Origin of the sequence: Mangrovimonas cancribranchiae (assembly GCF_037126245.1) — a bacterium.
Taxonomy (GTDB): domain Bacteria; phylum Bacteroidota; class Bacteroidia; order Flavobacteriales; family Flavobacteriaceae; genus Mangrovimonas; species Mangrovimonas cancribranchiae.
Window position 1 is genome coordinate 1,415,070 of the sequence record NZ_CP136925.1, and the last position, 57,671, is coordinate 1,472,740.

Sequence of the window (57,671 nt, forward strand, 5' to 3'; positions counted from 1 at the left end):
TACCAAAAATCCTAAAGGTAGGCACATTCATTATGGAAGAATAGTTAGCACCTTCTTGTGTAATGTTAAACACAAAGGTAATTTCTTTATCACCTCTTTTGGCTTTTCCGCTCCAATCTCCAGAGATTTCTTGAGCATATAAGCTTACTATTGATAGTATAAATACAATTATTAATGTTGAAATAGTTTTCATTTTAGGATGTTTTTTACTAGCCGAAAAGTATTCGACATTTACTTTTTAAAATAAATACTGTGATTTTTTGTGTTTCTAGTGCTACTAATTATAGCATATTTCCAGCTGCTTTAGCTTGTGCATCTTTGCTACGCCCCACTATTGACCCCACTAGCATGCCGCCAATTAATCCTAAAGAAATACCTAGTGAGCGTTCTAAGTTATGTAAAATTGCGACTCCAAATAGTAAACCAAATACTAATCCTAATCCACCATAAAAAGTTGTATAATAGCCTTTTGTAGTTAAGGAAAATGTATCTTTTAAGTATTTTTTAAAATCATTAATCGCTTTCTTATAATATTTTTTTCTATTCTCAGGATTCGATTTTAAGTTTAAATGATCCAATTCTGCTTCTATAGATTGAATTTTAGTATCGGATAAATTTTTATTTTCTAAACTGGTTATAATTTGAATAAATTCTTGGTAAATCTTAATCTCAAATTTACTACTTGTCTCGGCTTCTAAACTTTCAAAAAAGTTAATGGCATTTTTTAGTGTCATAATATTTACTGTTTTCTTGGTTAGTGGCAGAAGTCAAAAAATATTACATGCGACACCTGATTTTTTTTGAAAAAAATTAAAAACCAACAGTTTACAAGACTTAAGAAGCTTTTTTTAACGTCTTAAACTTTCTATATCTGTCATTAATTCATCTAGTTTTCTGAATATCCTTCCATAAACAATGTTCAAATCCCATTTATAAATCCGACCTCCAAAATACGCCAGTAAAACTAAAATTAATAGGACAATGACGACTCCTATCAGCGGAATTCCATTTACCAAATATATGTCAGGAAAACCAATGAGAATTTTGTCTACAAGTCTTTCACCTAAAGGCATTCCTTCGGCATCTTTAAACCAAAATCCTAAAAGCATTGATATAAATATCATTGGGTACAAAAATCTTGAGAATTTCTTATTTATCGATATCTGTTTATTTTTCCATTGGTTAAATGCTTTTAAATATTGATAACTACTGTCACCCAAATCTATTTGCTCTAAATCATTTAATAACTTTTTATTGAAATATACAAGCACCCAAAGCATCACAAAAAATATAATACCTGTTATTGGTATTCCGATAAAATATGAGACTACTAAAAAAGCAAATGAGAATACAACAATTGCAATTAAGTTGATTCTAAACATCCGTTTAAATTTATCAATGATATGAATTGATTTTTGGCTATACAGGTTATTGATTTTTGGTGCAACTAAGGCATCACTTTTAAGAAACCCCTCTTTCCAAATATTTTCAATAGATTTTTCCATCTAATATTTTTTTTAATCTCATTTTAATTCTTTTCACTCGTACTCCAATATTATTAGGATTTGTTCCTATAATTTCAGCAATTTCCTTTTGCGATTTTTCTTCTAAATACAACATAATGATTGCTCTATCTATTTCTGACAATTTTCTAATAGCGTCGTATAATAAATTTAGAGACTCGTCTGAAAATGCAAAGTTGTCCTCTGTTTCTTCTGCTGTTATAGAATCAGATGCAAAATGTTGAACATTATTTTTCTTTTTCTTAAGTAAGGTTAAACAAACGTTTAATGAAATCCGATACACCCAGGTGCTCCACTGAGATTCCTCACGAAAGTTCTCTTTACTTCTCCAAATTTGTAAACACACTTCTTGGTAATAATCTTCAAAATCTTCTTGCGAGTTTGTATACGCCCGACATAATTTGATAATTATTCCTGCAAAAGGTAAAATGGATGTTTTATAAAAATCGCTACTCAATAGTATTCTTTTATTGGTTAGTGGCTAAATAAAAGATTTATTACAGGTAGAAGATAGGTTTTTTTTTAATAAGTAGCATTGGTTCTAGAAAAATTGCATTTATAATTACTTAGTAATAAATCTATAATTTAAAACCTAATGAATTTCCTTTGCTTGACTGATAGTTGTTTAATTTTCGCTAAAGTGTTATAATTTATTCGGTTAACCCATCACAGAAATATTCGTTTTCAATAGTATTACTCATATTGACGAATGGTAAAACTGCTATGGGTTTTGGTTGATCAATCTATTATTATGACTAATGTAAATTTCAACAAAAATTATATTTTATTTTAATGCTTTTCGTTTCTAATTAAACCACCATATTTATCGTAAAACTTCCAGACGCCTATTTTTTCGTTATTTTGGTAATAGCCTGTGCTTTTTAATGCCCCATTATCGAAATACTCGTTCCATTTACCTTCTTTTTTACCATTTAAGAAACTTCCTATCATTTCAATCTCATTATTAGCATAATACGATCGCCACTCCCCTTCAGGTATCCCATTTTCAAAATTGCCAGCACTAGTTAGCAGTCCATTTTCATCGTAATACTTCCACACTCCTGTAGCCTTATCATTTGCATAGTTTCCTATTTTTATTAATACGCCATTCTTATTGTAAAATTTCCATTCATTAATCTTTCTACCCCAATAATAGCTACCTATTGAAGATAACTGACCATTGGCATGATAATATTTAGCTAAACCATGTTTAACACCATCTTTATACATAATCTCATCCTCTTTCTCTTTCTTTGCTTTAGTATCTGTAATAGCACTATAGCGTTTTAACAGTGCTACAGCTTTACTTGTTTCACCAGTACTTATATGCATTTTCATTTGATTGCCGTCTACTTCTATCTGAACTTTTTGGTCTTTCAATTCATCAACAGAAATTTTGTACCAATCTTCTCCTATTTTATTAAATATTCCCGGGTCTGCTTTTATTTCTTCACAATCTGAATTAAAATCCTTAGTCATTATTATGCCTTCCTTTAAAAACTCAATGTAAGACACACATGATTTGTTGCTATTTTGTTTTACAGTGTTTTCTAATTCAGAATCACTATAAAAATCGGTTTTTACGGGCACCCATTTTCCTATGATGCTTTTTGATACTTGGGCTGTTAGGTGAATACTAAGGAATAAAAAAGTAATGGTGATTAATGTAGATTTCATTATTAGGTTAATTCTGTTAGGGTTAATATTGAAACCTCGAATTTAAGAAAAACGTGTTAAGTTTTTGGATAGAGATACAGCTTTCTTCTATGTATTTCAAAATATAATTTGATATTTTAAAAGAAACTTCCTATAGTTATTAGTGTATAAACTACTAATGCAAAAATACTACATAGTGTTAGATTAAATTCTTATGGGTTTCCTAAAAAGATAACTATTTCATATATGAAAATTATTTTTTAATAATCATTTAAACTGTTTATAAGTGCATTCCAATCGTAATTTTCTTTATTGGCATTATTCCAATTTTCTACCCCTAACAGCATGGAATCAATTTTTGTTTCATCAAGCCATTTTCCATTTACAAATACTCCTGAAATTTTACGTGTATTGCTAATATTTAACAATGGGTTGTCTTCAAGTAAAATTAAATCTGCAAATTTGCCCATTTCTATGGTTCCAACTTTATCATCAATTTCAAGCCATTTTGCTCCTAGTCTTGTTCCTGAAGCTAATGCTTCTTCATTAGTTAAACCAGCTTCTACTAATAGTTTAAGTTCGTCGTGCAATGAAAATCCCCAAACAATACCAGAGGTGCCAGCGTCGGTTCCTGCAACCATAGGAACGTTATTTTCTTTAAAAGCTTTAACAATTAGTTTATGAAAATCAGCCTGGTGTTGGAAATACTCAATTAGTTCTTCAGATGCGCCATTGTAACGATTTGCAGTTAGCCATTTACTTTGCATGAGTGGATGCACATACTTAAAGCTTTGCAAATCTTGAATACTTTGTAATGATTTTGCTTGTTTAATAATGGATTCCATATTGCTTAAATTCGGAATTAACCGCGTACCATTTTCTTTTGCTAAGCGAGCAAACTCTTTGGCTTTTTCATAACTATAATCGTTAGTTTGCTTAGACAATTCTTCGGCGTGTGCAATTAAACCAAAATGCGGAATAAAAAAATCTTTGCCTGGCTTTCCTTTAAATACAGTTGGAATGTGCCCAACAACTTTCATGTTTTGCTGTTTGGCTTCATCTATTATTGCCTTAAAGGTTTCTTCGTTTAATTGGCTATAAACTTTAATAAACTCGTATTGTTCGGCTTTTGCTATTCGTACAGCTTGCCTTCCGTCAGATGGATTTGTTGCTGTCATACTCATTCCTTTTCCATCAATTAAGGCTGCTAGAGCTATCCTTGGTCCAATAACATCGCCTCTAGTAATTTCATTACGTTGTCCTATATGTTCTGGCTTTGCGCTTAATTCAAAAACAGTTGTCACACCATTTGCAACATACAATGTCATTAAATCTTGCGTATTATAATTTACTAACGGACCTTTTGTTGGATACATAACAAAAGGGCTAGAACTTGCAAGATTATGAACGTGCATATCGATTAATCCTGGAATGAGCCACTTACCTGTTCCATCGATTATTTTTGCATGCTTTGGAATTGCTCCATTAATGGATTGGATTTTTGTGTGTTGTATTACAACAGTAGCATTTTTAATGACCGTATTGTCTTTAGTCATTGGGATGACATTCACATGTGTTATAGCGTAAGTGTCATTCGCTTGTTTATCTGAATATAAATTTAACTTGTCTTGTGCGTTTACATTGAAGCTAATAACAATAAATAGCGATAGAAGTTTTAAGTATTTCATTTTTGATGATTGATTGATGATATACTTAATAAGACAAAAAAACACTGTATTTGTTACAGATGAATTTTATAAAAAACTAAAAGAATAAAAATATTATCCCTATTCTATAACTGCTGGACGAAGCACAATATCCTTTTCGGCTAGATAATAGTTTTCTTTTTTTAACGTGGTAAGAATACAATTTACACCCTTTTTAGCAATACGTTTACGGCAACGTTTCGTTAAAAACGGATCATCATCAAAAATAAAGTCTGGTAAATTATACTCTAGCTCACCAGCAACTTTAACGCTCGCATAAATACGACGTAATTCTTTACTATGCGCGTATGATCCTGGTATAAATGTGTAAAAAGTATATTCGCCTTTAGCATTGGTTTTTACCCAACCACGATGGTAAACATACCGTTTCTCACTTTTAGTACGAACATCAAACTTACCATTCTCATCGGCATGACGTATAAACACAATCACATCCTTGGCAGGAGTTACACCGTCAGCCTGATATACGATACCTGTTAATTTTAAAGGGGTTTCTTTCAATTGAAAATCTGGAATACTATCAACAGTATTTAAGTCAGTTTCTGTAAAATCGTAAATAGCATGACGCGAAGCATAATCAAAAGGGACATCTTCAGTAACCTGTATTGCTGCATCTTGTGCAATAACATACTGTCCTAGTGATAAACTCCCTAAAAGACTTAAAATAATTCGTAATGTTTTCATGAAAATAGCATTTAATACACTCAAAATTAAGCTACTAAATATGCACTATTAAAAAAATCATATGAAAGCATTAAAAAAACGATAAACGTAACCACCACACTCCCAATAACTTATTTTATCGATGTATGGCGACACCCATTTAAAAGAACAAAGTAAGATATAATAAAAAAAGCAGCCCATTATGACGGACTGCTTTTGTCAACTAAACTAACCAATCAAAAAAAACACTACAAGCACCGTAGTGTATTTTGTGTAATACATATTTATCTTTAAACAAGCTCTGTAATAAACTTATCTTTTGGTGTACGCACTTTTTTCATACCAACCAACCAGTCGTTATTATCATCTCTATAACCTAATGTTAATACCAAAGCTGACTTTAAGCCTTTTTTATTTAACTCTAAAAGATTATCTAGCGCTTCAGCATCAAAACCTTCCATTGGGGTTGCGTCAACTTTTTGCTCGGCAGCAGCTGCTATAGCCATACCAAACGCAATATACGCTTGTTTAGCTGTATGGTGCGCGTGCCACTCCTCACCTAGTGGTTCGTATAATCCCCACAAACGCTCTTTATAAGCATCCATAGTATCACTTGGTAAGTTGCGTTCTTTTAATGTCGCTTGAAATACATTCTCTATACGATCTAGAGTGTAATTATCCCAAGCTGCAAATACCAATACATGCGATGCGTCGACAATTTGACTTTGGTTAAACGCTATAGGTTTTATCTTTTCCTGCAGCTCTTTATTAGTAATAACAAGAATCTCATAAGGTTGGAGCCCTGATGATGAAGGTGCTAAACGCGCAGCTTCTAATATGTAATCTATTTTTTCTTGTGGAACGGTCTTTCCGTTCATCGCTTTAGCGGCATAACGCCACTGTAAATCATTAATTAAACTCATATTATTATTTAAGGGATTTCATATCGATAACAAATCGATATTTCACATCTGACTTTACTACTCTGTCGTAAGCGGTATTAATATCTTGCATATTTATCATTTCAATATCTGAAACAATGTTGTGCTCGCCACAAAAATCTAGCATTTCTTGGGTTTCTTTAATACCTCCAATAAGAGATCCTGCTACACGTTTACGTCCCATTATAAGTCCTCCACCGTGGAATGGTTCTAATGGTTCGACTGCACCAACAATAACCATTGTGGCATCTATTTTAAGTAACTGAATGTAAGGATCCATTTTATGCCCAACAGGAATGGTGTTAAGTATAAAGTCGAAACTTGCTGCATGTTTTGCCATATCCTCTTGGTCTGTCGAGATTAAAACATCGTCTGCACCAAGCGCTTTTGCATCGTTTCCTTTTTCTGGTGATGTTGTAATCATAACAACTTCGGCACCAAGAGCATGAGCAAACTTTACGCCCATATGGCCTAAACCTCCAAGTCCTATAACACCTACTTTATCGCCTTTTTTCACATTCCAATGGCGTAAAGGCGACCACGTTGTAATACCAGCACATAGTAGTGGTGCGGCGCCAGCAGGATCGATATTTTCTGGCACACGTAACACAAACTCTTTATCTACAACTACCATAGTAGAATAGCCTCCATAAGTTTGTTGCCCTTTTATGTGTTGGTCTGCACTACCATAGGTAAAAGTAGCGCCATTTTCACAAAATTGTTCAAGATCGTTTTTACAGGAATTACATGTTTGACAGGAATCAACCATACATCCTACACCTACTAAATCGCCTACTTTAAAATTGGCTACGTCATCGCCAACAGTAACCACACGACCGATAATTTCATGTCCTGGTACAACAGGGTACTTTGCCCCGCCCCATTCGTTTCTAGCAGTGTGAATATCACTATGGCATACACCACAGTACAAAATATCTATTTTAACGTCAGTTTCTCCTACGTCTCTTCGTTTTATATCTAAGGGTTCTAAAGCGTTTTCTGGCGCTGTAGACCCGTATGCTTTAACTGTTGTCATAGTATTCTTTTTATTGATTAAGACTAATATGTAATTTAATATCGGTATCTAGTAATTTTGAAATAGGGCAAACATTTTTAGCGTTTGTAGCTACTTCTTTAAACTTATCTTCACTAATACCAGGTACATCGGCTTGTAAATTAAGCTCTATTTGTACAATACTACCATCTTTAAAGTTTACTGAGGCAGCAACATCTAATGTGTTTGGTGTTACACCTTCTTCTCCTAATAAAAAACTTAATTGCATGGCAAAGCATCCTGCATGAGCTGCCCCTACAAGCTCTTCTGGATTGGTACCATCACCATCCTCAAATCTTGTATGAAACGAATAGCTTGTATTGTTTAAAACTTTACTATCTGTTGTTAACGTGCCGCTTCCTTCTTTTCCGGCTCCTTTCCATACTGCTTTTGCGTGTCTTGAAAATTTCATAGTTGTGTGTGTTTAATTGGTTTTATTTAATTCTGCTTTTTTATAATCGGTATAGCCTTTTTCACCTTGCGTGTAAAAGGTATCATTGTCCCATTGGGTTAGTGGAATATTATGCTGAAACCTTTCAACTAAATCTGGATTAGATATAAATGGTTTACCAAAAGCTACCAAATCAGCTAAGCCATTAGCTATAGCTTTATTTCCAGATTCTTGAGTAAATCCTGCATTAATCATTAGTGTGCCATTATATAGTGGTCTAAAATGAGCTGCTATATTGGTTACAGCATGAGGCACATTAGAAACATCGGTAAACGGCTCAGATAAATGCACATAAGCTAAATTATAATTGTTAAGATTTTTAATGATATACTCAAAAGTAGGTATTGTTTCTTCGTCAACAGTTATACCAAATAAGCCATGTAAAGAGGGGTTAAACCTAACACCTATCTTATCTTCTGGCATGACTTGTTTCACCGCATCTAATACCTCGAAAAAGAATCGACTTTTATTTTCGGCATTCCCACCATATTCATCTGTTCTTCTATTAGAACAATTACTAAAAAATTGATGAAATAAATACCCGTTTGATGAGTGTATTTCTACACCATCAAACCCAGCTTCCATAGCATTAACTGCTGCATTTTTAAAATCAGCAATGGTTTGCTTAATATCCTCCTTTGTCATTTCACGAGGGGTTACAGTATCTTTAAATCCGTTAGGTGTAAATGATTGTGCTTTAGGATTAATAGCTGATGGTGCTAATGGTAATTCGCCATTATGAAAATCAGGATGTGATATACGACCAACATGCCATAATTGAATAAAGATTTTTCCACCTTTATCATGAACGCGTTGGGTAACATTTTTCCAGCCTTCAACTTGTGCTTTACTGTGTATTCCTGGTGTGAATATATACCCTACAGCTTGTTCAGAAACTTGCGAACCTTCAGTAATAATTAATCCTGCCGATGCTCTTTGCTCATAATACAACGCATGCATTTCTACAGGTTGTTTTTCGGTATTTTCGGCACGACTTCTCGTCATAGGTGCCATAACAACTCGGTTTTTTAGGGCTAATTTGTCGTAAGGTTTTAATAGTGATTGTGACATTGGTTTAGTTTTAAGCTTAGGATTTTTTATTGTCTTTAAGATACTACATTTTAGCCATTACTAAAGTATCTTTAGTAACCTTTTCATTGTACTAAAACAATTTAATACAAAATTAAAGGACGTATATTAAAATATAATTGACCTAAATCAATTCACAAAACTTTAACCTTTCAACTGCTTACGCACACGACTTAAACTTTCTGGAGACATCCCTAAATAGTTCGCAATATGGTAATTAGGAACCCTATCTTGAATAGTAGGATAAAGTACTTTAAATTCCTGATAACGTTCTTTAACCGAATTGTGTAGTGTTGATAAAATACGTTTTCTCTGAGCAATAAAAGCATTAGTAACTAAAGTACGGAAATACCTTTCAAAAATAGGCGCTTCTAATAAGAGTTGGTTAAACTGCTTTTTACTAAGCGCAAGTAAAGAGGCATCTTCTATAGCTTGAATGTATAGTTTGGATGGGGTGTTATTAAAATACGCGTCAAAATCTCCAATCCACCAATTTTCAATAGCAAATTGTACAATGTGTTTATTACCTTTAGTATCTAAATAATACGCAATTAAACAGCCTTTTTCAACGAAATACTCATTATGAATGAAGGTATCAGGCTCTAATAAAAATGCTTTTTTCTTAATATTAACAGCCGTCAACTTTGATGTAAAGACCTGCAAATCATTAGCTGATGCCTTTACATAGTTAGTTATATGTTTTTCAATGTTTTGATACATGTCGGTTTATAAATACAGAGGTATTATCGCACATGGTAAATATACATATTAAAAAAACGACGCATAGAGATACGTCGCTTTTTACTGGTTTTATTTTATTTAGTTCTATTTTACTTTATTGCCTTGAATATCTAATTCTACCATAGGTTTTCCTAACTTTTCAACTTCCTGCCATTGTGTTTCTTTATCACCTACTACCACATAAAGCATGTCTTCTTCTTGTAGGTATTTGTTAATCATGTTATGATAATCGCTTAACGACATGGCTACTAATTCATTTTGATCCTGCTTTACAAAATCTACTGGTTTATTGTATTTACTAATATCTTGCAACATACCAAGTTTTGCACCTAGGCTTTCTAATGCTCTTGTGTTTCCTTTAAGTAGTTTGTCTTTAGTTATATTCAATTCTTCTTCACCAAAGTTATCAGCATAACTAGCGACCATATCTTTAATAATTTCTAAAGATGCTAAGGTGGCGTTTGCTCTTACACTAGAGTTTATATAAAATGGCCCTACTTCTTTACTTTCACGTATTCCAGAATATGCTCCATAAGTATATCCTTTTTCTATACGTAATGTTTGAAATAAGCGTCCGCTTGAACCACCTCCTAAAATCTCGTTAGCATAAGCTAGATTATTGGCTTCTGGGTTCGTTTCAGATAAAACTAATTTACCTATATATAATACCGATTGTTTAGATCCTGGTACATCAACAAAATAAACCGTGTTTGTTTTAGGGGTTTCTGGTAAATTGTACTGCGGATGTATTGATTGAGGGGTATTCCAGTCGTTTAACACTCCAGCTACATTCATAACTTGAGATTGATTTAAATCGCCCACTACGTGTAAGTTAGCACCTTCTGGAGATAGTTTACTATAGAACGCCTGAAGGTCTTCTATAGAGATGGTCTTGGCTGTTTCCAAGGTTCCTGAAGTTGGCACTCCAAAGTTATGGTTGTCGCCATACAGTAATTTTGCATAAACGTTATATGCTATTCTTCTTGGGTTGGATTCGCTATCCTTTAAACTAGTTTCTAAGGCTTGTTTTAAACGGGTAAACTCTTTCGTATCCCAACGAGGTTCTAAAATAATTTCTTTAACCAGTTTCATGGTTTCCTCAAAGTTTTTAGCCAAACATGATCCTGAAATATGCATATCTTCTGAAGCTGCATACATGTTAATACTAGCTCCTAAAAGACCAATTGCTTCTTCTAACTCTGCTGGGGTTTTATTGGCTGTACCTTCCATCATAAGGTCTGTGAATAAATTAGCAACTCCAGATTTTCCTTCTGGATCCATTAAATGTCCTCCAGGAATGGTAATGTCGAACTGTATTAAAGGCACTTCATTATTCTCAATGCCATAAACAGTTAAGCCATTCTCTAAGCTCTCTTGGTAAACTTCTGGTGTTTCAAACAATGGTAATTCTCCAAAAGGTGGTTCACTTCTATCATATTTAGATGGTGTTTTTTCGTATTCGGCTTCTTCACCTTGACTTACTTCTTCGCTTGCTACATCTTGTTTTACTTCTTCAATCCACACTTCAGCTTTATCTGCATTTGTTATTGCTAATTCCAATTGTCCTTTGGGTACAACGCTTGTCATAACATAATTGGCATTTTTTATGTACTTGTTATAAACGCGCATAACATCTTCTGGGGTAACGGCTTTAGTAAGCTTAGCTGTTTGCGTGATGTAGCTTGGGTCTCCATTAAACTCGTTATCTTGAGCTAATTGAAAAGCCTTGTTTAACACAGTACTTACACCACGATATAGGCCTGTTTCTAATTCAGCTTTAATACGCTTTAAATCTTTTTCGCTAACACCTTGCTCTTCAAAACGTGTTAACCCTTCATTTATAGCTAGTTTTACACTATCTAAATCTGTTCCTGCATTGGCACGAACTCTAAATATAAACTCTCCTGCTAACTCGCTACTACTTTGGTAAGCACCAATGTTAGGAGCTAATTTCTTTTCTTCAACCAGCACTTTATATAACGGCGCTTTTTTACTACCGCTTAATAAATTACCTAATATTTGTAAGGCGTAAGTATCTTTATGATATTCTTCTACGGTAGGTATTACTATACGTAGTTCAGGTAGTTTTGCAAAATTATCTTCGAAGTATAACGACTTTGTTTCATTTAACGTTACGGACATAGGTTGTAGTGGTTCTACATCTGGCCCTTTTCTAATTTCACCAAACCACTGTTTTACTTTTTGCTTTGTTTCAGCAACATCAATATCGCCTGCAATAACCAAAGTCGCATTTGCAGCGCCATAATATTTATTGTAAAACTCCTTAACATCGTCAATTGTAGCGGCTTGTAAATCTGGCAACTGACCAATAACTGTCCAATTGTAAGGATGCCCTTCTGGATATAAGTTTTTACGAATAATTTCATCGGTATAGCCATAAGGTGCATTATCTACACGTTGGCGTTTTTCGTTTTTCACCACTTGCTTTTCTCGCTCTAAAGCTGCTTTGGTAACCGTATTTATCATGTAACCAAAACGATCGGAATCGATCCACATAATTTTATCGAAGGCATCTTTAGGAACCACTTCATAATATACCGTACCATCACTCCAAGTTCCACCATTTCTACTTCCTCCCCACTCCGGAATCATTTTTCTATTAGCGCCACGTGGCACATTCTCGGAATCATTAAAACTCATATGCTCAAAAAAATGAGCAAACCCAGTTCGGCCAGGTTTTTCTCTATTAGATCCTACATGCATCATGGTTGCTACAGCCACAATAGGATCGCTATGATCTTCGTGTAAGATGACTTCTAGTCCATTATCAAGTGTGAACTTTTCATAATTAATTTTAAACTCTGTTGGTTTTACTTCGGCCACTTCTTCTTGTGTTTTTTCTTTGCATGAAACTAAAAAAACAATAAGTAATGTGAGTGATAATTTAAGGTATTTCATTTGTGCTAATTTGTTAATCTAGATAAAAATACACATAAATGGTGATGCATTTAATTAATGTAAAGTTAAAATTAATAAAGTGACACTATAAACTAACTGATACGAGAACTATTTTAAAAATACAGTAATTATTACTTTTAAACTATAGTTATTTTATAACTAGTTTTTGGGTTATATTTTCTTGATGAGAAAACAATTTTAACATGTAAATACCTGATTGTAGATTGCCTAAATAAATTTCTTGACTATTTATATTTTGTAAATCTGTTGAGAACACGGTTTGACCATTTAACGTATATACGGTTAACTTTCCATTAATAGCAAACTCTGTTTTAATTGTAATTTTACCCTTAGTTGGGTTAGGAAATATTTGTAAGCTTGATATATTATCTAGTTTTTCCTGTTCAACAGATAAAGCATTACACTCTGTCTCATTTTCAACAAAATGACACGAACTCCCTACACTCCAGTCTTGTAAATATGAAGCGCTAGTATCATCAACATAAATACAAGAAAGATTTGTGTTTTGCAGCATTTCTAGCTCAACTATATTATGATTATTTTGGTTTCTTAAATCTACATTTGAAAGTGTGTTATTGTTAAACCTAAGACGTCTTACATTGCTGCAGTTTGAAAAATCTAGAAAACTAATGTTATTATTATCTGCATAAGATGTGATTAAATCGTTTGCATTAGAAAAATCTAAAGCATTAATATTATTATTACTACAAAATAAGCGCTCTAAATTATGGCTTGAAGAAATATCTAACGCTGTTATAGTATTATTACTACAGTCTATATACTTTAACATAACGTTATTAACCAATGATAACGATGATAAATCATTAGAGCCACAAGATAAAAACTCTAACTGAGTATTACTAGAAACGTCTAGATTTCCTATGGGGTTAAATGTTGTTGTAAGACTTTTTAACTCGATATTACTTGTAATATTTAAACTAGATAAATTATTTGAATAACAATTTAGTCGCTCAAGATTATGATTTTGTGTAACATTCAAATTAGATAAATTGTTTAAACTACACTCTAGTATTTTTAAAGAAGGATTGTTTGTTACATCTAAACTTGACAATATATTAGAATTAACATAAAGCTCTCTTAACTTAGTATTGTTAGACACATTTAGAGATAACAAACTATTCTCCTGTAAATCTAACTTTTTTAACTCTGTGTTTTGTGATAAATTTACATTTGATATATTATTTCCAAAACAGAATAAATATTTTAAATTAGAAAATGCTTCTATACCTGATAAATCACTAATAAAACTATGATCCAAGTTTAAGTACTCTACAGTAATAGCATCACTATTTAAAATATTACCATTTAAACCATTAGTATCAATCCCTATATTAATAAGAGCTTGTTCAAAATTAGAATCTGGAATTAGGGTTGTTTGGGCAAACACGCCTCCTCCTATTACTAACCATAGGATAATTATACATTTTTTTAATTTGTTATTAAACAGATACATCACTACCAATAGCCTACTTTTAAATACTCTTATAAGTAAAACTATTATTAATTTTAAATAATAAATATTTTAATCGTTGTTAGTTAGTTTTATCCGATAAGTTACTGTTTTATACGCAAATACAATATTTATCATTTAAATTATTATTAACAAATATTCGTGAATAATTAAGGGTTTAGATTGTATTTTTGCATTTAAAAACCCATTCTGTATGAAATTACTTATATCTGTATTTAGAATTATTGCCTTATTGGAAGGTATTTCTTATATTCTGCTTCTTTTTATTGCTGTTCCTATTAAGTATATAGGTCATGATCCACAATATGTGAAATTATTAGGTATGCCACACGGACTTTTATTTGTTGGATACATTGTTTTAGCTATATTAATAGGCAAAGAATTACAATGGAAAACCAAAACATTTACCCTTGTTATTTTGGCATCGATAATTCCTTTTGCTACATTTTATGTAGATCAAAAAATTTTAAAACAACAAACCGTTTAAATGACCAACTACAAACAGTTTTTCTTTAATTATTTTACCGAATTAGGTATTGGTGAAACTACAGCAACATATTTAAATATGTTTGCCTTCGCCATTATTTTATTAGTATTAATACTGGTTTCTGATTTCTTAGCTAAAAAAGTACTCGTTAGAGCTTTCCATACATTTGCTTACAAATCAAAAACACATTTCGATGATATGCTTATCGAGCATAAAGCTCCTAACTATATTGCACATTTAGTTCCTTTATTAATTACATTAAAACTTTTTCCTGTTGTTTTTGAAGATTTCCCTGGATTTGAATCACCCATAGAAAAGCTTATTAAAATTTACGGCATTGTTTTATTTATCTGGATTTTACGTAGTGTTTTAAAAACGTTTGAAAGTTATTTTAAAACCAAACCTAGATTAAAAGACAAACCTATAGATAGCTATATCCAAGTTGTCCTGTTATTCTCTTGGGTTGTAGGCATTGGCTTTGCCTTTGTTGTTATTTCCGATATCTCTATTTGGAAATTTTTCACCACATTAGGCGCTGCTTCTGCTGTAATGCTGCTTATTTTTAAAGACACCATTTTAGGGTTTGTCGCTAGTATTCAAGTAGCTGTAAACGATACGATAAGAATTGGCGACTGGATTACTATGGAGAAATATGGTGCCGACGGCGATGTTATAGAAATAAACCTGTCTACTGTTCAAGTACAAAACTTCGATAAAACCATAACCAATATCCCTACATACGCATTAATATCGGATGCGTTTAAAAACTGGCGCGGCATGAGCCAGTCTGGTGGCAGACGGATTAAACGCTCTATTATAATAAAAGCAAGTAGTGTTCATTATTTAAGTGAAGATACAATTGATGAGCTTAAGAATATTCAATTAATAACAGATTATTTAAACACCAGGCAATCTGATATTAACAATTTTAATGAAAAAAACAACATAGACAAATCGTTACTTATTAATGGTAGAAACCTTACCAACTTAGGCGTGTTTAGAAAATATGTGCAATCGTATATTGAAAACCATCCGGCTATTAATAAGGATATGACAATTATGATTCGTCAACTTGCACTAACACCGCAAGGCATTCCATTAGAGATTTATGCCTTTAGCAGCGATCAGCGTTGGGAAAATTACGAATATATTATTGCCGATATTTTCGATCATTCCTTATCCGCAGTACCCTATTTTAACCTTGAAGTTTTCGAACTTAGTTTAGACGCGAAAACTCCTGAATAAACAAAAAAGGCAACTAAAACTTAGTTGCCTTTTCTTTTGGTAAAAATTACTGTACTAATTACTATTAGTCTTAGCTTCTTGAATCATATCTTCATTAGGCACTATTGCGACATTAACACGACGGTTTTTGGCGCGACCTTCAACTGTATTATTATCGTATTTAGGTTGTGTTTCGCCAAACCAGTTAGTTGTAAACCTTGAGGCACTTAAACCTTGTTGTACAAAATAATCTTTAACTGAATTCGCTCTATTTTTAGATAACGTCATATTATAATTCTCATCTCCTCTACTATCGGTATGCCCAACTACTAAAACATTTGTATCTGGATAATCTTTAAGTACAGCCGCTAGTTTGTTTAATGTGGTTTGTGATGCCGCATTAATATTATACTTTTCTGTAGCAAAGTAAACACCACTATTTTCATCAAAAGTGACTACAATACCTTGATCTACGCGCTCTACTTCTGCTCCTGGAATTTCTTCTTCAATACGCTTGGCTTGTTCATCCATTTTATGACCAATTAAAACGCCAGCGCCACCACCAACAACACCACCAATAACAGCGCCTAACTCACCATTTCCGCCTTTTCCAACATTGTTACCAATAATAGCACCAATAATAGCGCCACCAGCCGCTCCAATAGCAGCTCCTTTTTGTTTATTGTTTGCATTTTTTGTTGCTTCGCAACTAATTAAACTTATTGAAAAGATTACAGCTAACACAATAGCTGCATATTTATTACCTGTTGTTTTCATATTATTCATTTATTTTAGAAAAGTTCATATAAATAGTAAACGGTTTTCCTTCTAAAGACACCGATTGTTGCCATTGCATACTTGTTTCACTTAACTGCGCGAGTTTTACACGAAAGCCGTGATTTGTTTCAGATTTGTGTTTTGAGTTTGTTGGTTTTAATAGAAAGTCATACAGTCCTGACTCTTTATCAACTTCATCTATAGTAAAAACAAAATGACGATCTTCTGAAGCGTTACAATCACTCCCCGTTAAAGTATAAATTCCTGTGTTATTATTAGGAATAAATCGCCAAGTACTATTTGTAAAACAATCGGTTGAAGCATCGCTAAATAGCGTTACATTAAACTTTCCCGATTCACTGTAAGTAATAGCATCTAATGTCCAATAGCCTTTCATAACTCTTTTGGAGACAGACTTTGTGGAGCCACAAGAAACCAAGACAAAAGATAATAGTAATAGTAAAAAGTTGTTTTTCATATTGTGAAGGTTTTAAGTTAATTTAAAGTGTTCTTATTTACACCACTATAATTTACGAATAATACTACAATCTTAGATGCTGTAAAGCCATTAAGTTTTAACTCAACCTATCTTTTACGTACTCTATCTTGGTTTTACCATGTGGTGTTGGTTTACCATCTTCGCCAAGATTAACCATAATAATATTGTCTATTGTTAAAATGGTTTCTCGTGTCATTTTATTTCTAGCTTCGCAATGTAACGTTAAGGAGGTTTTTCCAAAATTTACTACTTCAATACCAAGTTCAACAATATCACCTTGTTTTGCTGAACTTTTGAAATTTATTTCGGACATAAATTTTGTAACAATACGCTTATTTTCTAATTGAATAAGTGTATATAATGCAGCTTCTTCGTCAATCCATGCTAAAAGCCGACCTCCAAACAATGTACCGTTTGGATTTAAATCTTCGGGTTTTACCCATTTTCGTGTGTGAAATCTCATATTTTATAATAATTTACTTTGATTGTTATTATTTGGTATGGTTAGGTTATATCCTAATTCGGTATTTAATTTTTCAATAAAATAAGCCGCTAATAAAGGGGATTCTTTTTCAATATTTTGATGAATAAAAAAATCTATTTCCTTAATACCTTGCTCGCTCCATTCTTTTATACGTGTTATCCAATCGTCTAACCTAGAATAATCTGATGTATGGTTAGCACCTACATAACGTACAAAGGCTGTAGGGCTTGTTAAACGCATATGCATTAAATCGCGCCTTCCTGCAGTATCTACAATAACGTTGGAAATGTTATTTTTTTCTAACAAATCGTATAATTGGTTTGCAACAACCTCGTCATTATACCATTTGGTATGCCTAAACTCTATAGCTAGTGATACTTCTTTAGGCCAACTCTCTACAAAATTCACAACACGGTTAAAATCTTTTGGTGCAAAATTGTTGTGCATTTGTAAAAATATAGTGCCTAACTTTTCTTTTAAATTGGAGGCATTATATAAATAATTCTCTACAACTTCTTTTACCTCATTTAATCGTTTCCAGTGACTAATTTCCTGATTTAGTTTTGGGAAAAACTTAAACCCTTTTGGAGTTTTATTGTACCATTTTTCGAATTGCTCGGCAGGAAAAATTCTGTAAAATGTAGCATTAAGTTCTATGCTATTAAATTGTCTTGAGTAATACTCTAGCTCGTCTTTTGTGCCTCGTGGATAAAACCCTTTTAAATCGGCTCTGTTCCATTTGGCACAGCCTACATAAATTTCGGGTACATTATCATCTTTCGCTTTATATAAAACTCTAACTGTGTCTATATGGTCTTGCGGTAAGGTAAAATCGATTGTTTCTGGATTATCTACGCTTCCAAACTTCATATGGTGTTCTTTTTACGTAAAGATACTCGATATTCTTAAGCCATACCAACAACAAGCATAACAAAGATTTATATATACATGCTAAAAAGTTATTGTTAATAACCTTGTTAACATCAATTTATGTAATGGTTTACTTGAGACAACTATCTTTTTAAATTTATTGAAAACTTCTAAAGATGAACAACAGAAACCAAGACCTCTTACAGTGTCGTCCTCAAATTAGTTCAATAGTTTTTCCAGAGAATATGAGTAACGACGAGCGTTTTCAAAATAAAACGCTAAGACCTATTATTAAACTCCAAAACGATTTGTTTGTTGAAGTATTTAGAAATTATGCCAATAAGCATAAAAATGTGTTTTACGATTTATCTAACGAAAAGCAAATAGATTATATTGAAAACGCCATACATAAGGATATGAAGTTTAGAAATTCGCTTAAAGGTATGGTAATTGGACTTTTTACAGTAGATGAATACAAGTTTTACATTACCAATTCATCGGCTTTAAATAAACGAATGATGAATTTGGTTAAAGAACGCTTGATAGATAATTTAATGATGTTACAAAAACACCATGTGTTACAAGCTATATAATAGATTCGCCATTTAAATTGGTGGTTAACACATCGCTCATATAATCGAAGAAAGGCCTAATCGCTTTAAAGTTTTTATCGACATCATCTATAAAATCTTTTGATGTTACTTGAGCATCGGTGTATGTTTTGGTGAAAATGTATTGTTTCTTTTTAATAAGATCGATTGCTGGGTGTTTTTTATCAAATCCGCGTGGTGCTGTTTTAACTTCATCGCCAACAATAGTACCCCAAACCGATTTAAACGATTCTTGAGTTATAATATTTCTAATTTCATCATCATCTATTTCAAACTCTTTCCTTATTCGTAATAAATCTTCTTTATTGGGTTGCCAAAACCCTGTTGCGATAAAAGATTGATTATTTGGTGCAATGTGTAAATAATACCCGCCACGAAGTTCTGGTTTGTTTCTATGAAATGATCCACCAAAATGAGTTTTATATGGTAGTTTATTTTTTGAAAACCTAACATCTCTATAAATACGAAACATTTTTAGCTTATCTACCGCATCATGCTTATTTAATAATCCTAACAGATTATTATAGATTTGTTTAACATCTTTTTCTATTGCCTTAAACTCTTTTTTATGTTCGTTAAACCACTCTCGGTTGTTATTATTTTCTAGTCTTTTAAAAAACGTAAGAGCTTCTTTTGGTATTGCTGTTTCCATAGGATATAATTATATTTAAAAATAAAAAACGCCACTAATTTAGCGGCGTTTTTTTTAAATATATTTTGATAATCTGTTTACTAATAAACAGATTCTTTATTAAAATGCTTCGTTAATAAGTAATATACAACCGCTCTGTATTTGTTACGGTTAGACTTACCGTATTGCTCCATAACTTTTGCAATGGCTTCGTCTAGTGCTGGACTATCGCTTAACCCTAATTTTTTAATTAAAAAGTTGTTTTTAACAGTCGCTAATTCAGAATCATCAGAACCAGATACTGTTTCGGCATCTGCATTGTAAATAGATGGTCCTAAACCAACAGTTACTTTGGTTAGTAAATCCATATCTGGAGTTTCACCAACTTTATTTTTTAAATTGTCTGCATACTTTGCAATTAATTCGTCTCTTTTACTCATTTTTATCTTTTTTAGTTAAAAATTTAAATCTCTTAAAGGTAACTATTTTGTAAGACACATAAAAATTTAAAAAGTCACATTTAACGTTTATTTAATGAACTTAAAATAGTTAAGAAGCACCTCATCGTTAATCGTTCTTGGTGTAAAGACTTCTAATAATTTGGGCTGATTTGATGTGTTGAAAAAGTTGTTTAAGCTTTCCTCTAGCTCGCCTAAGTTTTCAGCAGTATTATATTCAAAACCATACATTTCACATAAGTGTTTCGCTGTTAATTCATGTTTAGTTTCAAAAAACCGGTCAAAATTAGAGGTGTTTTTATGCCCTGGAAGAATTCTAAAAATTCCACCTCCGCTATTATTAATTAAAATAACTCTAAAGTTTTCAGGAATATAATTATTCCACAAGGCATTACTATCGTAAAAAAAGCTTAAATCGCCTGTAATAAATATAGTTTGTTTTGTTGTTGACGACCCAAAACCTACTGCGGTACTCATACTACCATCTATTCCGCTAGTTCCTCTATTACAATGAACTTCGATGGTTTTGTTTACATCAAATAATTGCGAATAACGAATAGTAGAACTATTACTTAATTGCATTACCGAATGATCTGGCAACGCTTGAAACACCTTATTATACACAGAAAAATCGCTGTAAGGAACTTGTTCTAAATAACTGTTATGTTTTTGTTTTCGATGTTTTTTAACCGCTTTCCAAGTTGTTTTATAATCACTTTTTCTATGATGTGTTAACTTTGGAATAAAGGTACTGAAAAAGCTATTTGGTGACATTTTTATATGTTTATCCAAACAGAAAAACGTGTCGTTGGCTGCAACAGTATCTATATGCCAATGGTGTTTGGGTTGATGTTTTCGTAAAAAAGCTTTCACTTTTTTAGAAACAATTAAACCTCCAAATGTAACTAGTATATCTGGTTGTAATTGTTCTAATTCGTCATCCATTAAAGGCCAGATTATTTTATCTATACTCGGGAAGAATGCTTTATGATGTAGGTTTGACGTTGTTTCGGTAAAAACTAATACGCTATCATCTTCAGCCAAATCATTCAACCATCTTTCGTCAATACTATCTTTCGGGTTTACACCAACTAAAACTAACTTTTTTGAAGCATTGCTCCAATCATCAACAAGGTCTTTTAATTCTGTTGTATCTATTTTTTGAGGGATTTCCTGAGGAGCAATAACTTTTGGTGTTACTGTTGGTTCCTGTACCATATCGTACAAAGGCTCCTCGAAAGGCACATTAATATGTACTGGACCATTTTTTACAATAGCTTTATTAATAGCTAAGTTAATGTCCTCTTCATTGGCTTCTTGAATTTCTTGTTTAAGCCCTAGAAAACGCTCTAATCGGTTTTCTATATTTTTTATAATGACAGGTTCATCGTCAGACTTGCGCTTTGGAGTATCTTCTAAATCTAGCTTTAAATTGGCCGAATATAAAATATGATTTTTATATACCTCTGGCTGATTAATAGTTTGCCCATCTCCTATGCCTATTAAATATTCTGGTCTATCGGCCGATAATACAACTAAAGGAATATGACTATAAAACGCTTCAGCTATGGCTGGATAGTAATTTAACAAGGCGCTTCCTGACGAACATACTAAGGCCACAGGATGTTTTATGTTTTGTGCAATTCCCATAGCAAAAAAAGCTGCAGAACGCTCATCTACAATACTGTAGCAAGTAAAAAAATCATCTTCTGTAAAACCAATTGTTAATGGAGCACTTCTGCTTCCTGGAGAAATTACAATATGCTTTATGTTTTTTACTTTACAAAGCTGAACAACAGTTTGTGCTAGTGGAATTTTTGGGTAATTCATGTATTATTAAAATGGTATAGCAAAATTAAAGAATCTTAGTGGGTTATTGCGATAATCTGATAATAAACTTATCTACGAAAACAAAAAAGGAGTTGTAAAAACAACTCCTCTTTATTATTAATTTATAATATATTTAAGCATTCCCATACATATTAGACTCTCCGCCATCTATAGCAATTACTTGACCATTAACATAGTTACAATCGTCACTTAACAAATAAGCTACTAAGCTTGCTACTTCTTCTGGTTTACCTAAACGTCTTGTAGGGTTCCTTTTAGAATATTCTGCTTCAGCTGCTTTAGGATCATCAGGATTTACTTGTTTAAAAGCTTCTTCAACCATAGGAGTTAAAATTGCCCCTGGCGCAATAGCATTTGTGAAAATACTATGCTTACCGTATTCAAGCGCGGCATTTTTTGTCATCCCAGCTACGGCATGTTTAGAAGCAACATAAGGCGTTTGATTTAAAACCCCACGAATACCACCAACAGATGCCACATTAACAATACGACCACCATGTTCAACCATTTCTGGTAACACATAGCGTAATCCATAATAAACTCCCATTAAATTAATGTCGATAACTTTTTTAAATACATCTAAATCGTAATCAACCATATCTGCTTGTCTACCTTCTATCCCTGCATTATTATAGAATCCATCTATTTTACCAAAGACTTCTTTAGCTTTGGCTACATATTTCTTAACGTTTTCTTCTTTAGATACATCAGCAGAAACGGCTTCAATATTAACCGAAGGGTAGTCTGTTTTGATTTCTTTAATTGCAGCGTCTAATCCTTCCTTATTATAATCGACTAAAGTTAAATTAGCTTGTTTGGCTGCTAAATATTTTGCTGTAGCTAATCCAAGCCCCATTGCAGCTCCAGTGATAATTATTGATTTCTCTTTAAAAGATTTCATATGTTATATTTTATATATTTATTTACTATAAATTTACGGATAAACTCTTTGAAAAGCATGATATTAATTAGCTTTAACGTATTTTTAAATCTATATCTTCATAGATAAAATTTATCTTATTTTGATGATAATTTAACAAAGATTAATTATCTAAAAATTCTGCTTCCAAGTATGTTGTTAGTGACAATAATTCACGCCCAAGAAGATCCTTTAATGTTGTTGTAGGCTGGTTAAATTCACCTGCAGCAATACCTTGACTAAACCCTACTGTTACATCAATAGCTGGTTTTGGAACTCCAGCATCATTTAAGGTAGTAACAAAATCATCTTTTTTTGGACTTACATAAGTAACGTCTTTACCCGATAATTTTGTTAAAATTTGAGCAATATCTTCCATACCATATGATGCTTCGCCTCCAAATTCGTATTCCTTATTTTCATGACCTGTTGTTGATAAAATAATTGCTGCACCTTCCGCCATATCTAATCTAGAAGCAAATGACACTTTACCAGCATTAGCAGGCAAGTAAATTGTTTGTTTTTCAATAACGTCCTCTCCAATGAAAAGTGGCAACACTTCCATATACAAAGCATGTTTTAAAATAGTATAAGAAATTCCTGAGTTTTTTATAAGTTCTTCAGTATTTATATGAGATTCAGCTACAAACTGTATAACAGAATCTTTTTTATTGGTTTTACGTTGAAAGCTTGTGTACACAATGTGCTTTACACCTACTTCCTTAGCGGCTTTTATTACATTTTCATGCTGTTTCATTCTAGAAACAATATCACTTCCAGATACAAAGTATAGTTTGTCAATTCCTGAAAACGCTTTTACTAAAGACTCATAATCGTTATAATCTCCTTGTCTAATTTGCACACCTTTTTTCTTAAACTTATTTACCTTACTTGTATCTCTAGACATAACTGCTATTTGAGACGCTTCTATTCTATATAAAAGCTCATTTGTTACGGCGTTTCCTAAGTTTCCGCTTGCTCCTGTAATTAAAATCATAATATTATTTTTAAGTTTATTTTATATATTTACTTACTTTTGGTAAGTCAAAGTTAAAAAGTAAGCTTCTTAAAAACAAGAACTTACGGTTTAATCAGCAACTAACTTAAATGTTAGTTTTACTGAAAAACAGATAGTTATATATGAAAAAATTAGACATAAATTTTAGCGAGCCTTTAAATTGCCCTGTAAGAAATGTTTTGGATAGAATTGGCGATAAATGGTCTTTATTAATCTTATTGGTATTAGAGCAAGAAGATGTGTTACGTTTTAATGAAATACACCAATCTATTGGAGATATTTCACAAAAAATGCTTTCGGTATCACTAAAAAACTTAGAGGCTGATGGATTGGTTAACAGAAAGGTTTATCCACAAATACCTCCAAAAGTTGAATATAAATTAACCGATTTAGGGAAAAGCTTAATTCCTTTTGTTAACGCGCTATCAGATTGGTCTAAGCAACACATGGATACCATTTTAAAAAACAGAACTGCTTATAAAAAAAAGCTATAACACCTGTTTCATTGTTCCTGATTTATGGACTGTTTCTTCCCATTCCAATATTGGGTTTGAAGCTTCTGTAATACCGCCACCTACAAAAATATTAGCTTGGTCTCCTTCTATTTCCATACAACGAAGGTTTACATACAAATCACTTATGTTTTTAATAGAACTATACGCATTATTCTCTACATTACGACGATTTCTATTTCTAGATTTAGCTTCTTTTAAATTAAGCTCTCCTAAAAACCCTGTATAATAGGTTCTTTTATAATTTTCATTATTGATTATAAAGCTTTTAGACACCTGTTTAGGTAAGCCACAAACAGCTGGTGTAGGATGCAACGCCTTTAAAACTGCTTGAAGATTTCCATTAAGAATAGCTGTAATTTTAGTTTGAAGATGCAAAAGTTTCCCCGCTTTTACTGTTTGCACATCTCCTAATGCAATAGTATTAACAAAAGGTTGTAAACTATCAGCAATAAAATTGGTGACAAATTGTTGTTCTTCACGTTCTTTTTCTCCCCATTCTACATCTAATTTTCCAGAAAATTTTTGCGTTCCCGCCAAAGCCATTGTAGATAAACGATTGTTCTCAACTTTTAACAAGGTTTCCGGCGTGGCTCCTAACCACAACCCTACTTTTGGGTGACACCAACAATACACAAAAGCCGATGGGTAACTTTGTAATAGGTCGGTGAAAATTTGAATAACTGATTTAGAATGTAATGCTACAGTTTCCTTTCTAGACAACACCACTTTTTTAAATGCCCCAGATGTTATTGCCTTTACACCTGCTTCAACCAATTTTATATGATTAGTTTTATCTTCTTCTAATGTTACGGCTGTTTTAGGTGTTTCGGTTTTATTATTTGATTGATGTAAATAATTGAATTCAGCTTGAAAATTATCAGAATCACTAAAAGGAATAAGAATAGTATCTTCTTTATCATTAAACGGTGCAAAAACAAACCCACTTTCCGAAAAATCTTCAACCTTAAATACCTTATCGTCTTGCTGTAACATTAATTTTACCAATGATTGATTGGGTTTTCTATACACTACAAAAGGTAAGCTACTATTATAATGTTCTAATGTTTTTACTATAAGGTCTTGAAACTCCATTATTTTTTTCTAGGTAAACTAATGGTTGATAAACGACATACAGAAACTAAATTATCTTGCTCATCGGTAATACGAATATCTAAAAGCTGCGTTGTTCTGCCTTTGTGCAAAAAAGTGGCTTTCGCATAAACGTAACCTTCCGTTACACTTTTTAAATGATTTGCCGTTATCTCAATGCCTCTTACAAATTTCTCTTCTATATTCGTAAAAATATGCGATGCAAAACTTCCTACACTTTCTGCTAACGCTGCTGTTGCTCCGCCATGTAACACACCATCTGGCTGATAAACTCTAGAATTAACAGGCATTCTTGCAGTTAAAAAATCGTCACCAAAGTCAACCATTTCTATGTCTAGTGTTTCCATTAATGTGTTTTTGCTCGCCGCATTGGCTTGTGCTAAAACCGTTTCTTTTGTTAGTGGCATTATTAATATTTTTTATGAATTATAATTTTCTTCAAGGTAGGATACTAAACTATCTTTAATAAAATAGTTCCATCCTTGTTCACAGCTTTCGCGTTTAAATTCTGGAATGGTATCATCAAAATCCTTAACTACTTTTGTAGTTACTGTTAATTGACTATTACCGTCGGCTTCTTTAAGCTTAAAAATAACAAATGAGTCGCCTTCAAAGCCTTTATACTTCCAATTATAAACAATTTTTTCTTCCGGAAGAACCTCCTTTATTTCCCATAAATGCATAAAATCACGGCTTGGCGCCTTAACATTAAAGGCTGTTTTAAACCCAACTTCAGCTTTAAAATCTGGAATATTATGAAAAAACCATTCAACCATATGATTGTGATTTGTTATAGCTTTCCAAACTACTGCCTTAGGCAAGTGAAATGTTTGTATAACAATAACATTAGGCTGAGTTGTTTTCATTTAAAGGAATACTAGGTTTTATTGGTGATGGTTTAACAAAAACCGTAATTTTGGATTTTTGGTAAAAATACAAAACCTTACAGAATAATGAATTCATTAGAAAAGGAAATCTCCTATACTACTACAAATACATATGGTACATTAAACACCTTGACAGAGCAAACTAAAAACATTTGGTTTGTATGCCATGGTATGGGTTATTTAAGCCGATATTTTTTACGCTATTTTGATAGTTTAAATGCTGAAGAAAACTATATAATCGCACCACAAGCGCAAAGCAAATACTATCTCGCGCCAAAAATGAGGCATGTTGGTGCTAGTTGGTTAACCAAAGAAAATACCAAGAAAGAAACCGAAAACGTGATGCGTTATTTTGATGCCGTATTAAAGTCTGAAAATATTCCTACCGACAAGAACTTTATTATTTTAGGCTATTCGCAAGGGGTTAGTGTTGCTATGCGCTACATGGCTAAAAGACAGATACAATGCTCGCAATTAATTCTTCACTCAGGCGGAATCCCAAAAGAACTTACTTCAAACGATTTTAGTTATTTAAACCAAAAAACTCAGGTTAAACTTGTTTATGGCACACAAGACGAATACTTAAATAGCGACCGAATTAGTGCAGAAACTACAAAAGCCAAAAACCTATTTGGCTCTAGATTAAGCCTGCATCCTTTTGATGGGAAACATGAGGTTAATTCCAATTTAATCAAGTCTTTCATCTAATAATTCAAGACTTAAAAAACTTAGAAAAGCAAGTTAAAATCCTTAACTTTGTTACCATTATTATTAATATTTATAACACACTATAAAAATGACATACAGAATAGAAAAAGACACCATGGGTGAGGTTAAAGTGCCATCAGACAAACTCTGGGGTGCACAAACCGAACGTTCTAGAAACAACTTTAAAATTGGCGCTCCAGCCTCTATGCCTTTAGAGGTTGTTTACGGCTTTGCTTACTTAAAAAAAGCAGCCGCTTACACTAACCATGAACTAGGTGTTTTAGATATTGAAAAAAGAGATTTAATTGCGACTGTATGCGATGAAATTTTAGAAGGCAAACACGACAACCAATTTCCGCTTGTTATTTGGCAAACGGGCTCTGGAACACAAAGCAATATGAATGTAAACGAAGTTGTGGCTAATCGTGCGCACCAACTTGCTGGAAAAGTTATTGGCGAAGGTGAAAAAACCATTCAACCTAACGACGACGTTAACAAATCGCAATCCTCTAACGATACCTTCCCAACAGGAATGCATATTGCTGCCTATAAAAAGATAATGGAAGTTACCATTCCTGGAATTATTCAACTTCGTAACACATTACATAAAAAGTCTATCGATTTTAAAGATGTCGTGAAAATAGGACGTACCCACCTTATGGATGCAACGCCATTAACATTAGGACAAGAATTTTCAGGTTATGTGTCGCAATTAGACCACGGATTAAAAGCTTTAGAAAATACGTTACCACATTTAGCCGAATTAGCTCTTGGAGGCACTGCCGTAGGAACAGGTTTAAACACGCCAGATGGCTATGCCAATCTAGTTGCAAAATATATCGCAGATTTTACCAACCTTCCATTTACATCAGCTGAAAATAAATTTGAAGCCCTTGCTGCTCATGACGCTTTAGTAGAAACTCATGGTGCTTTAAAACAATTAGCGGTTTCTTTAAATAAGATTGCAAACGATATTAGATTAATGGCTTCAGGACCAAGATCTGGAATTGGCGAATTAATCATTCCGGCTAATGAACCAGGCAGCTCTATTATGCCAGGAAAAGTAAACCCAACACAATGCGAAGCATTAACTATGGTATGCGCTCAAGTTATGGGTAATGATGTTGCTGTAACTGTTGGTGGCACACAAGGGCATTACGAACTTAATGTCTTTAAACCTATGATGGCTGCCAATGTATTAGAATCAGCAAGATTAATTGGCGATGCTTGTAAAAGCTTTGAAGAGCATTGCGCTAGCGGTATTGAGCCTAACCACGATACTATTAAGCAATTACTTAATAACTCATTAATGCTTGTTACTGCTCTAAATACAAAAATTGGCTACTATAAAGCTGCTGAAATTGCGAATACAGCCCATAAAAACGGTACAACTTTACGCGAAGAAGCTATTAATTTAGGCTATGTTACAGCCGATGAATACGACGAATGGGTAAAACCAGAAGATATGGTGGGAAGTTTAAAATAAAATTATTTTAAAACCCAAGAAAAACGTCAACTCTTAAGTTGACGTTTTTTTATTTTCAAAAAAATAACCAACTTTGAAAAAAACCAACTAACATTGTCTATTTTAATTAAAAACATAAAAGAACTTCTCCAAACCCGAGAAAACAATGTCACTATTGTAAAAGGAGAAGACATGAAAAAACTTCCAACCATACAAAATGCTTACGTTCTTATAGAGCATGATACCATTGTAGAATATGGTAAAATGGAAGATATTGGCGACTTAGAGGCAGAAAAAACTATTGATGCTACAGGGCAAATTGTTATGCCTGCGTGGTGCGATTCGCACACACATATTGTCTATGCAGGAAACCGCGAACAAGAGTTTGTAGACCGTATAAACGGTTTAAGCTACGAAGAAATTGCTAATCGTGGTGGCGGTATTTTAAACTCTGCTGAAAAACTCCAAAACACACCTGAAGACGAGTTATACAACCAATCTGCAAAAAGACTAATGGCGGTCATGAAAATGGGAACAGGAGCCATTGAAATTAAATCTGGGTACGGCCTTACATTAGATGCCGAATTGAAAATGTTACGTGTTATAAAACGTTTAAAACAACAATTTCCAGCAAAGGTGAAATCGACATTTCTTGGTGCCCACGCTTTCCCTAAAGAATTTAAAGACAATCCCGATGCTTACATAGATCTTATTGTCAACAAAATGATTCCTGAAGTAGCTAAAGAACAGCTAGCTAATTATATTGATGTTTTTTGCGAAAAAGGTTATTTCAGTCTAGAACAAACAGAACGCATTTTAGAAGCTGGAAAAACTTATAACCTAGTGGCAAAAATTCATGTTAACCAATTTAATGCCTTTGGCGGCATTGCTTTGGGCGTAAAACACGATGCCTTGTCTGTAGATCACTTAGAGGAAATGAATGACGATGATATTGAAGCCTTAAAAGGATCGAACACCATGCCAGTAGGACTTCCCTCCTGCTCCTATTTTTTAAGTATTCCTTACACGCCTGCCAGAAAAATTATTGATGCTGGCTTACCTTTTGCGCTTGCAACAGATTATAACCCAGGCTCAACACCAAGCGGAAACATGAATTTTGTGGTAAGTACAGCATGTATAAAAATGAAACTAACCCCAGAAGAAGCTATTAACGCCGCCACAATTAATGGCGCTTATGCCATGGGAATTAGCAATATGTATGGCAGTATTTGCCGAGGTAAAAAAGCGAATATTATTATAACCAAACCCATTTCTAGCTACAATTATATTCCTTATGCTTTTGGCGACAACTTAATAGATAAGGTTATTGTTAATGGCATGATTATTTAATATTAATAAGAAAAGCCGAAAAGTAAATTTTTCGGCTTTTCTCTGTCATTTAATTTTAAACTTCAGATTCGATAAGATTTTAAATGACATTATGTTATCGTAATGTAAATTCTGTTGTAGAAACTAAATCTTTCTTATTAAACACATTTACAGTGTAACGTCCTTTTTCAAATTTCTCGTCGTTGTCTGGTTCTACAAACTCACAAATATTTAAGTTTGTATTTTCATAATTAAATTTACTTACAAGACTATAATTTAAAGTTTTTTCTTCAAATTGAATTTGCTCATTAACACCAAGCGTATTATTGTTTGGATCTATAACCTGAACATAAAGTTCTTGATCTCCTGGCTGAACTAAGGTGTTTTTAGCAACCGTAAAGCAAACTCTTAATTTATCAGATCGTCTAGCTCTTTCTGTAGGAATTAATTTCCCTGAAGTTCTTTCTATAACCCCAAATCCTTTTAAATCTACTGTTTGAAGCACCGATGCATTTTCAACAACTTCAGCTAGTTCGGTGTTTTGCACCAACAACGAATCGGTAAACATACTGCGTTCTTCTAGTTGCAACTTAGTGCTATCTAGAGATGTGGCTAATAATTCGTTTTCAATTTTAAGCCTGTCGTTCTCTTCTAACAAAACATCCATTTCTTTTTGCAGAGAAAGATATTTTTGCTTGTACCTCCATAAACTTCTTACATTCGTTTCAGATACTTTTAGAGAATCTATAAGTCCATCTATACGCTCTTTAGCTTCAGCAAGTTTCTCATTTTTAATTTCATTGTCTTGAATGGCGAGATCATACTGTTTCGACATGTTATTTAAATCTTTCATCACCAATTCCTTTTCTTCTGTCAATTGCGCTTCGGTTTCTTTCTTTTCATTAAAAAGATTAAAAGAAATAAACGTAGCTCCAAGAAATAAAACTAATGCAATACCTAATCCGACTTTTAATCCTAAATTGCTTTTGTTGTTTTCCATAATCTACTTGTTTTTAAAATTTAATTTTAGAGCGTAATTTTTTTTGCTATAAAAATGGTTTTAATTTAATTAAATGTAATTTTAAACGCGCTAATTTAATCATTTATGGACAAGCTTGTTTTATTTAATAATTCAATAAAAAAACAATTTATAAACAAACGTGCTTCCGAAACAAAGTTTGGAGAATCCATCTCCACAATTAACGACGTTTGCAATATATACGAAGCACTTAACAATTTAGACGTTTCATATGTTATAATTGGATTACCTGAAGATGTAGGTGTTTTTGCAAACCACGGTATTCCGGGTACTCGCAATGCTTTTGAAGCGACCATTAAAGTTTTGTTAAACATCCAAGACAACGATTATACATTTGCAGAGAACGTCTTGATTTTAGGGCATTTAAATTTTGACGCAGAACTTGAGAAACTTTCCAAATTAAATCCTAAAAAAAAGAAAGACTTTGTTAAAGCTAGAAAGCTTACAGCTGAAATAGATAAGCATGTTACGAAATTAGTACACAGCATTGTTAAGGCAAATAAAATTCCTATTATAATTGGTGGCGGACATAATAACGCCTACGGTAACATAAAAGGAACATCTCTAGCCTTAAATAAACCTATTAACATTGTTAACTTTGATGCTCATACCGATTTTAGAAAAGAAGAAGGAAGACATAGCGGTAATGGCTTTACGTATGCTTTTAATGAAGGATTCTTAAATAAATACTTCATCTTTGGTCTTCATGAAAACTATACATCTAAAGATATTTTTAAACGTTTAGATAAAAATGACCAACTTGATTATAACAGCTTTGAAGCTATACAAATTAGAAAAGAATTAAAATTTAACACCGAAATTAAAAAAGCTCAAAATTTTATTTGTGAAGATTATTTTGGTATTGAAATAGATTGCGATGCAATTCAAGGAATTTCCAGTAGCGCAATGTCTCCTACTGGGTTTAGTATTACCAAAACAAGACGTTTTATACACAAGTTTGCTAAAAATAAAAATGCTAAATATATCCATATTTGTGAGGCTGCACCAACAACAAAAAATAGTGCACAAATAGGAAAACTAATTACCACCTTAATAACAGATTTTATGAGAGGACATGAATCTTAATTTAATAATTACCAGCACTTTATTAAAGTAAATTGTTATTAGATAAATTATTAATTATTTCATTTTTAATTGATTAATACATAAAAAATAGTATATTTGGCTTGCTATTAAATCAATTCAGGACCTACTATGTTAATCAACTTAAACTGTTGTCTTTCACAACAATTACTACTCTTTAAGCTTTCACAATCGCATATAATTACGATTTTATTTATTTCAATCTTTTTTTTCCTTATTTTATTACTTTTAGGAATTAGAAAGTCCTATAAGTTGAAAAAAGAAAACGATAAGTTAAATAAAATAGAAGGGTTTGATATGGATGAAGCAAATAAAAACTATAAAGACTTTAGAGACGGACACTTATACGAATAAAAAAAGCCTGCAATTATGCAGGCTTTTTTAGCTTTATTAAAGGCTTTCTATTCCAGAAAGAAGGTTTACATTTCGTTAAAAATAGAATGCATTAAACGCTTTTTATCGTTAATACTTTCCTCCATAGAAATCATGGTTTCTGTTCTATAAACCCCTTCTATATCATCTAACATAAAAATAACATCTTTTGCATGCTCTGTATTTCTTGCTCTAATTTTACAAAACACATTAAACTTACCAGTTGTGATATGAGCAACTGTAACAAAAGGAATTTCGTTTATACGCTCTAGCACAAATTTAGTTTGAGAGGTGTTTTTAAGAAAAACACCGACATAAGCTATAAAAGAATATCCTAGTTTTTTATAATCTAAAGTTAAAGAAGATCCTTTTATTATGCCTGCTTCTTCCATTTTTTTCACCCTAACATGAACAGTTCCAGCAGAAATCACTAATTTTTTCGCAATATCTGTAAAAGGAACTCTGGTATTATCGATTAACATATCTAGAATTTGATGATCGATTTCGTCTAATTTAAATTTCGCCATAAATATTTTTTTTTAACAAAAAACAAAAATAACACATTATAATTGAATATAACGCATCTATTTTTAAGATTTTGTTAATTTTAATGAATATTTTTCATTATTCACCATTACGAAATCGTTTTCGAAACCTACCTTAATAGGCTCATTATCTTGAGTTAAAACCACGTTATTGTTGGCGTTATACTCTAAATGACCATAAAACCCATTTAAATTTGATATTTTTTCAATTTTAGGCACAAAATTTATGTTTCCAGACTCTAGTTTCTCTTGATATTGAATTGCTACATCGTTTTTTTCACTATCTGCTTTATCTAATTTAGCATTTCGTATAATAATGTCGTAAAAAAGCTTTTCATTATTAGGAATATTAAAATAATCCTTAAAATCAGTACCTGAAACATCATTCTCTGAGATATGTTTAATCGCCGTTACCAAAGCACGGAATATAAGTACTCTTGTTTTCTCTCGCTTATAATCATTCGCATAATGTCCAGCTTCAAAAAGCACTGTTGGGCAACCTAAAGACTGAAACATATCGCCAACACAGTTTATGTTAAATGTATCGTCATAAATCCCCACTTGTCCGGGTATAATCTTTTGTAAATCGTTATTCATTGCTACAATAACTTCCATGGCTTTCTTTCTGGTTGTTGTTATTGTTCGTTCTTCATCCTCGGAAGGTGCTAAAAAAGAAACCGTAGCCGATTTATTTGCTTTACCAGCACTAAAAATAGTCCGTTGCCCGTGTAGATTAAAACAAAAATCAGGCTTAAAATCATTAAAAAAGTCTCTTAAAACCTTGCTTTCTGGCTGCGATAAGTTTTTAGCATCCCTGTTTAAATCTACATCATTAGCATTAACCCGAGTATATTGTTTAGCACCATCCGGATTTAAAATAGGTATAATTGCTATAGTGCAAGTATCTAATATTTGGCTAGCAATAGCGTTTGAAGATGAATTAAAGAGGTTTAAAAGGTCAAAAACAGCTTTTGTGGTCGTACTTTCATTACCATGCATTTGCGACCACATAAATATTCGCTTAGAACCATGACCTAAAATTAGAGCATTAATTGGTTCTCCTAAAACAGATTTCCCAATCTCTTTAACTTTAAATACCGCCTTGTAATTTGTAATTGCGTCTAATATATATTGATTATGAATATACCTACCCGATAAGGATTCGTCTTTATAAAGTGGTAAATTTAATACTAACTCCATCACAGCTATTTTTATTTTTTACAAATGTAAACATAAGATTTTTTACAAATGTAAACACCAAAAACACCTCTGTTCTTTCACATCTGTAAACTGAGTATGGCCTTAAGTGACTGAATAATTTGTTGAAATTAATACTTTATTAAAATAAAATCATAAATGACTTAAAATTAGTTATTTAAGTTTACTTAATTAAAGTTTAAATTTATGCACAAACTCTATTTTAACACCCGTAATTAGGTATAAACAATACTCTTTTTTACATTTGTAACACTATAACTCTTGATTATGGATTTACAATGGTAAACAGTAAAGATTTTTCATCTAGATTAAAAAAAATCATTGATTATTATGAAGAAAGTGCGTCTTCATTTGCCGATAAAATTGGTGTGCAGCGCTCTAGTATTTCTCATATCCTTTCTGGTAGAAATAAACCTAGTTTAGATTTTGTTATGAAAATACTTGACTCCTATCCTGAGGTTGGTTTGTACTGGCTACTTAATGGAAAAGGACAATTTCCAGAAAGTGGGTCAAGTGTAAATGAGGATAATGTAAAACAAGAAGATGTCTCAAAAAACAATAACGAGACTCCAGCTCCTGACTTATTTTCTAATATAAAAAATACGCCCAATGATAAAACCATTGAGCGTATTGTAATATTTTTTAATGATGGTAGCTTTAAAAGCTATTCTAATTAAATATTAATTTAAAAACCTGCTGTGCCAACTTTCAGAAGCTGGAACCTCCCAGTTTTCATTAAGTTCGGCAATGTTTGTGACAAGATTATTAAATACAATTGTGTTTTTCGATACAGCTTTGTCTTTAGCCATTTTTCTGAAATCGGTTAACGGTTTATAAGCTATAAATTCGCCTTGTTTATAAGACACATTCATTTTATCCATTAAATCTACATGGTATTCTTTCTCTAATTGCTGAATAAAATGCACCGATGCGTCAATAGAACAACCAGACGCGCTATTTGTATTTTGATCGACAGCTAGGATAATAAATCGTTTATAAACGATTTTAAACCCTGCTTTTAAATCGCTACCGTGTACCGTCCAGTTTTCTACAAATACGGCTAATTTTTCTTCTATTTCTTTAATCTCGTCTTCTGTAAACGAACGATTGCATTGGTAAATCCAAACTCTAGATTCCTCTGGCAACGTATTAAAATCTACTAACATTACTTTTCTTCTTTTGTGTATTTATGTTTAAAAAACAAGGTAGAAAACAATCCGAAACAAATAAAATAAAACAAGAATTGCTTGATATTAAATGGCTTACTATCAAAATAATCAAAAGCAGCCATTCCTAACGCAAATATAAGCCCAGAATAAACGCCGTTTTTTATTCGGCTTTTTAGGGGCAACTGCTCTCGTTTCATTAAAAAGGGTTATAAATTTTCTGCTTGCGCAATCAGTTCGGCAATATCAAACACTTCCACTTCGGCTTCACGTTCTTTGGCTTTTACACCATCGGTCATCATGGTATTGCAATATGGGCAACCTGTTGCTATAACATTGGGGTTGGTTTTTAACGCATCTTCGGTGCGAAGCACATTAATATCTTGATCGCCTTTTTCGGGCTCTTTAAACATTTGCGCGCCACCAGCACCACAACATAGTGCTGTTCTACGATTGCGTTTCATTTCAACTAAATCTACTCCAAGACTTTTAAGCAAACTTCTTGGGGCTTCGTAAACTTCATTAGCTCGACCTAAATAACACGGATCGTGAAATGTAATACGCTTTCCTTTTAGATTGGAATTGTTTTCTATTTTTAATCTGCCTGAACTGATTAGTTCTTCGATATATTCTGTATGATGCTTTACATTATAGTTACCGCCAAGCTCCGGATATTCATTTTTTAAAGTGTTATAAGAATGCGGACAAGCCGTTACAATGTTTTTAACCTCGTAAGCATTTAAAATTTCTATATTGGTAACTGCTTGCATTTGAAACAAAAATTCGTTTCCTGCTCTTTTGGCCACATCGCCAGTACAACTTTCTTCGGTTCCTAAAACTGCAAAATCGACATTGGCTTTATTTAATAACTTAACAAAAGCTCTTGTTATTTTTTTTGCTCTGTCGTCATAACTTCCAGCTGAACCTACCCAGAAAAGAATTTCTGGTTGTTTGCCTTCTGCCATATATTCTGCCATTGTTGGCACTTTAAGTGATTGACTCATAACTATTTTTTTAACACAACTCATTATTGTTGTATTGCTAAGTGTTTAAGGTTTAGTCATGATGACCATCATCAAACACTTCTATTTTTACTTGTTTTTCTACTAAATCTGTAAACATACCTTTGTACCTAGTAGCTTTTACTAAATGGTTGTCTATCCAATGGTAATTACCACCTCTAGGTTTTCCCATAAGTAAACTATGGTATTTAAAACCATGTTTATTTAACCAGTTTTCGGTTACGTCTCGATGTTCTTCTGTTCTGGAAGTAAAGAAACATATCATATGGCCTTTTTCAAACCATTTATTGCAAGTTGCTAAAGCATCTGGAAACGGCAAACATGTTGCCATGCGTTCTGGTTCTTCATTTGGAACATCTTCAGTGATTGTTCCATCAATATCTATTAGATAGTTTTTTACGCCTTTTGGTAAAACAGGACTAATTTTTTCTCCTGCCTCTACTTTATCATGCAATAACTTGTCTGCTTCTTCTCTTTTCATGTTTTTTTAAGATTTAAAGTTGTTGTTTACACTATAAACCTAATAATATTAAACTATATAGTTGTCTTTTTGATGATTTTACGTTGAATTTTTCACAAAAACCTAATAAAATTAAAATAAATTATTGCTTTTATAAAAAAACGCTAATTCACTAGAAATTATTCATCTTTCCAATTTAATCTATCCATTTGATTGTATGGCCAAGGCGCACCATTATTTTCAATATTTGTCATCATATTATTTAATTCCATTGGCGCAGCACTTTGCTCCATAACTAAATAACGTCTCATTTCTACAATAATTGATAATGGGTCGATACTTACTGGACAAGCCTCTACACAAGCATTACACGTGGTACATGCCCAAAGCTCTTCGTTTGATATGTAATCGCCTAATAATTGTTTGCCATCATCTTTAAATTCTCCATTATTAGCGTCTATATTTTTTCCAACTTCCTCCAAACGATCTCTAGTATCCATCATTATCTTTCTTGGAGATAGTTTTTTTCCGGTTTGATTGGCTGGGCACTCGCTAGTACATCGCCCGCATTCTGTACAGGTGTATGCATTTAACAATTGCACCCAACTTAAGTCTGTAACATCGCTAGCACCAAATTTTTCAGGAACATCTCCTGCTTCGTCTTCCGCAGGTGCAGCAAATGGATCGGCGTTGGGATCCATCATCATTTTTACTTCGTTAGTTACCGATTCTAAGTTGTTTAACTGTCCTTTTGGTTTAACTTTCCCGTAGTATGTATTAGGAAATGCTAATAGAATATGTAAATGCTTAGAGAAATACAAATAATTTAAAAATACTAAGATACCTAAAATATGTAACCACCATGCTGAACGCTCTATAATATGTAAAGTATTCTCTGAAACACCACTAAACCAAGGAGCGATATACTGACTAATTATATTTCCTGATTCCATGTTTTGAAAAGGAACATCGGTAGCATTCATTATGAGGAACAATGCCATAAGTACCATTTCAAAATACAAAATGAAATTTCCATCGTTTTTTGGCCAATTGGTCATTTCTGGTTTCCAAAAACGCTGAAGTTTTATAATGTTTCTTCTTATCCAAAAAACAATTACTGCTACAAAAACTAATAGTGCTAGAACCTCAAAAGAACCTATTAAAACCCCATAAAAGCTTCCTAAAGATGAAAAGATACGATGCGTTCCAAACAAGCCGTCAATAATGATTTCAAGAACTTCTATGTTTATGATTACAAAGCCAATATATACGATTACATGAAGTATTCCTGCAACTGGACGACGCACCATTTTACTTTGTCCTAAAGCAATTCGCATCATGTTTTGCCAACGTTGCTTTTTATGATTACTTACATCGACATCTTTTCCTAACTTAATGTTTCTAATTAGTTTTTTTACATTTTTAGCAAAGTAGCCTATTCCAGCTATTAATGCGATTGCAAAAAGTATATTTGGTAAATATTCCATATAATGATTGGTTATTGCCTTTCGTTTTCAGGTTTTACGTAGTCTTCTTTATTTTTTCCACCAAAGACTGAGACGTTAATATAACGTTTTGGATTTAATTTTACATCTTGTAATAAGTCTTTTAACTGCATTGAAGCAACTTCTAGATTATGATATAGTTTGTCATCTTTCATTAATTTACCTAAAGTACCTTCACCATTATCTATAGATGCCAACACGGTATTTAAGCTATTTAATGTCTCGTCTAGATTTTGAACAGTTTTAGAAATTTCAACCTGTTTTAAATCGTTTGATAGAACGGCTAAATCTTGACTTATTTTATTAAAGTTGCTTATTAAAGCTGTTAAACTGTCGTCGTTCTTTTTTACTAGTGAATTTACAGAATAGGACAACGACTTAAACGATATTAATGTTTCGTTTAACTCTTTAATAGCATGTTTTAAGCCTGCTTTGGTATCATCTTCAACTAGCGTATTTAGGTTATACATTAATGAATCGGCCGATTTTAAGGTGTTATCCAAACCAGAACTTAGCCCTGAAAAATTGCTTGATAAACTTTTAATTAAACCTTCTTCGACTTCCGATTGTAAGACGTCGCCATCTTTAGCTATTGGCCCGCCATCTTCTGCAAGAATAATAGCCATGCCATTTTCGCCTAAAAGCCCGAGTTCGTATAATCGCATTTTACTATTTTTAGAGAACTTTAGCTCGTTATCTACAGTAAAAGACACACGGGTTTTTCCTGTTTTAAAATCGTAAACAATATCTTTTATTTTACCAACAGTATTTCCTTTAATGGTAACAGGTGAAGATGATGTTAGGGCGTTGTAATCGAATTCTGTATAAAAGGTTTGAGAAGATTCGAATAAATCGTTCCCTTTTAAATAGTTAAACCCGAAGATAAAAAGAGCTACTCCAAGGACAACTAATATGGCGGTTTTAACTTCTCTAGATAATTTCAAAGTAAATTTGTTTGGTTATGAAACAAAATTAGAAATAAATTTTAAGAACTGTCTAATTTGCTTTAGAATTTAAGGCTTCTTCTAAGGTTATTTGCTGACCATCTTTAAAAGCCACTATAAAACTAGAGTTATACCCTTTTGATTTTGCTGTTTGTTGTTGTTGCTTAACTTTTGTGTAATTAGAGGTATACCCGTAATAATATTTATAAAGTCCGTTAATCTTTTCTCTTGATACATCATCTAATCCTTTAAAGTTATATGGTTTGGGCTCTAGTTTTTTAGAGCTTGCCGCTATTTGAACTTTAAATACAATATTGTTATAAATATCTTCAGTACCAACATTAGAGTTATTGTTTTCAGTATTCCCTCCTATTAAAACTGTATCACCAACATTCATATCTAATGTTTTCTTATAGTTAAGTATAGCTTTAACTATAGCATTTGAAATCTCACCTTGTCCCTTTTTAGAGTTTAAGTATTTTCCTTCACTATGATTAGTGATAAACCCTGTTTCAATTAACACGCTTGGCATGTATGTGGCTCTTAATACAAGTAAGCTAATCTGTTTTACGCCACGACTTTTTCTTTTCAAATCTTTTTTAAAGTTAGTTTCAATAAAATTGGCTAACATAATACTCTGCTCAACGTATTCTTCTTGCATTAAGGTTAAGCCAATAAATGAATCTGGTGAGTTTGGATCAAACCCTTCATAATGCTTTTCATAATTATCCTCAAGGTAAATTACTTCATTTTCTGCTTTTGCCACATTAAAATTACGTTCTGTATTTCCTACTCCTAACACATAAGTTTCTGTTCCATACGCCTGAGAATTATGGGCGTTACAATGAATGGATATAAATAAATCGGCATCGGCTTTGTTCGCTATGGAAGCTCGTTCATGTAGTTCTAAAAAAACGTCGGTTTTTCTGGTGTAAATAACTTCAAAATTAGGGTTACTCTCTACTGCTTTTCCCACTTTAAGAACAACATCTAGAGCAATGTCTTTTTCTTTCCAGCCATAACTTGTTGGTCTACCGGGATCCTTCCCACCATGACCTGCATCTAAAACAACAACAAACTTATCTGTTTTGGTTTGGGCCAAGCTACTGGTATTGTAAAAAAAAGTTAAGATTACTACAGTTAATACTAAAAGAAATTTATTATACGTTTTCATAAAGGTTATAACAACTTTAATGGTAGTTTATTTTAATATTCAAAAAAATGTGAATATTAATTTAATCACAAAAAATATATGTAATTTTGGCAATTCAAAAACCGAGCCATACTTTTACAAAAATACATTTAAAAGCGTTGCGTACAAACTACTTCAATATACTTTTTGCCTTAAGTTTTACCGTGTTTATTAACACTTTTTGCTTGGCACAGGATATTCCTAAAAAAGGCGGACAAGTTGAAGCCGAAGTAGAACAAGAATCTGATAGCCTAAACTTAAAAATTGGAGATTTAACCGAAATTGAAGCTAGCGAGGCTACTCAAGACACTGTACAACAAGACTCTACAAAAACTAAAAAAGAATTTCTTACAGGTGAAATAACCTATAAAGCACAGGATTCTAATTATTTTGATGTTAAAGAACAAAAAGTATATCTATACAATAATGCCGAAGTGTATTATGAAGATATGGAGCTAAAAGCTGGTATAATTGTTATCGATTATGGCAAAAATGAAGTTTACGCCGGACGATTAAAAGACTCTTTAGGAGAATATACGCAACATCCTATTTTTAAACAAGGTGAAAATGTTGTGGAACCAGACTCTATAAGGTTTAACACAAAAACTGAAAAAGCCTTAGTATTTAATTCCAAAACCGAACAGCAAGGCATGAATATTCATGCACCTATTACAAAAAAAGAGAACGATTCGGTTATTTTCTTGTATAAAGGACGCTTCACCACCTCAAAAAACATTGAAAACCCAGAATATTATTTTCAATCCAACAAAATAAAGTTAGTTCCTAAGAAAAAAATTGTTGTAGGTCCTACAAACATGGTTATTGCCGATGTACCCACGCCTGTTGGACTTCCATTTGGCTTTTTTCCACTAACAGACAAGCATACGTCGGGTGTTATTATTCCTAGCTTTGGTGAACAAAACGATCGTGGTTACTTTTTACAAAATGGCGGGTACTATTTTGCTATTAACGATTATGTGGATTTAGCTGTTTTAGGAGATTATTATACCAATGGAAGTTACGGCCTACGTATGGAAAGTAATTACGCCAAACGCTACAGGTTTTCAGGGAATTTAGGGTTTCGTTATGAAAATTTAATAACCAGTGAACGTGGTTTTCCCGATTATGCTAGAAATACCATTTATAATATAAGGTGGTCGCATTCGCAAGACTCAAAAGCAAGTCCAAACTCAAGGTTTTCGGCTTCGGTAAACTTAGGTAGTAGCAGGTATTACAGGTCATCTTTAAACCAAGTAAACTCTCCTAGTTTCTTAAATAACAACATGTCGTCTTCGGTATCATACTCTAAAACGTTTCCAGGAGAACCTCAAGTTAATGCCAGTATTACTGCTACACACTCGCAAAATACCAATACCGAATCGGTTAACATGACGCTTCCTACCTTACAAGCCAGCGTAAGTAGGATTTTTCCGTTTGCACCAAAAAACGGTACCAAAAAAGGCATCATTCAAAATATTAACTTTCAATATAATTTAAGAGCCGAAAATCGCATTCAAACAACCGATTCGCTTTTCTTTAAAAAAGAAATGTGGGACGATGCTAGAAACGGTATTAAGCACAGCATTCCTTTAAGCACCAATTTTAAAGTTTTTAAATATTTAAGTTTAAGTGCTAGTACAAATTTTGAAGAAAATTGGGTGTTTAGAACGGTGAGAAAATATTACGACACAACTTTAGAAGAAGATGTTGAAGTAGAAGAGAACGGATTTGATTCGTTTAGAACCTATAACTTTAGTACTAGTTTAGGAACTACGCTTTATGGAATGTTCAACTTTGAAAAAGAAGGTGAAGACAAAAAAATTAAAGCCATAAGGCATGTTATGCGACCTTCTATAAGTTATAGCATAAACCCATCTTTTAATCAATATTACGACACTTACGAAGTTATAGATGCCGACGGCCTAACAACCACAGAAGAATATTCACGCTTTGAAAACAGCATTTTCGGAAGTCCAAATAACCGCTATTCAAGCTCGGTAGGTATTGCTTTATCTAATAATATTGAAGCTAAAGTTCGCGATAGAGATTCTACAGCAACCGAAGCTAAAAAAATAAAGCTACTAGATAACCTTAATTTTTCTACGAGCTACAATCTTGCTGCCGATTCTATTAAATGGCAGCCAGTACGTGTAAGTGGTAGCACACAAATTTTAGACAACAAAATGAGCATCAACTTTGGCGCCACTTTAGATCCTTATGCGTTAGACAATAACAACAGAAAAATAGACACATGGAATGTTAACAATGGTGGTAGCCTTTTTAGGTTAACAAGTGCCAACCTTACTATGAACTATTCGCTTTCTAATACCATGTTTGATGGTAGCCAAAACGAGCGCTCTAAACAGGAAAACTTACGTAGCGGTGGTCGTGCCGACGATCTTTTTGGTCGTGCACAAGACTTTGCAGACCAAACCTATTACGATGAAGATGATGAAGACGACGAAGAAGAAAAACCATCAGAACTTTACAGTTATAAAATCCCGTGGAACTTACGTTTAGCCTATGCTGTAAATTATAACAACTCAGCAAGACAAAATGAAATATCGTCTCACTCTTTAATGTTTTCAGGAGATGTTGAACTTTCACCAAGATGGTCCGTAGGTGCATCTTCAGGTTACGATTTTAAAAATAAAGGATTCACATACACACAACTTAGGTTTGAACGCGATTTATTAAGTTGGCGTATGAGTTTTAACTGGGTACCTTTTAGCACCAGAAGTTCCTGGTATTTCTTTATTGGCATTAAAGCGAATATGCTAAAAGACATTAAGTACGATAAACGTCGTCAGCCAGACCAACAATTATAATACATTATGAAACGCATCATTACAACACCAGACGCTCCTGCTCCAATTGGCCCATATAACCAAGCAACTTTAGTGAATAATATTCTTTATACTTCCGGACAAATTGCTATAAATCCTAAAAATGGTGAGTTAATTACTGAAGATATAGAAGCCGAAACACAGCAAGTCATGCAAAACTTAAAAGCTGTATTGGCCGCAGTAGATATGACTTTCGAAGATGTCTTTAAAGCGACTATATTTGTTAGCGATATGCATAATTTTAGCAAAATTAATGCGATTTATGGGCGTTACTTTAACGAATCTACTGCACCAGCTAGAGAAACTGTAGAAGTAGCCAACCTTCCCAAATTTGTGAATGTAGAAATTAGTGTTATGGCTACTAAAGACTAACCCTTTTCTGTTGGTTAGTTGTTAATAACTCAATCTTATTTTTTTGTGGGCTTTTTAGGTGAAGTTTGTACATTTAAACGTTACCAAAAAAAAGAACCATGCGTATTGAACAAGACATGAAACTTGGGTTTAAAGATGTTATGATTAGACCCAAACGATCTACATTAAAAAGTCGCTCACAAGTAAGCTTAGAAAGAGAATTCACCTTCCTAAATAGCTATACTACTTGGAAAGGCATTCCTATAATAGCCGCTAATATGGATACGGTTGGTACTTTTGACATGGCTAAAGCACTACATAACAAATCTTTATTTACAGCAATACACAAACACTACACACTTAACGATTGGGAAACATTTTCTAAGGAGACTCCTGAAAATATAGCAAAATCGCTAGCTATAAGTACAGGAACAGGCTCTAAAGATGCCGATAAACTTAAAGTTTTATTAAACAAACACCCGCAATACCAATTCATCTGTATTGATGTTGCCAATGGATATTCTGAGCATTTTGTCGAATTTGTAAAACAAACCAGAGAAACCTACCCTAATAAAGTCATTATTGCTGGAAATGTAGTTACAGGTGAAATGGTTGAAGAACTTTTATTAGCTGGCGCCGATATTATAAAAGTTGGCATTGGTCCAGGAAGCGTTTGCACTACACGTGTTAAAACTGGTGTTGGGTACCCGCAATTATCTGCTATTATAGAATGTGCCGATGCAGCTCATGGTCTTGGTGGCCAAATTATAAGTGATGGCGGTTGCACCACTCCAGGCGATATTGCCAAAGCATTTGGTGCTGGAGCCGATTTTGTTATGTTAGGCGGAATGCTTGCTGGTCATGATGAAAGCGGTGGTAATCTTATAGAACGAAATGGTGAATATTACAAACAATTTTACGGCATGAGTAGCACAACAGCCATGAAGAAGCACGTTGGCGGTGTTGCAAATTACCGCGCTAGTGAAGGCAAAACTGTTGAGGTTCCTTATCGTGGTCCTGTTGAGGATACGTTACAAGATATTTTAGGCGGATTACGTAGTACCTGCACATACGTTGGCGCCCAACGTTTAAAAGAGTTAACTAAACGTACCACTTTTATACGTGTTGCCGAACAAGAAAATCAGGTTTATAAGTAATAAAAGAATTTATAGTTTTGAGGTATGAAATTTAACTAAGCCTTCTATTGGGCGACGCTCGAAGTTCCCTACCTTAAAATTCATTTCGTTAGCAACCTCTTTAATTTCATCTTGAGTAAAAAACGCAACAGAACCTGCAAAGTGAACAGGAACAGTTTTAACTTCTTCTTTAAATTGCAAAATCATATTTTTTGCAAATAATCGAAGCCCTCTTTTAATTAACTCCTTCATGTATTTAGATTCCTTATTAAGGATCATAAATTCTGCAAAACCCGCTAAATAAGCATTTGGGTTGGGTTGTTTATAAAGATTATATTTTATAAAATCTGCATCTAAATTATATTTATGTTCAAATGCAATTTTTATATCTTCTGGCATGTGATTAAAATAATAATCACGTATTAGTTCTTTGCCAAAATAGTTTCCACTAGCATCATCCATTAAAGAGTATCCCAATGATTTTACACGTTGATGCAAGGTTACGCCATCATAATAACTACAATTAGACCCTGTACCCATAATACAAACCACTGCAGCTTGGGCTGGTGTATTAATTGTTGCTCTTACGGCTGCCATAGTATCTTCTTCCACTTCAATATGTGCTGAAATAAAAATTTCGGAAAGCACGTCTTTTAAGGCTTGTTTAGGCTGCTCTGTTCCGCAACCTGCACCATAAAAATAAAGATGTGAAACTTCATTTTTATAGCTTATAAGTTCTTTGCTTTCAAGAATTCTTATTCTAAGCTCTGTTTGCTCTAAAATGGCTGGATTTAATCCCTTTGTTCTTATTTTCTCTGAGAGTTGCTTGCCATTTTCATCAACAGGCATCCAGTCGCATTTTGTCGAACCGCTATCAACAATTAAAATCATAGGTGATAAATAAAAAAACACCTGCAAAAATTTTGATGTCTTGCAGGTGCTGAATAATGTTATAAGTTATTTACGTGTAGCGCAAGGTCTACTAGTTTGTTTGAATATCCAAACTCGTTATCGTACCAAGATACAATTTTATAAAATTTTGAACTTAATTCGATACCCGCTTCTGCATCAAAAATACTTGTACGCGCATCGCTAACAAAATCTTGAGATACTACGGCTTCGTCTGTATACCCTAATACGCCACTTAATTCGTTTTCTGAGGCTTTTTTAAAGGCTTCTTTTATCTTATCGTAAGAGGTTTCTTTTTCTAATCTTACGGTAAGATCTACCACTGAAACATCAGCAGTAGGAACACGAAACGCCATTCCTGTAAGCTTTCCGTTTAATTCAGGAATTACTTTACCAACAGCTTTAGCAGCTCCTGTGGATGTAGGAATAATATTAGTTAGGGCTGAACGTCCTAATCGGTAGTTCTTTTTAGAAGGTGAATCTACAGTATATTGTGTAGATGTTGCAGCATGAATGGTTGTCATTAAAGCTTCATCTATACCAAAATTATCATCTAAAACTTTGGCGATAGGTGCTAAACAGTTTGTAGTACATGAAGCGTTTGATACAATAGTATCTGTTGCCTTAGCTTCGTTATGGTTTACGCCCATAACAAACATTGGCGCATCTTTACTTGGTGCAGAAATAACTACTTTTTTAGCCCCTGCATCTATATGATATTGCGCTGTTTCTAAAGTAGTGAAAATACCTGTACATTCTGCTACAATATCTACTCCAGCTTCATTCCATTTAAGGTCTTTTGGATCTCTTTCTGCTGTTACACGAATAGTTTTTCCATTTACGATTAAGTTTCCATCTTTAACTTCAATGGTTCCATCGAATTTTCCATGAACAGAATCATACTCTAATAAGTATGCTAAGTGATTTACATCTAATAAATCGTTAATAGCTACCACATCGACATTTGGCCTGTTTACAGTGGCTCTAAATACTATTCTTCCAATTCTTCCGAATCCGTTAATTCCTAATTTAAGTGTTGACATAATTATATTAATGTTTGTTTATGTGGTCATGATATCTGACACACGAAGTAATTCTAAATTAATTTTTGATTGCCCTTTTATGGCATTTTCAAGTGGTGTTAAAGCCATTGTATCGTTAAGTAAACCTACCATAAAATTGCTTTTACCCTCTAATATACTTTCTACGGCTTTCACCCCCATTCTACTAGCTAAAACTCTATCGAAACAAGATGGTGAACCACCACGTTGCATATGACCTAATACTGAAACTCGCACTTCATATTCGGCTAAATTTTCATCGACGTAATCTTTAAGTTCGAACACGTTTTTACCTATTTTATCGCCTTCGGCAACAACAACAATACTAGAAGATTTACCTGATTGCTTGCTTCGTCTTAGAGACTCCAATAATCTATCTAGCCCTAAATCTTCTTCAGGGATTAAAATTTCTTCTGCTCCAGCTCCTACTCCTGTATTTAAAGCTATATGACCAACATCGCGTCCCATGACTTCCACAAAAAACAATCGGTTATGCGAGCTTGCTGTATCTCTAATTTTATCAATCGCTTCAACAACTGTGTTTAATGCTGTGTCGTAGCCTAAAGTATGAGACGTTCCATAAATATCGTTATCTATTGTTCCTGGAATTCCCATAACAGGAAAATCGTATTCACTGTTAAATACCATAGCTCCTGTAAAGGTTCCATCACCACCTATGGCAACTAAAGCATCTACTTTAGCTTCTTTTAATTGATCGAAAGCTTTTTTACGTCCTTCGGGTGTTCTAAATTCATCAGATCGTGCTGATTTTAAAACTGTACCTCCTTTGTTGATAATACCTTTTACACTTCGGGCATCCATTTCTTTAAAATCGCCTTCTATCATTCCTTGATAACCACGATATATACCAACGCATTCTATTTTATGATAAGCACAAGTTCTAACCACCGACCTAATGGCAGCATTCATTCCTGGGGCATCGCCACCAGATGTTAGAACGGCTATTTTATTTATAGTTTTTGACATTTATTGGAATTTATATGGTAAAACTATAAAAGAAAATGAATATTCTATATGGTATTTTGATTATTTTAAGAGGGGAGTAAAAATTCAAACGTTTTCGTTAATAAAAAAGCTAAAATCATGTATTTTTTTACTGTTTTAAACGAAAAAAATAAGGATTAATCAGAATCTGATTTTTTAAAACCAACGTAAGAAGGCAACATGTTATCGTCGTTTTTTGTTTTATCTTCTTCTGGTTTTTCTTTTGGTGTATTAACGTTGCCTTTAAAGATTTTTTGAAGAAGCTCTTTAAAAGTATCGAAATCTACAGAGTACGAAATTCCGACTCCTTGTGTGTAGCCTATTTCTTCACCTAAATTTCTTATACTATTTTCTCTATTAAATACTTTTGCGGTTAATGTTCCTTCTTTATTTAATAGAAAATCTACTTGAACATCGCCTGCAATAACAGTTTCGCTAACACCACCAACGGGAACTCCTACTTTACTGTTAAGCATAATCCTGTCGCTTATATTGGTTTGCAATGTTACCCCTAACCTATCATCGGTTTGATATTCTGGTGTGTTTTCGCCTGCTTCGTAATTAAGGCCAACATTAACTTTATTGTCGCTGCTAGTAAGTAACCCATTTACAATACCGTTAAGACGCTCTGTTATGGTTCCTGTAAAATTGATATTAAAACGATTTGAGAATGCCCCTGTAGCTAAAAGGTATAATGCTTGATTATCTCTGTCTTCTTTAGAGTCTAACCTGTAATTAAGCTCAGACTTAACTGTAGAATTTACATTTGGAAAAACAAAATCGAAATTAATTTCTGGTTTTTCTAATTGGCCTGTTAATGTTGTTTCTAGATTTACGGGAATACTCCTGTTAATTGGGTTATCTAGCAATGGCGATGGATTGGCACGTGTTTTATATTCGGCTTTAATGTCTATACGAGCTTTTAAAGGATCGCCATCCCAAGCTAAGTTTCCTTCTAGGACATTAAATTTTTTCTGCACAAAACCACCATATAAAAAGTTATAAACACCTTCAAACACCACAAAGTCGCCATACATATTAAACTTACCGTTGGTGTTAATATCGATAAGTAAACCTCCTTCTCCACGACCACGAATTGTGCTCCCTGAGTTTTTATCTATTACTATTTCTATTTCGGCGTCTTGGGTAATTTCGAGGTCAAAATCGAGTTCTAATCCAGATACATCTTTAATTACTATATCTTCTCCTTTAAGTTTAGCTATTTTCTCTTCTGGTGTTAAAAAATGAATGTACGAGTTGTCTCCAAAAGACTCGGTATCGTTAAGTGGTATTACAAATACAGTTCCTGGATTTGTTTCGGCAATGACATCGATAACTAATTGATCTGTTGGACCAATTATGGTGGCGCTTCCATTTATAAATGCTGTTCCGTAGTATAACGATTCTTCCTCTTCTTTTGTGTTTAATACAAGTAGGTTGTCTGATGCTACTTCTAAATTTAAAGTCCAAGTGGCAAAATTATCGTGAGAAATACTACCGCTTAATACGCCTTTTGTGTTATGAGCAGTATCTTCTATACTTAAGTTATTAAATATAAAACTTTGATTTTCTAATTGAACAATACTATTGTCTTCAAAATTAAAATCGGTGTTTAGTTCATTAACTCTTAAACCAGAATTATTCATAGTTAACATACCATCTATTCTAGGCTGATTTAATCTACCAGACACATTGGCTTCGCCAGTAACTAAACCACGAATATCACTTAACACATCGTCTAGAAATGGGTTTAGTGGTTGAAGGTTAAACTTATCAAAATTTAAATCTACATCTAAAACGGCGTGCTCGCCTTCTGCATTAATATTACCAATGGCTCGAAAGGATTCAGATATATCATCTTTTATTTTTACATCGACATTATAGTTTGTAAGGGTTTCGTTTCCTATTATATCGGCATTAAAATCGCCTAAATTTAACTCATTTACGATAAAACTATCTATGGTTACACTGGCATTGGGCAGATATTTCCCTTCTGCTTGAAATACATCTAATTCGCCGTTTACATTACCCTGTAATGAGAGACTTTCTACATCTGGAATGACATTTTCTAGATGAACATCTTTAAAGTCTAGTTTAATATTCTTATAAGTAGAGTCACGAAGTGTAGCAGATAGTTGTATTTGCTCCTGTTTATGACTCATGACTATTTGGTTAATATCAAAGTTCTGTAATGTTTTATCGAACTCTACTTTGTGTAGATTGTTTCTTCTACTATTAATAATCCAAGTGTTCCCTTTAAAAGTAACATCAGATCGTTTTATACCAACAACAGATTTTTCTTCTTCGTTTATTGTATGATAAAAGTTTAAGTTGTAAACATCTAAGTTATTTTTTCCTCCATTAAACTCTGAACGTACAAATAATGTGTCGTTAAGTGTTTTATTAATTAGTTTAAATTTAGATAGATTATAATATCCTGTATTAACACTATCGACTTCTACATAGGTATTAAATAATGGATTTTTGTTATCTAATTGAAGTTCAATTTTCTCTGCAAAATAATCGAATAGCCTAATTTCGGGCGATTTAAATGTAAACTTAAATGCGCCTTGATTACTCTCTACTCTACCACGCATATAGGTGTTTGACCCTAATTTTATATCAGGCACAAACACTTCTACAATTTTATTATAAATATTAAAGTTAAAGTCTATATACTGGTCTTCTCTAACCTTGTAAGGTGAATAATTAGTATAAATACTTCCAACAGCATTTAAAAATAGTTTACCTATATCTTCGAATAAAAACTCACCTTTTAGTTCACCTTCAATTATATCGGGCGAATTTACTGTAACATGATGCTCTTTATCTGTGATACTAGAGGTTATTTTAAAATCCTTAAAATGGTATTTATCGTGTTCGTTTAGGTAATACGTTTCTGTAAAATTAATGTCTCCAACGGCATCGTTTATTGTTGTACCGCTCATTCTCATGTCTACTTTTCCTTTAAAAATAGATAGCTCATCATTGGTTACAAAGTTCATGGCTCGTAAATTGGCATGCTCTACGTTTGCAATAAAATCAAACGTATTAATGTCTTGAGAGAAATTTGCTAAACCATTAAACTTAAATTTTAAGTTCTTATCATTAGAAATAATTTGCCCATTAAAAATACGATCTTTTAAAACACCCGAAACTTCAATATTTTGATACGTATAGTTATTGTAAGTAATAGAGAAAATATCACCTACCATTTCTGTATTAATATTCTTCTTTGTGAAACCAGAACCATCTACATCTAAATTTAATGAGGTGGTTTTCAAGGTTGGATCGTTTAAGAATTTACCTATATCAAACTCATCAAAAATGATATTTCCTGTGTACGATGCTTTATCAATATTATTGATGTCGGTCATCTTTAAGTCAGAATCTATAAATCCTAAATCGGTATTAATTTCAATATTTGCTAGTATTGTAGTAGGTGTTATATGAGAGGTTCCTACAATAGTAAAATCGCCTAATTTATCGAAAGATGACGGTATTGTTTCGCCTAAAACATTTGGAAGCAGGGCTTTTAAATCGCGATAGTTTGATGAAAGATTAGTGAAATCGCCTTCCATAGAGAAATTGTTTTCGGCACTATTAAATAGGTTTTTAAACTTGATATCGCCATAAATAGCACTTTTAGTACTAGTATTAAGCTTTAAGTTTTTTACAAATAAATCATTAAGTGTTCCTGATATGTTTGCCGAAAATTTTGCTCGCTGATTTACACCAAACTCATCGTAAAAAGTATTAAGTTCGTTTAATGCTATATCTGTATTATTAAATGTCGCCTTTACATTTACTTTGTCCGTAAAGTCTTTTAAATCTTCGCGTTTGTATAAAAACTTTACCTCTCCTTCTAAAGAAGATTCTTTGGTTTCTATTTCTAAATCTTCTAGATAAATATGGCTTGGTGTATAAATAAAATTAGACACCAGTTTTTTCATTTTTAAGCCCCGACTATCTGTAAAAGAAAGCGCATTAATACGTGTTGACACATCACTTCCTTTTATTAATAAATCTGTAGTATTGGTATTAATATTTTTAAACTCTAGTATGGTAGGATTCTCGTTATTTTCATCAATTAATCTGAAAGTCCCGTTTTCTATAGTAACATCGCTAGAAGACAACAAAAAATTACTTTTTTTATTATCTGGATTGTCTTCATCAAACCTAGCAACAAAAACATCTAGATTGGTTTCTGTTTCTTCTTTGTAAGTTTTAATATTAAAGATGAGTCCTTCAATATCAACATCGCCAAAGGCTAATTTACTATTATAAAGGTTTCTAAAATTTAGGATTGAGGTATTAAGCTCTATAATACTGATTAACGTATTGTCTTTGTAATCTTTAATTAAAATATCTTTAATTTCTACATCACCATTAAACTGTAAACCGATTTTCCCAATATTAAAATCGGTGTTAAATTCTTCATTTAAATAATTGGTGGCATATTTACCTAAATAAGTTTGTACGGAAGGAATAGAAAAAATAAGCACCAAAATGATGAAAAGCAGCAAAATAATGGCTGCTAACTTAGATGCTATTTTTAAAAATTTTTTGATACGTATTAAAGTTATAACTTTGACTTCAAAATTAACAATTATTGTGCCTAATTTTTCATAATGGCTTCACAAAATATATATATCTTAGGAATTGAGTCCTCATGCGATGACACAGCAGCTTCTGTAATACATAATGGTAACATTTTAAGTAATGTTATTGCGAGTCAAAAAATACACGAAGAATATGGTGGTGTTGTTCCAGAATTAGCTTCTAGAGCGCACCAACAAAATATTGTTCCTGTTGTTGATCAGGCTTTAAAAAAAGCAGGTATTACAAAATCGCAATTACATGCTATTGCTTTTACTAGAGGTCCAGGTTTAATGGGGTCGTTGCTTGTAGGAACTTCTTTTGCAAAATCGTTAGCGTTTGGATTAAACATTCCTTTAATTGATGTTAACCATATGCAAGCGCATATACTAGCACATTTTATAAATGAAGCTGGTTATAAAAAGCCGCCGTTTCCTTTTTTAGCTATGACTATTTCTGGTGGACATACACAAATTGTAAAAGTAAGTGATTACTTCGACATGAAAGTTCTTGGCGAAACTATTGATGATGCCGTTGGTGAAGCTTACGATAAGAGTGGTAAAATTTTGGGCTTAGGTTATCCAGCTGGACCGGAAATAGACAAACGTGCAAAACTAGGCAACCCAAAAGCCTTTAAGTTTACCAAACCCAAAGTAGATGGTTTAAATTTTAGCTTTTCTGGCTTAAAAACAGCTATTCTTTATTTTATACAAAGGGAAACTAAAGCTAATCCTAATTTTATAGAGGAAAATATAAACGACATTTGTGCTTCTATACAATACACAATTATAGGTATTTTAATAGATAAACTAAAACTTGCTAGCAAGCAAACAGGCATTAAACACATTGCTATTGGCGGAGGTGTTTCGGCCAATTCGGGCATTAGAGAAGCCTTAAAAAAAGGCGAACAAAAATTTGGTTGGACTACTTATGTGCCAAAATTTGAATTTACAACAGATAATGCTGCTATGATTGCCATTGTAGGCTATTTAAAGTATTTGAAAAATGATTATGCCGCATTTAACGTAACCGCTTCGGCGCGATTAAAAATTTAACAATGCAATTATTTTACAATCCCGAAATAACCGAAAACGATTCGCAAATTATCTTTCCTAAAGATGAAAGTCGTCATATTGTAAAAGTATTACGCAAATCTGTTGGCGATACATTAAACATTACCAACGGTAAAGGTTGGCTATTTAAAGCACAAATTAAAGTTGCCGATTTTAAAAATTGTTTAGCAACAATTACAGAAAAAACACATCATTATAAACATGATTATTACCTTCATCTTGTTGTTGCGCCAACAAAAATGAATGATAGATACGAATGGTTCTTAGAAAAAGCTACCGAAATAGGTATTGATGAAATAACTCCAATAATCTGCGACCATAGCGAACGTAAAACAATAAAACCCGAACGTTTTGAACGCATTTTACAATCGGCCATGAAACAGTCGCTTCAGTGTTATCTTCCTAAATTAAATAACGCTTGTACGTTTTCAGAATTTATAACTCAAGAGTTTGAAAACGATATCTTTATTGCTCACTGCGAAGACAGTAAAAAAAGCACTTTAAAACAACTCCTTAAGCCAAAACAACATCTTACCATTTTAATTGGTCCCGAAGGCGATTTTAGTGTTAAAGAAATAGAAACAGCAATAAAAAAACAATTTATTCCAGTAACTTTGGGAGACACACGATTACGTACAGAAACTGCAGCTATTGTAGCAACGCATTCTGTTGCTTTTGTAAATGAAATCATATGAAATTAGGCAGTTTACTCACTTTTATCTTTATTACTAGTTTTACGTTTGGTCAAGAAATAGCCGTTTTAAAATACAAAGGTGGTGGCGATTGGTACAGTAACCCAACGGCGCTACAAAACCTTATTACCTTTTGTAATAATAATATTAATACGGCTATAACCCAAAAACCAGAAACCGTAGAAACAGGAAGTGTCGATATTTTTCAGTATCCTTTACTACATATGACTGGGCATGGCCATGTTTTTTTTAGCGATGAAGACGCCGATAACTTAAGAAACTACTTAATATCAGGAGGCTTTCTTCATATTGATGATAATTATGGGATGAAACCGTATATAACCGAAGAATTAAAGAAAGTATTCCCCAATAAGGATTTAATAGAACTCCCTAAAAATCATCCTATTTTTAATATTGTCTTTCCTTTTCCCGATGGTTTACCAAAAATTCATGAACATGATGGTAAACGTCCACAAGCCTTTGGTATGTTTCATGAAGGCAGACTTGTACTCTTGTTTACTTTTGAAAGTGATTTAGGAGATGGCTGGGAAGATGAAGTAGTTCATAACGACCCTAATGAAGTTAGAGAAAAAGCGTTAAAAATGGGAGCTAACATTGTAAAATATGCGTTTGAACATTGAAACAACTCACCCACTACAATACCACATTTAAAAAACGAACATTTCCTATAATATTAGTCTGCGATAATATTACAAATGCACCTAATGTAGGAAGCCTTTTTAGAACAGCCGATGCTTTTGGGGTTGAAAAAATTATTTTCTGTGGTAGTGATATTCCAACTGGAAGAAAAATGACAAAAACAGCACGTTCAACAGAAAAAGTGGTACCATTTTCCATTTCCGAAAGCGTTTCGCAAACGCTTAACCTTTTAAAACAAGAAGGCTATCAGCTTATTGCTTTAGAAATCACTAGTGCTAGTCAACCTATTCAAAACTTAAAACTAGACAACAAAAAGATAGCTTTAGTTATTGGCGATGAAAACTTTGGTGTTTCTAAACCTGCTCTAAATTATTGCAATGCTCAATATCATATTAACATGTTTGGACAAAACAGCAGTATGAATGTTGTACAAGCCACAAGCATTGCATTATATGAAATTACCCAACAACTGTTAAAGACCTAATTTTTAGTTTATATTTACCATATGAATTCTAAAATAATATCCAACGGTATTTTACGCGCTATTGCCATTATACTTGGCATTGCATTGTTATTATTTCTGTTATACAAGATACAATCTGTAATTATTTATGTGGCTATTGCATCGGTTATCTCATTAATAGGCAGACCCATAGTCTTATTTTTAAGGCAAAAATTAAAGTTTAAAAACACCCTTGCTGTAGTCACTACTATGGTACTAATTCTTGGTCTTTTAGTAGGTTTAATAGGGCTTTTTATTCCGTTACTAATTAAGCAAGGTCATAATCTTTCTCTTTTGGATATAGAACAGTTAAAAGGCAATATTCAAGATTTATATATTGAAGTAGTTAACTATTTTGAAATTAACCACATTAATGTTGAAAAAACGCTTCAAGAGTCTAATTTACTAGACAATATAGACTACTCTATTATTCCTAATTTTCTAAACACCTTAATTAGCGGATTTGGTAGTTTTGGTATTGGGTTATTTTCTGTATTGTTTATTTCTTTCTTCTTTTTAAAAGATAGCAAACTGTTTGAAAGTAGTGTTTTAACCCTAATTCCTGATGAAAAAGAGAACCGTTGGAAAAAATCTTCTGAAAAAATCAAAGATTTACTCTCTCGTTATTTTGTTGGACTTATTTTTCAAATTTTAATTCTCTTTATCATTTATACCATAGGATTGCTTATAATAGGTGTAGAGAATGCCATTGTTATTGCTTTTTTATGTGCACTATTAAATTTAATACCTTACATTGGCCCTCTTATTGGCGGTACCTTAATGGTGGTATTAACCATGACAAGTAATCTAGATAGTAGCTTTAGTGAGGTTATTTTACCAAATGCTTTTTATGTGTTAATTGTAGTGCTAATTGGACAATTGGTAGATAACTTTTTTAGTCAACCATTTATCTTTTCAAAAAGTGTAAAATCGCACCCTTTAGAAATCTTCTTAGTTATTTTAATTGCTGGTATTTTATTTGGTGTTGTAGGGTTAATTGTTGCTATACCTGCATACACAGCAATAAAAGTGATTTTAAAAGAGTTTCTAGCCGAGAATAAACTAGTTAAAAAACTAACAAAAGATCTGTAGTTTACTTTTGAATAAAGACCTTTTAAATACTACTGTCCAAGAGTTTATAAACACCCATTTAAACACTAATACCACTAACTTAGTATTAAAAGGGTCGCCTTTTAAAAATATTGACATTAAAGACCTTATTGAGCAAATTGAAGCTAAAAAGCGTTGCAAAAAAAAACTTCCCACTTGGTATAATGCAGATCATATTATTTATCCAAATAAACTTAATATAGAGCAAACATCATCTGAAATTACGGCAAAGTATAAAGCTGAACTTATTTCTGGAGAATCGCTTATCGATGTAACAGGTGGTTTTGGTGTTGATGATTATTATTTTTCAAAACACGTTAACCACGTGACACATTGTGAAATTAACAATACCCTATCAAATATTGTTTCACACAACTTTAATACACTTAAAGCTAACCGTATTAAAACCATTACTGGAGACGGATTAGCGTATTTAAAAAACTCAAAAAATACTTACGATTGGATTTATATAGATCCTTCCAGGCGCCACGACACCAAAGGAAAAGTGTTCTTTTTAAACGACTGTTTGCCTAACGTACCCCAACATTTAAATCTCTTATTTAATCATACCAATAAAATTATGATTAAAACTTCACCTCTTTTAGATTTATCTGTTGGAGTAAGTGAATTAAACCACGTTAAATCCATTCACATAATAGCCGTAAATAACGAGGTAAAAGAACTCTTATGGTTTCTAGAAAAAGAGTACAACCAAGGAATTTCAATAAAAACCATTAATTTAACAAAAACAAAACGCGAATTATTCGATTTTAAATGGCAAGATGAATCTAAAGTTCAACCAAGCTACAGCAAACCTTTAAACTATATTTACGAACCAAACTCCGCCATTCTAAAGTCTGGTGCTTTTAAATTAGTTTCGCAAAAGCTAAACATTTTTAAACTACAAAAACACTCACATTTATATACATCTAATTCGTTAATAGATTTTCCTGGTAGATCCTTTAAAATACGTGCTACATTACCATACAACAAAAAAGCTTTAAAAAAGGAAAACATCACGAAAGCTAATATAGCAACCA

57 protein-coding genes (2 of these 57 cut by a window edge) are annotated in these 57,671 nt (G+C 32.8%); 18 read left to right on the plus strand and 39 right to left on the minus strand.

Annotated features, from left to right (window positions below; all coding sequences use genetic code 11):
* From R3L15_RS06305 to R3L15_RS06370, 14 genes are all read right to left on the minus strand, one after another.
* Window positions 1-193, minus strand: the 5' portion of a protein-coding gene (locus R3L15_RS06305) for an alpha/beta fold hydrolase (RefSeq protein ID WP_338733930.1). 1,205 nt of this gene lie to the left of the window's left edge; the window shows 193 of its 1,398 coding nt (coding positions 1-193); the start codon lies at window positions 191-193; its stop codon lies beyond the left edge, outside the window.
* Between the two features lie 88 nt (window positions 194-281).
* Window positions 282-734 carry a hypothetical protein gene (locus R3L15_RS06310; RefSeq protein ID WP_338733931.1) on the minus strand — a complete coding sequence of 151 codons (453 nt, stop codon included), beginning with the start codon at window positions 732-734 and terminating at the stop codon, window positions 282-284.
* A 114-nt stretch (window positions 735-848) separates the two neighbouring features.
* The gene (locus R3L15_RS06315) at window positions 849-1,505 is read right to left on the minus strand and encodes a hypothetical protein (protein WP_338733933.1); all 657 of its coding nucleotides are present in this window, start codon (window positions 1,503-1,505) and stop codon (window positions 849-851) included.
* Window positions 1,489-1,980, minus strand: a complete 492-nt coding sequence (locus R3L15_RS06320; protein ID WP_338733934.1) for a sigma-70 family RNA polymerase sigma factor — start codon at window positions 1,978-1,980, stop codon at window positions 1,489-1,491. The genes R3L15_RS06315 and R3L15_RS06320 overlap by 17 nt, the downstream gene beginning before the upstream one ends.
* 332 nt (window positions 1,981-2,312) lie before the next feature.
* Window positions 2,313-3,200, minus strand: coding sequence for a toxin-antitoxin system YwqK family antitoxin (locus R3L15_RS06325; protein ID WP_338733936.1), 888 nt, complete (start codon window positions 3,198-3,200; stop codon window positions 2,313-2,315).
* Between the two features lie 239 nt (window positions 3,201-3,439).
* Window positions 3,440-4,867, minus strand: coding sequence for an amidohydrolase family protein (locus tag R3L15_RS06330; RefSeq protein WP_338733938.1), 1,428 nt, complete (start codon window positions 4,865-4,867; stop codon window positions 3,440-3,442).
* A gap of 99 nt (window positions 4,868-4,966) precedes the next feature.
* Entirely contained in the window at window positions 4,967-5,590 is a 624-nt protein-coding gene (locus R3L15_RS06335) for a hypothetical protein (protein WP_338733940.1), read from the minus strand.
* Between the two features lie 269 nt (window positions 5,591-5,859).
* The gene (locus R3L15_RS06340) at window positions 5,860-6,492 is read right to left on the minus strand and encodes an NAD(P)H-dependent oxidoreductase (protein ID WP_338733942.1); all 633 of its coding nucleotides are present in this window, start codon (window positions 6,490-6,492) and stop codon (window positions 5,860-5,862) included.
* Between the two features lie 4 nt (window positions 6,493-6,496).
* Window positions 6,497-7,546: an NAD(P)-dependent alcohol dehydrogenase gene (locus R3L15_RS06345; RefSeq protein WP_338733944.1), complete on the minus strand. Its 1,050-nt coding sequence runs from the start codon at window positions 7,544-7,546 to the stop codon at window positions 6,497-6,499.
* Between the two features lie 10 nt (window positions 7,547-7,556).
* The gene (locus R3L15_RS06350) at window positions 7,557-7,976 is read right to left on the minus strand and encodes an OsmC family protein (RefSeq protein WP_338733945.1); all 420 of its coding nucleotides are present in this window, start codon (window positions 7,974-7,976) and stop codon (window positions 7,557-7,559) included.
* A 12-nt stretch (window positions 7,977-7,988) separates the two neighbouring features.
* Window positions 7,989-9,086 carry an alkene reductase gene (locus R3L15_RS06355; RefSeq protein ID WP_338733946.1) on the minus strand — a complete coding sequence of 366 codons (1,098 nt, stop codon included), beginning with the start codon at window positions 9,084-9,086 and terminating at the stop codon, window positions 7,989-7,991.
* Between the two features lie 162 nt (window positions 9,087-9,248).
* The gene (locus tag R3L15_RS06360) at window positions 9,249-9,824 is read right to left on the minus strand and encodes a Crp/Fnr family transcriptional regulator (RefSeq protein ID WP_338733947.1); all 576 of its coding nucleotides are present in this window, start codon (window positions 9,822-9,824) and stop codon (window positions 9,249-9,251) included.
* 105 nt (window positions 9,825-9,929) lie between these two features.
* Entirely contained in the window at window positions 9,930-12,764 is a 2,835-nt protein-coding gene (locus R3L15_RS06365) for a pitrilysin family protein (RefSeq protein ID WP_338733948.1), read from the minus strand.
* Window positions 12,765-12,912: 148 nt separating this feature from the next.
* Complete coding sequence (locus R3L15_RS06370; RefSeq protein ID WP_338734116.1) at window positions 12,913-14,259, minus strand: T9SS type A sorting domain-containing protein; 1,347 nt, start codon at window positions 14,257-14,259, stop codon at window positions 12,913-12,915.
* Between the two features lie 211 nt (window positions 14,260-14,470).
* On the opposite strand from R3L15_RS06370, the gene R3L15_RS06375 reads away from it, so the two are divergent.
* Both R3L15_RS06375 and R3L15_RS06380 read left to right on the plus strand, forming a co-directional pair.
* Window positions 14,471-14,764, plus strand: coding sequence for a DUF3817 domain-containing protein (locus tag R3L15_RS06375; RefSeq protein ID WP_338733949.1), 294 nt, complete (start codon window positions 14,471-14,473; stop codon window positions 14,762-14,764).
* Window positions 14,765-16,009, plus strand: coding sequence for a mechanosensitive ion channel domain-containing protein (locus tag R3L15_RS06380; RefSeq protein ID WP_338733951.1), 1,245 nt, complete (start codon window positions 14,765-14,767; stop codon window positions 16,007-16,009).
* 54 nt (window positions 16,010-16,063) lie between these two features.
* Here the strand turns inward: R3L15_RS06380 and R3L15_RS06385 are convergent, their stop codons facing one another.
* The 4 genes from R3L15_RS06385 to R3L15_RS06400 form a co-directional block, all read right to left on the minus strand.
* Window positions 16,064-16,765 carry an OmpA family protein gene (locus R3L15_RS06385; RefSeq protein WP_338733952.1) on the minus strand — a complete coding sequence of 234 codons (702 nt, stop codon included), beginning with the start codon at window positions 16,763-16,765 and terminating at the stop codon, window positions 16,064-16,066.
* A gap of 1 nt (window position 16,766) precedes the next feature.
* On the minus strand, window positions 16,767-17,243 hold the full coding sequence (locus R3L15_RS06390; RefSeq protein ID WP_338733953.1) for a lipocalin family protein: 477 nt from the start codon (window positions 17,241-17,243) through the stop codon (window positions 16,767-16,769).
* Window positions 17,244-17,340: 97 nt separating this feature from the next.
* The gene (locus R3L15_RS06395) at window positions 17,341-17,727 is read right to left on the minus strand and encodes a hotdog domain-containing protein (RefSeq protein WP_338733955.1); all 387 of its coding nucleotides are present in this window, start codon (window positions 17,725-17,727) and stop codon (window positions 17,341-17,343) included.
* A 3-nt stretch (window positions 17,728-17,730) separates the two neighbouring features.
* Window positions 17,731-18,618 (minus strand): DUF72 domain-containing protein, encoded by an 888-nt coding sequence (locus R3L15_RS06400; protein WP_338733957.1) that lies wholly within the window; start codon window positions 18,616-18,618, stop codon window positions 17,731-17,733.
* A 176-nt stretch (window positions 18,619-18,794) separates the two neighbouring features.
* On the opposite strand from R3L15_RS06400, the gene R3L15_RS06405 reads away from it, so the two are divergent.
* Complete coding sequence (locus tag R3L15_RS06405; protein WP_125468451.1) at window positions 18,795-19,211, plus strand: glyoxalase; 417 nt, start codon at window positions 18,795-18,797, stop codon at window positions 19,209-19,211.
* Here the strand turns inward: R3L15_RS06405 and R3L15_RS06410 are convergent.
* The 5 genes from R3L15_RS06410 to R3L15_RS06430 all read right to left on the minus strand — a co-directional run bounded on the left by R3L15_RS06410 (window position 19,204) and on the right by R3L15_RS06430 (window position 24,085).
* Entirely contained in the window at window positions 19,204-19,881 is a 678-nt protein-coding gene (locus R3L15_RS06410) for a DUF2461 domain-containing protein (RefSeq protein WP_338733958.1), read from the minus strand. The genes R3L15_RS06405 and R3L15_RS06410 overlap by 8 nt on opposite strands.
* 80 nt (window positions 19,882-19,961) lie before the next feature.
* Window positions 19,962-20,300 carry a DUF2853 family protein gene (locus tag R3L15_RS06415; protein ID WP_338733959.1) on the minus strand — a complete coding sequence of 113 codons (339 nt, stop codon included), beginning with the start codon at window positions 20,298-20,300 and terminating at the stop codon, window positions 19,962-19,964.
* Window positions 20,301-20,387: 87 nt separating this feature from the next.
* Window positions 20,388-22,148 carry a 2-succinyl-5-enolpyruvyl-6-hydroxy-3-cyclohexene-1-carboxylic-acid synthase gene (menD, locus tag R3L15_RS06420; protein ID WP_338733960.1) on the minus strand — a complete coding sequence of 587 codons (1,761 nt, stop codon included), beginning with the start codon at window positions 22,146-22,148 and terminating at the stop codon, window positions 20,388-20,390.
* Window positions 22,149-22,281: 133 nt separating this feature from the next.
* Complete coding sequence (locus R3L15_RS06425; protein WP_338733961.1) at window positions 22,282-23,070, minus strand: SDR family oxidoreductase; 789 nt, start codon at window positions 23,068-23,070, stop codon at window positions 22,282-22,284.
* A 142-nt stretch (window positions 23,071-23,212) separates the two neighbouring features.
* The gene (locus R3L15_RS06430; RefSeq protein ID WP_338733962.1) at window positions 23,213-24,085 is read right to left on the minus strand and encodes an SDR family oxidoreductase; all 873 of its coding nucleotides are present in this window, start codon (window positions 24,083-24,085) and stop codon (window positions 23,213-23,215) included.
* Between the two features lie 143 nt (window positions 24,086-24,228).
* Here R3L15_RS06430 and R3L15_RS06435 point away from each other — a divergent pair, with 143 nt between their 5' ends.
* Window positions 24,229-24,600: a helix-turn-helix domain-containing protein gene (locus R3L15_RS06435; RefSeq protein WP_338733964.1), complete on the plus strand. Its 372-nt coding sequence runs from the start codon at window positions 24,229-24,231 to the stop codon at window positions 24,598-24,600.
* Here the strand turns inward: R3L15_RS06435 and R3L15_RS06440 are convergent.
* The 3 genes from R3L15_RS06440 to R3L15_RS06450 are packed head-to-tail and all read right to left on the minus strand — an operon-like array spanning window position 24,595 to window position 26,597.
* Window positions 24,595-25,713 carry a chorismate-binding protein gene (locus R3L15_RS06440; protein ID WP_338733966.1) on the minus strand — a complete coding sequence of 373 codons (1,119 nt, stop codon included), beginning with the start codon at window positions 25,711-25,713 and terminating at the stop codon, window positions 24,595-24,597. The genes R3L15_RS06435 and R3L15_RS06440 overlap by 6 nt on opposite strands.
* Entirely contained in the window at window positions 25,713-26,138 is a 426-nt protein-coding gene (locus R3L15_RS06445; RefSeq protein WP_125468443.1) for a PaaI family thioesterase, read from the minus strand. The genes R3L15_RS06440 and R3L15_RS06445 overlap by 1 nt, the downstream gene beginning before the upstream one ends.
* Before the next feature lie 12 nt (window positions 26,139-26,150).
* Window positions 26,151-26,597, minus strand: coding sequence for an SRPBCC domain-containing protein (locus tag R3L15_RS06450; RefSeq protein WP_338733969.1), 447 nt, complete (start codon window positions 26,595-26,597; stop codon window positions 26,151-26,153).
* An 87-nt stretch (window positions 26,598-26,684) separates the two neighbouring features.
* Between R3L15_RS06450 and R3L15_RS06455 the strand changes: the two genes are divergently transcribed.
* The 3 genes from R3L15_RS06455 to hutI all read left to right on the plus strand — a co-directional run bounded on the left by R3L15_RS06455 (window position 26,685) and on the right by hutI (window position 30,141).
* Window positions 26,685-27,326: an esterase gene (locus R3L15_RS06455; RefSeq protein ID WP_338733970.1), complete on the plus strand. Its 642-nt coding sequence runs from the start codon at window positions 26,685-26,687 to the stop codon at window positions 27,324-27,326.
* Window positions 27,327-27,414: 88 nt separating this feature from the next.
* Entirely contained in the window at window positions 27,415-28,812 is a 1,398-nt protein-coding gene (fumC, locus tag R3L15_RS06460) for a class II fumarate hydratase (RefSeq protein WP_125468440.1), read from the plus strand.
* A gap of 93 nt (window positions 28,813-28,905) precedes the next feature.
* A complete protein-coding gene (gene hutI, locus R3L15_RS06465) occupies window positions 28,906-30,141 on the plus strand; it encodes an imidazolonepropionase (protein WP_338733972.1) in 1,236 nt (411 codons plus the stop codon).
* A 94-nt stretch (window positions 30,142-30,235) separates the two neighbouring features.
* On the opposite strand, the gene R3L15_RS06470 is transcribed toward hutI, so the two are convergent.
* The gene (locus tag R3L15_RS06470; protein WP_338733974.1) at window positions 30,236-31,120 is read right to left on the minus strand and encodes a chromosome partitioning protein ParA; all 885 of its coding nucleotides are present in this window, start codon (window positions 31,118-31,120) and stop codon (window positions 30,236-30,238) included.
* A 105-nt stretch (window positions 31,121-31,225) separates the two neighbouring features.
* Between R3L15_RS06470 and R3L15_RS06475 the strand changes: the two genes are divergently transcribed.
* A complete protein-coding gene (locus tag R3L15_RS06475) occupies window positions 31,226-32,245 on the plus strand; it encodes a formimidoylglutamase (protein ID WP_338733975.1) in 1,020 nt (339 codons plus the stop codon).
* A gap of 437 nt (window positions 32,246-32,682) precedes the next feature.
* Here the strand turns inward: R3L15_RS06475 and R3L15_RS06480 are convergent, their stop codons facing one another.
* Together R3L15_RS06480 and R3L15_RS06485 are read right to left on the minus strand one after the other, a co-directional pair.
* Window positions 32,683-33,162 carry an Lrp/AsnC family transcriptional regulator gene (locus R3L15_RS06480; RefSeq protein ID WP_125468434.1) on the minus strand — a complete coding sequence of 160 codons (480 nt, stop codon included), beginning with the start codon at window positions 33,160-33,162 and terminating at the stop codon, window positions 32,683-32,685.
* A 63-nt stretch (window positions 33,163-33,225) separates the two neighbouring features.
* Window positions 33,226-34,380, minus strand: coding sequence for a M14 metallopeptidase family protein (locus R3L15_RS06485; protein WP_338733977.1), 1,155 nt, complete (start codon window positions 34,378-34,380; stop codon window positions 33,226-33,228).
* Window positions 34,381-34,676: 296 nt separating this feature from the next.
* On the opposite strand from R3L15_RS06485, the gene R3L15_RS06490 reads away from it, so the two are divergent.
* On the plus strand, window positions 34,677-35,075 hold the full coding sequence (locus R3L15_RS06490; RefSeq protein WP_338733978.1) for a helix-turn-helix transcriptional regulator: 399 nt from the start codon (window positions 34,677-34,679) through the stop codon (window positions 35,073-35,075).
* Window positions 35,076-35,078: 3 nt separating this feature from the next.
* Here R3L15_RS06490 and R3L15_RS06495 read toward each other — a convergent pair whose 3' ends face one another.
* The 6 genes from R3L15_RS06495 to R3L15_RS06520 form a co-directional block, all read right to left on the minus strand.
* On the minus strand, window positions 35,079-35,564 hold the full coding sequence (locus R3L15_RS06495) for an ABC transporter ATPase (RefSeq protein ID WP_338733979.1): 486 nt from the start codon (window positions 35,562-35,564) through the stop codon (window positions 35,079-35,081).
* 209 nt (window positions 35,565-35,773) lie between these two features.
* Window positions 35,774-36,568 (minus strand): (Fe-S)-binding protein, encoded by a 795-nt coding sequence (locus tag R3L15_RS06500; protein WP_338733980.1) that lies wholly within the window; start codon window positions 36,566-36,568, stop codon window positions 35,774-35,776.
* Window positions 36,569-36,620: 52 nt separating this feature from the next.
* Window positions 36,621-37,067, minus strand: a complete 447-nt coding sequence (locus tag R3L15_RS06505; RefSeq protein WP_338733982.1) for a phosphoheptose isomerase — start codon at window positions 37,065-37,067, stop codon at window positions 36,621-36,623.
* 158 nt (window positions 37,068-37,225) lie between these two features.
* Window positions 37,226-38,533: a (Fe-S)-binding protein gene (locus R3L15_RS06510; protein WP_338733984.1), complete on the minus strand. Its 1,308-nt coding sequence runs from the start codon at window positions 38,531-38,533 to the stop codon at window positions 37,226-37,228.
* 11 nt (window positions 38,534-38,544) lie between these two features.
* The gene (locus R3L15_RS06515; protein ID WP_338733985.1) at window positions 38,545-39,495 is read right to left on the minus strand and encodes an MlaD family protein; all 951 of its coding nucleotides are present in this window, start codon (window positions 39,493-39,495) and stop codon (window positions 38,545-38,547) included.
* Between the two features lie 52 nt (window positions 39,496-39,547).
* Entirely contained in the window at window positions 39,548-40,669 is a 1,122-nt protein-coding gene (locus R3L15_RS06520; protein ID WP_338733986.1) for an N-acetylmuramoyl-L-alanine amidase, read from the minus strand.
* A gap of 86 nt (window positions 40,670-40,755) precedes the next feature.
* Between R3L15_RS06520 and R3L15_RS06525 the strand changes: the two genes are divergently transcribed.
* The 3 genes from R3L15_RS06525 (at window position 40,756) to R3L15_RS06535 (ending at window position 45,041) form a co-directional block, all read left to right on the plus strand.
* The gene (locus R3L15_RS06525) at window positions 40,756-43,515 is read left to right on the plus strand and encodes a putative LPS assembly protein LptD (RefSeq protein WP_338733987.1); all 2,760 of its coding nucleotides are present in this window, start codon (window positions 40,756-40,758) and stop codon (window positions 43,513-43,515) included.
* A gap of 6 nt (window positions 43,516-43,521) precedes the next feature.
* Entirely contained in the window at window positions 43,522-43,905 is a 384-nt protein-coding gene (locus R3L15_RS06530) for a Rid family detoxifying hydrolase (protein ID WP_338733988.1), read from the plus strand.
* Window positions 43,906-44,003: 98 nt separating this feature from the next.
* Window positions 44,004-45,041 carry a GMP reductase gene (locus tag R3L15_RS06535; protein WP_338733989.1) on the plus strand — a complete coding sequence of 346 codons (1,038 nt, stop codon included), beginning with the start codon at window positions 44,004-44,006 and terminating at the stop codon, window positions 45,039-45,041.
* A 9-nt stretch (window positions 45,042-45,050) separates the two neighbouring features.
* On the opposite strand, the gene R3L15_RS06540 is transcribed toward R3L15_RS06535, so the two are convergent.
* The 4 genes from R3L15_RS06540 to R3L15_RS06555 all read right to left on the minus strand — a co-directional run bounded on the left by R3L15_RS06540 (window position 45,051) and on the right by R3L15_RS06555 (window position 52,521).
* On the minus strand, window positions 45,051-45,911 hold the full coding sequence (locus R3L15_RS06540) for an N-acetylglucosamine kinase (RefSeq protein ID WP_338733990.1): 861 nt from the start codon (window positions 45,909-45,911) through the stop codon (window positions 45,051-45,053).
* A gap of 59 nt (window positions 45,912-45,970) precedes the next feature.
* Entirely contained in the window at window positions 45,971-46,972 is a 1,002-nt protein-coding gene (gene gap, locus R3L15_RS06545; protein ID WP_338733991.1) for a type I glyceraldehyde-3-phosphate dehydrogenase, read from the minus strand.
* 18 nt (window positions 46,973-46,990) lie between these two features.
* Complete coding sequence (gene pfkA / locus R3L15_RS06550; RefSeq protein ID WP_338733992.1) at window positions 46,991-47,977, minus strand: 6-phosphofructokinase; 987 nt, start codon at window positions 47,975-47,977, stop codon at window positions 46,991-46,993.
* 155 nt (window positions 47,978-48,132) lie between these two features.
* Entirely contained in the window at window positions 48,133-52,521 is a 4,389-nt protein-coding gene (locus R3L15_RS06555) for a translocation/assembly module TamB domain-containing protein (protein ID WP_338733993.1), read from the minus strand.
* A 105-nt stretch (window positions 52,522-52,626) separates the two neighbouring features.
* Between R3L15_RS06555 and tsaD the strand changes: the two genes are divergently transcribed.
* The 6 genes in view from tsaD to R3L15_RS06585 are tightly spaced (at most 21 nt apart) and all read left to right on the plus strand, a layout consistent with a single transcriptional unit that may run on beyond the window.
* Window positions 52,627-53,649: a tRNA (adenosine(37)-N6)-threonylcarbamoyltransferase complex transferase subunit TsaD gene (tsaD, locus tag R3L15_RS06560; protein ID WP_338733995.1), complete on the plus strand. Its 1,023-nt coding sequence runs from the start codon at window positions 52,627-52,629 to the stop codon at window positions 53,647-53,649.
* Window positions 53,650-53,651: 2 nt separating this feature from the next.
* Window positions 53,652-54,362, plus strand: a complete 711-nt coding sequence (locus tag R3L15_RS06565) for a 16S rRNA (uracil(1498)-N(3))-methyltransferase (protein WP_338733996.1) — start codon at window positions 53,652-53,654, stop codon at window positions 54,360-54,362.
* Window positions 54,359-55,000 (plus strand): DUF4159 domain-containing protein, encoded by a 642-nt coding sequence (locus R3L15_RS06570; protein WP_338733997.1) that lies wholly within the window; start codon window positions 54,359-54,361, stop codon window positions 54,998-55,000. Before R3L15_RS06565 ends, R3L15_RS06570 begins: the two co-directional genes overlap by 4 nt.
* Window positions 54,997-55,503 carry a TrmH family RNA methyltransferase gene (locus R3L15_RS06575; RefSeq protein ID WP_338733998.1) on the plus strand — a complete coding sequence of 169 codons (507 nt, stop codon included), beginning with the start codon at window positions 54,997-54,999 and terminating at the stop codon, window positions 55,501-55,503. Before R3L15_RS06570 ends, R3L15_RS06575 begins: the two co-directional genes overlap by 4 nt.
* A gap of 21 nt (window positions 55,504-55,524) precedes the next feature.
* Complete coding sequence (locus R3L15_RS06580) at window positions 55,525-56,613, plus strand: AI-2E family transporter (RefSeq protein ID WP_338734000.1); 1,089 nt, start codon at window positions 55,525-55,527, stop codon at window positions 56,611-56,613.
* Between the two features lie 7 nt (window positions 56,614-56,620).
* Window positions 56,621-57,671, plus strand: the 5' portion of a protein-coding gene (locus tag R3L15_RS06585; protein WP_338734002.1) for a THUMP-like domain-containing protein. 137 nt of this gene lie beyond the right edge of the window; the window shows 1,051 of its 1,188 coding nt (coding positions 1-1,051); the start codon lies at window positions 56,621-56,623; its stop codon lies off the right edge, out of view.

What these genes read in the sequence shown, in the direction of transcription:
- R3L15_RS06445 (WP_125468443.1), bottom strand. Translation starts at nt 26,138, where the DNA reads ATGCCACTAACAAAAGAAACGGTTTTAGCACAAGCCAATGCGGCGAGC.
- R3L15_RS06355 (WP_338733946.1), bottom strand. Translation starts at nt 9,086, where the DNA reads ATGTCACAATCACTATTAAAACCTTACGACAAATTAGCCCTAAAAAAC.
- R3L15_RS06520 (WP_338733986.1), bottom strand. Translation starts at nt 40,669, where the DNA reads ATGAAAACGTATAATAAATTTCTTTTAGTATTAACTGTAGTAATCTTA.
- R3L15_RS06365 (WP_338733948.1), bottom strand. Translation starts at nt 12,764, where the DNA reads ATGAAATACCTTAAATTATCACTCACATTACTTATTGTTTTTTTAGTT.
- R3L15_RS06360 (WP_338733947.1), bottom strand. Translation starts at nt 9,824, where the DNA reads ATGTATCAAAACATTGAAAAACATATAACTAACTATGTAAAGGCATCA.
- R3L15_RS06335 (WP_338733940.1), bottom strand. Translation starts at nt 5,590, where the DNA reads ATGAAAACATTACGAATTATTTTAAGTCTTTTAGGGAGTTTATCACTA.
- R3L15_RS06455 (WP_338733970.1), top strand. Translation starts at nt 26,685, where the DNA reads ATGAATTCATTAGAAAAGGAAATCTCCTATACTACTACAAATACATAT.
- fumC (WP_125468440.1), top strand. Translation starts at nt 27,415, where the DNA reads ATGACATACAGAATAGAAAAAGACACCATGGGTGAGGTTAAAGTGCCA.
- R3L15_RS06415 (WP_338733959.1), bottom strand. Translation starts at nt 20,300, where the DNA reads ATGAGTAAAAGAGACGAATTAATTGCAAAGTATGCAGACAATTTAAAA.
- R3L15_RS06330 (WP_338733938.1), bottom strand. Translation starts at nt 4,867, where the DNA reads ATGAAATACTTAAAACTTCTATCGCTATTTATTGTTATTAGCTTCAAT.
- R3L15_RS06325 (WP_338733936.1), bottom strand. Translation starts at nt 3,200, where the DNA reads ATGAAATCTACATTAATCACCATTACTTTTTTATTCCTTAGTATTCAC.
- R3L15_RS06540 (WP_338733990.1), bottom strand. Translation starts at nt 45,911, where the DNA reads ATGATTTTAATTGTTGATAGCGGTTCGACAAAATGCGACTGGATGCCT.
- R3L15_RS06475 (WP_338733975.1), top strand. Translation starts at nt 31,226, where the DNA reads ATGGACAAGCTTGTTTTATTTAATAATTCAATAAAAAAACAATTTATA.
- R3L15_RS06505 (WP_338733982.1), bottom strand. Translation starts at nt 37,067, where the DNA reads ATGAAAAGAGAAGAAGCAGACAAGTTATTGCATGATAAAGTAGAGGCA.
- R3L15_RS06580 (WP_338734000.1), top strand. Translation starts at nt 55,525, where the DNA reads ATGAATTCTAAAATAATATCCAACGGTATTTTACGCGCTATTGCCATT.
- R3L15_RS06490 (WP_338733978.1), top strand. Translation starts at nt 34,677, where the DNA reads ATGGTAAACAGTAAAGATTTTTCATCTAGATTAAAAAAAATCATTGAT.
- R3L15_RS06530 (WP_338733988.1), top strand. Translation starts at nt 43,522, where the DNA reads ATGAAACGCATCATTACAACACCAGACGCTCCTGCTCCAATTGGCCCA.
- R3L15_RS06400 (WP_338733957.1), bottom strand. Translation starts at nt 18,618, where the DNA reads ATGAAGTTTGGAAGCGTAGATAATCCAGAAACAATCGATTTTACCTTA.
- R3L15_RS06495 (WP_338733979.1), bottom strand. Translation starts at nt 35,564, where the DNA reads ATGTTAGTAGATTTTAATACGTTGCCAGAGGAATCTAGAGTTTGGATT.
- R3L15_RS06380 (WP_338733951.1), top strand. Translation starts at nt 14,765, where the DNA reads ATGACCAACTACAAACAGTTTTTCTTTAATTATTTTACCGAATTAGGT.
- R3L15_RS06450 (WP_338733969.1), bottom strand. Translation starts at nt 26,597, where the DNA reads ATGAAAACAACTCAGCCTAATGTTATTGTTATACAAACATTTCACTTG.
- R3L15_RS06425 (WP_338733961.1), bottom strand. Translation starts at nt 23,070, where the DNA reads ATGAAATCTTTTAAAGAGAAATCAATAATTATCACTGGAGCTGCAATG.
- R3L15_RS06435 (WP_338733964.1), top strand. Translation starts at nt 24,229, where the DNA reads ATGAAAAAATTAGACATAAATTTTAGCGAGCCTTTAAATTGCCCTGTA.
- R3L15_RS06310 (WP_338733931.1), bottom strand. Translation starts at nt 734, where the DNA reads ATGACACTAAAAAATGCCATTAACTTTTTTGAAAGTTTAGAAGCCGAG.
- R3L15_RS06370 (WP_338734116.1), bottom strand. Translation starts at nt 14,259, where the DNA reads ATGTATCTGTTTAATAACAAATTAAAAAAATGTATAATTATCCTATGG.
- R3L15_RS06405 (WP_125468451.1), top strand. Translation starts at nt 18,795, where the DNA reads ATGAACAACAGAAACCAAGACCTCTTACAGTGTCGTCCTCAAATTAGT.
- R3L15_RS06315 (WP_338733933.1), bottom strand. Translation starts at nt 1,505, where the DNA reads ATGGAAAAATCTATTGAAAATATTTGGAAAGAGGGGTTTCTTAAAAGT.
- R3L15_RS06570 (WP_338733997.1), top strand. Translation starts at nt 54,359, where the DNA reads ATGAAATTAGGCAGTTTACTCACTTTTATCTTTATTACTAGTTTTACG.
- R3L15_RS06485 (WP_338733977.1), bottom strand. Translation starts at nt 34,380, where the DNA reads ATGGAGTTAGTATTAAATTTACCACTTTATAAAGACGAATCCTTATCG.
- R3L15_RS06345 (WP_338733944.1), bottom strand. Translation starts at nt 7,546, where the DNA reads ATGACAACAGTTAAAGCATACGGGTCTACAGCGCCAGAAAACGCTTTA.
- R3L15_RS06500 (WP_338733980.1), bottom strand. Translation starts at nt 36,568, where the DNA reads ATGAGTCAATCACTTAAAGTGCCAACAATGGCAGAATATATGGCAGAA.
- R3L15_RS06535 (WP_338733989.1), top strand. Translation starts at nt 44,004, where the DNA reads ATGCGTATTGAACAAGACATGAAACTTGGGTTTAAAGATGTTATGATT.
- R3L15_RS06410 (WP_338733958.1), bottom strand. Translation starts at nt 19,881, where the DNA reads ATGGAAACAGCAATACCAAAAGAAGCTCTTACGTTTTTTAAAAGACTA.
- R3L15_RS06395 (WP_338733955.1), bottom strand. Translation starts at nt 17,727, where the DNA reads ATGAGATTTCACACACGAAAATGGGTAAAACCCGAAGATTTAAATCCA.
- R3L15_RS06430 (WP_338733962.1), bottom strand. Translation starts at nt 24,085, where the DNA reads ATGATTTTAATTACAGGAGCAAGCGGAAACTTAGGAAACGCCGTAACA.
- R3L15_RS06350 (WP_338733945.1), bottom strand. Translation starts at nt 7,976, where the DNA reads ATGAAATTTTCAAGACACGCAAAAGCAGTATGGAAAGGAGCCGGAAAA.
- pfkA (WP_338733992.1), bottom strand. Translation starts at nt 47,977, where the DNA reads ATGTCAAAAACTATAAATAAAATAGCCGTTCTAACATCTGGTGGCGAT.
- R3L15_RS06565 (WP_338733996.1), top strand. Translation starts at nt 53,652, where the DNA reads ATGCAATTATTTTACAATCCCGAAATAACCGAAAACGATTCGCAAATT.
- R3L15_RS06340 (WP_338733942.1), bottom strand. Translation starts at nt 6,492, where the DNA reads ATGAGTTTAATTAATGATTTACAGTGGCGTTATGCCGCTAAAGCGATG.
- R3L15_RS06440 (WP_338733966.1), bottom strand. Translation starts at nt 25,713, where the DNA reads ATGGAGTTTCAAGACCTTATAGTAAAAACATTAGAACATTATAATAGT.
- R3L15_RS06375 (WP_338733949.1), top strand. Translation starts at nt 14,471, where the DNA reads ATGAAATTACTTATATCTGTATTTAGAATTATTGCCTTATTGGAAGGT.
- R3L15_RS06385 (WP_338733952.1), bottom strand. Translation starts at nt 16,765, where the DNA reads ATGAAAACAACAGGTAATAAATATGCAGCTATTGTGTTAGCTGTAATC.
- R3L15_RS06480 (WP_125468434.1), bottom strand. Translation starts at nt 33,162, where the DNA reads ATGGCGAAATTTAAATTAGACGAAATCGATCATCAAATTCTAGATATG.
- gap (WP_338733991.1), bottom strand. Translation starts at nt 46,972, where the DNA reads ATGTCAACACTTAAATTAGGAATTAACGGATTCGGAAGAATTGGAAGA.
- R3L15_RS06390 (WP_338733953.1), bottom strand. Translation starts at nt 17,243, where the DNA reads ATGAAAAACAACTTTTTACTATTACTATTATCTTTTGTCTTGGTTTCT.
- R3L15_RS06470 (WP_338733974.1), bottom strand. Translation starts at nt 31,120, where the DNA reads ATGGAAAACAACAAAAGCAATTTAGGATTAAAAGTCGGATTAGGTATT.
- menD (WP_338733960.1), bottom strand. Translation starts at nt 22,148, where the DNA reads ATGAATTACCCAAAAATTCCACTAGCACAAACTGTTGTTCAGCTTTGT.
- tsaD (WP_338733995.1), top strand. Translation starts at nt 52,627, where the DNA reads ATGGCTTCACAAAATATATATATCTTAGGAATTGAGTCCTCATGCGAT.
- R3L15_RS06510 (WP_338733984.1), bottom strand. Translation starts at nt 38,533, where the DNA reads ATGGAATATTTACCAAATATACTTTTTGCAATCGCATTAATAGCTGGA.